Raw genomic sequence first — 57671 nt, 5'->3', positions numbered from 1 at the left:
CGGCCGGAGGCGGCGCGGAAGTCGGAGCCGCGCACCTGCTGGTCAGCGGCCTCCGGATGGGCGGCAGCGGCAGCCACAATCGCCCGGGCCACGGGATGTTCGCTGTCGGCCTCTGCGGCGGCCGCCAGCGCCAGCAGTTCCCCGGTGGACACCCCGGGCACCGGGGCGACGTCGGTGACGGCATGTGCGCCCTCGGTCAACGTGCCGGTCTTGTCGAAGAGAACCACATCGATGGTGCGCATCCGCTCGAGCGCCATCCGGTCCTTGATCAGTACCCCGGCTTTCGCGGCCCGCTCGGTGGAGATGGCGATGACCAGGGGTATCGCCAGGCCGAGGGCGTGCGGGCAGGCGATGACCAGCACGGTGACGGTGCGCACCACCGCGTCGTCGGGGCTGCCGATCACGGACCAGACGATGGCGGTGATGATGCCGGCACCCAGCGCGAACCAGAACAACCACGCCGCGGCCCGGTCGGCCAGGGCCTGGGCGCGGGAGGAGGACTCCTGGGCGTCGGCGACCATGCGTTGGATCCCGGCCAGGGCGGTGTCCCCGCCGGTGGCCTCGACGCGCACGCGGACGGCGTTGTCGGTGGCCACCGTTCCGGCCACCACCTTGTCCCCGGACTGGCGCAGGACAGGTCGGGATTCGCCGGTGATCATCGCCTCATCGAATTCGGCCGCGCCGTCGATGATGGTCCCGTCGGCCGGTACCCGGGCCCCGGCCCGCACAAGTACGACATCCCCGACCACCAGCTCGGCGATGGACACGGTGCGGGTGGTGTTCCCCTCCATCTTCTCCGCCTCATCCGGAAGCAGGGCCGCCAGTGCGTCCAGGGCGGAGGAGGCTGAGCCGAGGGCACGCATCTCCAGCCAGTGGCCCAGCAGCATGATGGTCACCAGCAGCGCCAGCTCCCACCAGAAGTCCAGCTGGAACCCCCCGATCCCCAGGGTGGTGATCCAGGAGGCAATGAACGCCACGGTGATGGCCATGGCGATCAGCAGCATCATCCCCGGCTGGCGTGATTTCAGTTCCGTCCATCCGCCCTTGAGGAAGGGGACGCCACCGTAGAAGAAGATGACGGTTCCCAGCACCGGGGCGATCCAGGTGGATCCGGGGAACACCGGGAGGTGGTAGCCGAGCAGGTGGGCGACCATGGGGCTGAAGATGACGACGGGCACCGACAGCAGCAGCGACCACCAGAATCGGCTGCGGAACATCGCTACGCTGTGTCCGGCGTGCTCACCGTGGTCATGGACGTGGTGGTCATCGTGGTGATCTGTTTCGTCCAAGGCGGAGTGCGGGTGGGGGTGCGGCATCGCCTGGCCGTGGGTGTCCGCGTTGGCGTGGTGGGGATCGGGATGGGCGGGGGTGGTCATGGCGCTCCTTAACTGTTCGTCCCGGTCCGGAGGGGAGAAGTCGACCTGTCAGAGGCTGTTGATTCAATGGTACGTCCGCTTCCCACCCTATACCCCTGTAGGGTATTTATCGGCTGTGTGGCTGAGCCGTGCCGGCTACGGACAGGTGCCGCCCCCGGGATACCATCAGCCCAGCACAACACCCCGACCTTTCACGCGAAGGAGATTGACGTGAAACGAGCAGCGCTCGCGGCCGCCGCCCTTGCCCTCACCCTGGCCGGGTGCTCGGCAGCCGAACCCGGCCCCACCGCCACCACACAGGTCAGCCAGGAGCAGTTTCTGAGCACCCACGGCCTGGGGGAGAGGGACGCGCGCGAGATCATCGACCACCTCGACCGGCAGCAGGTCACCGAGCGCCCCACGGATCTGCTCGCTTCGGTGCGCCCCGACGAACTGGTGCTCTCCGATGAGGAGCAGGAGGTGGTCCTGGAGCTGCCCGAAGGCCTGAGTTATGTGTCGATCGCCCCCTATGCCACCCAGACCCACGACTGCTTCTATCACAGCCTGACCACCTGCCTGGGTGAACTGGGCAACGAGGACATCCAGGTCACGATCACCGATGAAACATCGGGCGAGGTACTGGTCGAGGAGACCACGACCACCTTCGACAACGGCTTCATCGGCTTCTGGCTGCCCGACGACGTCACCGGCACAATCGAGGTCACCCATCAGGGACGTACCGGCACCACCGGTTTCTCCACCACCGCCGACGGCGTCACCTGCCTCACGGACCTGCGCCTGACCTGATTCCCACTTCCCTCAATCAAAGGATCCGAGATGAAACGCATCATCGCTCTTGCTGCCCTCACACTGACCTCCGCCCTGGCTCTGAGTGCCTGCGGGGAGTCAGATCACGGCGGGCACGACCACCCGGCTGACGGCGGGGCGCCGCCGGCGGGGATTGCGGAGGCCACGAACCCCACGTATCCGGTGGGCACCGAGGTCCGCCTCACCGCTGACCACATGCCCGGCATGGACGGGGCGGAGGCGAGGGTCTCGGGCGCCTTCGACACCACGACCTACTCGGTCAGCTACACCCCCACCGATGGGGGCGACCCGGTCACCGACCACCGCTGGGTGGTCCACGAGGAACTCGTCGACCCGGGTCAGGCTCCGTTGCCCGACGGAGCGGAGGTGGTCCTGGACGCCGAGCACATGTCCGGCATGCCGGGTGCCCAGGCCACCATCGATTACTCCACCGATGAGACGGTCTACATGGTTGATCTCACCGTCGACGGGATGGCCATGACCAACCACAAGTGGGTCACCGAAAGCGAGATTCAGCCCCTGCCGTAGCCCGGGAAGACGGGCGGGCACCGTGGCATGATGACTTTCATGACCGGATACTTCACCGTCTTCCCCCTCATGTTCGTGGTCACGTTCGCGCTGATCATCGCGGTGTTCATCTTCAACCTGACCACCCAGATCCGTCGACGCCGCGACTCGGAACAGGGTAAGCAGAATGAGCTTCTCGACGCCCGCGCCGACGCCGACCGCTGGATCGCCCGACTGAGCAACGAGATCCTGCACACCACCCCCGCGGATGAGCAGGTGAAGAAGCTGGTGGGGCAGGCCTCAGAGCGCCACGCGAACGCCCTCAGCCAGGCAAGCTCCGCCACTACCGTGGGGCAGGCGAAGCTCGCCAGGGAAGTGGCGGTCGAGGGGCTGTACTACATGCGCGAGGCCCGCAAGCACATGGGCGAACTGGAGGGACCGCCGCTGCCTGAGCTGGGAAGTTAGCCCCATCGACCCCCACCCCCGATCGGCGTATCCTTGGGGGCATGGCTTTTGCTGCTGAACACCCTGTTCTGTCCCATTCTGAGCACCGCCCCGTCGGCGAGATCGAGCGTTCGGACGGCAAGTTCGAGGTCATCTCCGAGTTCCAGCCCTCGGGTGACCAGCCGGCGGCGATCAAGGAACTCGATGAACGTCTCAGCCGCGGCGAGAAGGACGTGGTGCTGCTGGGTGCCACGGGTACGGGTAAGTCGGCGACGACGGCGTGGTTGATCGAGAAGCAGCAGCGCCCGACGCTGGTCATGGCCCCGAACAAGACGCTGGCCGCGCAGTTGGCCAATGAGCTGCGGGAACTGCTGCCCAACAACGCGGTCGAGTACTTCGTCAGCTACTACGACTATTACCAGCCGGAGGCGTATATCGCGCAGACGGACACCTACATCGAGAAGGACTCCTCGATCAACGAGGACGTGGAGCGGCTGCGGCACTCGGCGACCTCGGCGCTGCTCTCGCGTCGTGACGTCGTGGTGGTCTCCTCCGTCTCCTGCATCTACGGCCTGGGTACCCCGCAGTCCTACCTGGACCGTTCCGTGGTCCTGGCGGTGGGGGAGGAGGTCGAGCGCGACCGCTTCCTGCGCCTGCTGGTGGACATCCAGTACGAGCGCAATGACATCGCCTTCAAGCGCGGCACCTTCCGCGTCAAGGGCGACACCGTCGACATCATCCCCGCCTACGAGGAGCTGGCGGTGCGCGTGGAGTTCTTCGGCGACGAGATCGACGCGCTCTACTACATCCACCCGCTGACCGGTGATGTCGTGCGCCAGGTCAAGGAGATCCGCATCTTCCCGGCCACCCACTACGTCGCAGGTCCCGAGCGCATGGCGAAGGCCGTCGAGGACATCAAGGCGGAGCTGGCCGAGCGCCTTAGCGACCTGGAGAACCGCGGCAAGCTGCTCGAGGCGCAGCGCCTGCGCATGCGCACCGAATATGACCTGGAGATGATCGAGCAGGTCGGCTTCTGCTCGGGCATCGAGAACTACTCCCGGCATATCGACGGCCGCGCGGCGGGCACGTCGCCCGCCACGCTCATCGACTACTTCCCGGAGGACTTCCTCACCGTCATCGACGAGTCGCACGTCACCGTGCCGCAGATCGGCGGCATGTACGAGGGCGACATGTCGCGTAAGCGCAACCTCGTCGAGTTCGGCTTCCGGCTACCTTCGGCGATGGACAACCGCCCGTTGACCTGGGAGGAGTTCGAGGACCGCGTCGGCCAGACGGTCTACCTCTCGGCGACCCCGGGCAAATACGAGATGGCCGCGGCCGGCGGCGAGTTCGTCGAGCAGGTCATCCGCCCGACCGGCCTGGTCGACCCGCACGTCAGTGTCCGGCCCACCCAGGGGCAGATCGACGACCTCATCCACGAGATCCGCGAGCGCACCGAGAAGAACGAGCGCGTCCTGGTCACCACCCTGACCAAGAAGATGGCGGAGGACCTCACCGACTACCTGCTGGAGAACGGTGTGCGGGTGCGTTACCTGCACTCGGACATCGACACCCTCCAGCGCGTGGAGCTGCTGCGCCAGCTGCGCCTGGGCGAGTACGACGTCCTCGTGGGCATCAACCTGCTGCGTGAGGGCCTTGACCTGCCGGAGGTCTCCCTCGTGGCGATCCTCGACGCTGACAAGGAGGGCTTCCTGCGGTCCACGACCTCGCTGATCCAGACCATCGGTCGCGCCGCCCGAAACGTCTCCGGAGAGGTGATCATGTACGCCGACAAGATCACCGACTCCATGGCCCAGGCCATCGAGGAGACCGAACGCCGCCGCGAGAAGCAGATCGCCTACAACACCGAGCACGGCATCGATCCGCAGCCGCTGCGCAAGAAGATCGCCGACATCCTCGACCAGGTCTACGAGACCGCCGGGGAGGAGCGCAGCGGGGGAGAGGCGGCCATGGTCGAGCGGCCGGACACCTCGGACATGCCTGCCGAGCAGCTGCAGAAGCTCATCGACGACCTCACCGCCCAGATGGGTGCCGCCGCCCGGGAGCTCAAATTCGAGTTGGCCGGCCGCCTGCGCGATGAGATCGCTGAACTGCGCAAGGAACTGCGCGGCATCAAGGACGCGGGGATATAGGATGGAGTTATGATCACCTATTCCGCCATTGCAGTGGGAACCGACGGTTCCGAGTCCTCCCAGGCCGCCGTCCGCGCGGCAGCCAGCCTGGCCCGCCTCTATGACGCCAAACTCGTCATCATCTCCGCCTGGCACGCCGCCTCCAGCCCGCTGCTCAACGCCCCCCACCGCGACCTCTCCTCCGTTCCCGTCAGCGAGGAGGAAGCCGCAGACCAGCACCTGCGCGACGCCATGATCGTCGCCCAGCAGGAGGGCGCCGCCTCCATCGAGCTGCGCAAGGTCGCGGGTGCCCCCGCTGATGCCCTCACCCGCGAGGTTCAGGAAAGCGGCATTGACCTGCTGGTGGTGGGCAATAAGGGCGTGAACACCCTGACGGGACGCGTATTCGGCAACATCCCGACCGAGGTGGTACGCAACTCCCCGGTCAACGTATTGATCGTCAATACCGACGACCACGAGTCCTAGTCCGCAAACGTTGTTAAACTAGGGCGAACCATCATCCCTGAGGAAAGGTCCCGACAGGTCCCATGAGCAACTACCAGAAGATCGTCGTCGGCACGGACGGCTCCAAGTCTTCCCTGCTGGCCGTTGAGCGCGCCGCAAAGATCGCCGCCGCCTTCGACGCGACCCTCATCATCGGCTGCGCCTACTACGAGAACAAGGACGAGGCGTCCAAGACCCTCCGCCAGGATTCCGTGACCATCCTCGGTGACGAGACCGCCGAGAAGAACCTCTCCGCAGGCGAGGCCGCCGCACGTGAGGCCGGCGCCACCAAGGTGGAGAAGGTCGTCCGCCCGGGCACCCCGGTCGAGGCTCTCATGGCGATCGTGAACGAGGCCAACGCTGATCTTCTCGTCGTGGGCAACCGCGGCATCAACTCGCTGACCGGCCGCCTCCTCGGTTCCGTGCCGGCTGATGTCGCCCGCCAGTCCGACTGCGATGTGATGATCGTCCACACCGTCGCTTAAGCGACCTGTGCTTCAGAAGCACTGATGCGGCCCCCAGGAAATCCTGGGGGCCGCGTTTTGTTCACCTAGTGAAAGCAAGCATTTGAACTCTACTACTCCGACAGCGTGCAGGAGCTGGGCGCTCATCACGGATGAGGGGATTTTGTTGAGTATAACGCCATTGGTCAATGGACTCATAGCAGACAGAGGATGAAGCGGTGAGTGCCAGACTGCTGTTTTGGGCTTGGTGTAGATGCGGATGATCTAGAACACACGGTGGGAGATCCCGAGGTCTTGGCAAAACTGGGAGACGGGCACCGTCGTCAAGGATTTCGCCGGACTATTTACCAAACTCGACGTCAGCAAAGTTGCTAACGAAGACTCCTGTTTAACAGTAGACTCCATCCAACGGAACTTCACTGCGAAAAAGCGGGCGTGCACGGAAGGCATTAAAAAGCCTCGATAAGCGGGGGAGTGGGTTTTCTGCTTGCAGGGGTGAGCCGTAGTAGTAGAATTACTGAGTACGATCGTTGATGTCCTCAAATAACATCCAGTCTTAGGGAATCATGGCGCAGAAAACATACAAAGAAGTTAAGGTATCATTCTACGAGCTTGTTGATCAGGAGTCAGGTAAAAGATTGCCGGCCCGAGATTGGAATGAGCAGCTCAATTCCTTGCGGCCTGAGAGAGCCGAAGAATGGGTGGACTTTAAAGAAGCTGTATTGGAGGCTATGGAGATTTCTTCTCCTAGTCTCGCGCATTTACAAGATAGAATTGACATAACTCTAGTCCCCGATGAGTCTCCGACGATTACCGTTTATGAGGACAAACAAGCGCCGGTATCGGGCCCGGAAAAGGTCCTTCTCGAGCAAATTGGCAATGAAGTTATCGACGAGTTAGAACTACAATCTTTGCCGGTCTGCGTGGGCATCGTCACGGAGGACAACCAATCAAGTCGACAGATGTCCGTAACTTATAATAATAGGACACTCGATGGCATAGTTGACGGGAATCTTGATAGAGCATGCCTTTCCTTGGCTATTGACAGAGCGATAAGCCCTAGGGAAAGACATGCTATTGGAGGTATACGAAGGCAGCTAAAAACGTCTGGCCCGAATTGGGATGCTGCGGAAGAGTCGATCTATGTATTTTTCGGGAGAAATCTATTTGGCATGATTATGACTAACATTGGTGCGCCATCCCATAGCGCACTTGCTAGTTGGCTAGATGTGTATGCGCCGATTGATGAGAATAATTTGAATCGCCGATGGAAAGCCGTGCCAGTTGTTCGTAAGGGGGTTTACGAAGAGGTAATTAAAAAGAGAAACATGGAGGTGACGGGAGCAACTTTCGCTTTCAAGCCTAATGAAATCGAAGATCCTAATGCTGGCATAATTAATGTTCTCTTAGATCGATTCACTAATACCACGTCTGGTCTTTCTATTGAAATTAAAATTTCAGCAGGAAGGTATAAGAATAACAGCGCTAATTCTAAGTATATCGTGGGCGAGTTGGAAGAAGTTCTTAGCGATGGCAAGGCCGAACGTATTAAACTTAAAGCTAAGGAAAGTGGTGGCAGGGCTCGTGAGTTCGATTTAATCGAAGATAGCATTGCATACCGGGTTGACCTTGATCGGGATGCGCTGAATAAGGCTGATACTTTGGCTCCCGTAGCTAATGAAGAAATCCGGACTGGATTCGAGAAGATGTCAGAGCTCTTGCTCAAGGCGGTCCCCGAAACGGAATCGGTTTAGGCTAATCTTTTTGCGCTCCAGTCAGTTTATTCAAAATTAGTCAGGGATTCATTGTTAGAATTTTTCCCCTAGGAGCGAAGGATTGGCGTGCATGAGATTCTTGGAAAAACCTGGACAGATCCCAATTTGGGTTAGTAGATTATTCTGGCCTCTAGCTTGGCGATCGCTCCTTCTTGCAGTAGTAGTTCTGTGGGGACTACGTGGCGACTTGAACATCTCCTTTTGGGATTCGCCAAACCTTGATTCGATGTTTTATGCAGTTTCTTCGGTTATTGGCATTCTTGCAGCATTTCTAACGACTAGTCTTACCATTCTGGCAACTAGTGATTCAAAGGCAACCATGCGAATCAAGGAGCAGGGAGGGGCCGGTCTTGTTGTGACTTTTCTTTATGCCGTAGTGACTTTACTCGTAAGCGCTTTAGTTATCGCCGTCATTGGGCCTGCGGCTGCTTCGACAAGGTGGGCGTCCTATGTGTTGATCGGAATTGTCGCTATAGCTTTTATTGAAATCTTAATTGTGACCTTCTATACTTATTTATCTTTAGTTGATAAGGGATAGGGTGACAGCGTAATTGCATGAGAAATGAGTCTCCCTATTTCTTGATTGACAACTAGAGACGCTTCCCGCACATAAAGGAAAGCGATGATCATAGCTAGGAAAGCGAAGTGTCGGTTTGGGTTCCCGGACCATATTGGTGCAAGTCCCGTGGATAACCCAAGCGGGAGCAAGAATGAAGGCTCCTGGCTATGATGAGGTACATGGCCAACGAATTTTACTACAAAGCTGACGCTAACCACTTGCTCGTCCATCGAGGCACCTCGACCCAGCCCAAGCAGGATCATTTCAAGGGTGACGCGATTGATGCAAAGGTCCTTGAAATGGCACACTGATTATCCGGAATGGGGTCGATCCGTTGGTACTCTATCCCGGAGGATCATGGCGTCGGGTTACCCCAGAGCTAGAGGAAGATAGTGACTAGCACTAGTGAATCCCCCGACTTGGCTCAAATTAGTGCCGAAGTTGAGCCAAGTCGGGTGTGACCGCCAAGGCACTGGAGATCGGCTAGTACCTGGTCAACCAGCTCGCACTGGATGCCTGCCGTCAGCTCGTCTACGACGACCCGCACCACCTCGACGGCGTACACACCTTCGGAGTCAACGAACACGTCCGGAAACACACCCGAAAGCCAGGTCAGCCGTCCAACCTGGTGCCCATCCTCGTAGACCCCACACCCTGGTGGACGGGCGTGGGTCTACCCGACTGCTGGACCTGTGCCCCGGACAAAGCGCAGAAGTCCTGCGCTCCTGGTTGCAGGAACGCGACCCCGGTTTCCGGGAACAGGTGCAGGTCGTGACGATGACGGCTTCACCGGCTACGCCAGTGTTGTGGACCGGTCTCTCCCGGACACTCGCACAGTGATGGACCCCTTTTATCTTGATGTGTTGGTTATGCTGATTTTGATGCCCCACACCTGGCTGCAACAGGTGCTGTGGGAAACAAACTTGGCCTAATTGAGAGACTCTTGCCCCTCCACGCTTATCTGCTCATCGAGGTCATCGACGGCACTTCCACCACTGGTGGAACTACCCATGTAGTCACTCACACAGTGAGAAGAAGGCTCTCGGCACGACGAGCTGATCCTGTTGAATTGTGACTATAGAAAGAGGAACAAGCTATGGCACTATCTGCCATCTGGAATAGCAAACGTGTGATCTCAACACAGCTCAGTGACGACGACTGGACACTACTGCGCAACCAGTCGAGACAAGATCATGAGGTGCTGCGAATGGCGTACAGTGGCCTGCCGTGCATTGGTAAGACTTCCTCTCTAGGTCTGCGCTTCTTCGCGCACAGAGCTGGTGTGGTGAACGGGGAACTTCCTGCATGGAGTGAGACTGCGGAACATCTATTGGTCAAGTCACTGATCGTCAGTACTGTCACTAATGCTGGTTGGGATGCATCTACAGAAGTCATGAGTGCAGATCGTTCATGGATCGCAGACACGCTGGTGAAGAAAAACATGCGTAGCATTGCCTTCGAAGTTCAGTGGTCACGTCAGTCGATAGAGGACTATCGCTTCCGCACCGATCGCTACCGGCAGGCAGGAATTGAATGTTATTGGTTGTCCAGACATAATCCATTTATTGTAAATAATGAATCCGCGGATGTGAGGATTTTCCCGCTGGTGGTGGATATAGAAAAATCGACCGCCCAGGTGGCTGGCCTACGTCTCTCAGAGTTCGTCGTTGCATGTCTGAATAGCACCAGAGTCGGCTTCGGAAACTTCGACGGATCCATCCTCATCCGCTGCGAAGACTGTGACAAGCAGATCTGGGCATGGGGCGGTTTCAATGGCACTGCTTCCAGCGATCTTCGCAACAAAAGAAATCGTGAGATAGTGGAAAGCGCTCTGCGCAGAAGCGGCAAGTGGGAAAAGAGGACGCCAATTGCAGAGGTCACAACTCTGACGTTCAGAGAGAATCCTGACAAGAAGTTTCATGTATGCGTGTGCCCATTCTGTGAGCATATCGTGAGTGATGACGTGCTCCGGATGGCGTACAGTGAGAATGATGATCCAGCACACCACGTTCGATTCGGTATTCCAGGCAAGAAACCCGGATCAGATATGGCTCCGCACGTAATGATCTACGACGAAGAAGACTGGGTGTTGCGAAATGTCAATGCGTACTGGAACGATCAAGGGATAGCATCTCGCAGGACGCCAGGGCGAATTTAGCGGCTCTTCGTTTTTAGCCTGGATTCATCGATGTGATTCGGGTTTAACAGCGTGGGAAAAAGAGAAATTCCCTTCTGAACTGGGAGAATCAAACTTGTCTAGAGTCCTGATTACCCCGCCAGAAAGGCACCTCACAGGTGCAACTATCTCACACCCCCAGCCATATCCATTTCCTTCGATGACCCCACCCTCGTGTCGACCGCCGGACTGGTCCACATCATGCGCCTGGCGGACACCGCGAGCCTGTCCGCGCTCGTCAGCATCACCGGATGGCCATTGCAACCGGCCCTGGTGCCCGTCCCCACGGCAGGTGAGAAGGGCAACGGATACGTTTTCGTTGATGTCGACGACACGATCATCGAAGTCCACAGACACCAGAAACAAGGCGCCGGTTTCGGCTACTCCGGTATCCGCAGACTCAATGCCCTGCTGGCCACGGCCACCACAAAGGAGTCCGCCCCGGTGATCGTGGCCCAACGCCTGCGCCGCGGGTCGTGTGGCTCCCCACGTGGGGCCGACCGGTCGATCGCTGACTCGATCGCCACGATCTCGGACACGGCGTCCGGTGGTCTCCCGTTGGAGTCGCTGCCGACACGAGGTCGAGCTTGTGGGCCGCCAGATGCACGGCATAGAAGAGATTATGACGACGTTAGCATAATCCTTTATATGTTGTGACACCCTGAGCCCCGCCCGGTGGTCAGCTACCCACTCCGAAGCGCGAAGAGCCGTTTACGTAATTGTCTGGAAAAGTCGCATAGGTTCCGACTTTTGTTCGAGGTCAAAGCCATCAACGTAGGAACCATCTGAGAGACTGGTTCCATGTCAACGTTCAGTGATGTGGTTTCTGCTCTCAATGAGATGGGTAGCCCGGTTGAGGCTGGCCTGAGGTTCGAGCACTTGATGGTCCGCTACTTCCAGCTGGATCCGCTGATGAGTAGCGAGTACGACGAGGTCTACCACTGGAGCAAGTGGCCCTACAACGGGGGACGCACAGACTCCGGCATCGACATCGTCGCCCGTAACCGCGACGACCACACCTGGACTGCCATTCAGTGCAAGTTCTACGCCCCTTCGAGCTATCTGCAGAAGGGTGACCTGGACAGCTTCTTCACCGAGTCCGGCAAGTCCTTCACCACTGAGCGCGGTAAAGAAACCTTCACCAACCGCATCATTGTCTCCACCACGGATCGCTGGTCCTCGAAGGCTGAAGAGGCGGTAGAGGACCAGACCATCCCGGTGCAGGTTATCGGTACAGGCGCGATCTCAGATTCATCGATCAAGTGGGATGTCGCGTGGCCGGGCTCTGAGTTCACGGTCAACATGGATCTCAAGCCTAAGTTTGAGCCTCACCCGCATCAGCGGTTGGCCATCGACAAGGTATTCACCGGCTTTGAGACCCACGATCGCGGCAAGCTCATCATGGCGTGTGGTACCGGCAAGACCTTCACGGCGTTGAAGCTGGCCGAGGAACTGGCCGAAAAGCAGGGGGGTCGGGCCCGCATTCTCTTTGCAGTGCCGTCGATTTCACTGCTGGGGCAGTCGATGCGGGAGTGGAGCGCCAACTCGACGATGGATATCCGCCCGTTCGCCGTGTGCTCTGACGCCAAGGTGTCCCGTGCAGCCGAGGATATTAAGGCCCACGAGCTGGAAATCCCGGTGACCACCGACGGTGAGTACCTGGCCGAGCAGCTGTCCAAGGGCGGTAAACGTGCCAAGGGGCTGCAGGTCGTATTCACCACCTACCAGTCCCTGCAGGCTGTGCATGAAGCTCAGCAGCGCGGGGCCAGCGCCTTTGACCTGGTCATCTGTGATGAGGCACACCGAACAACCGGCATCACGTTGGCTGGAGAGGAGCCGTCTGCATTCACGCGTATTCATGACGCCGACTACGTCCAGTCTGCTCGTCGCCTCTACATGACGGCGACGCCGCGGCTCTACGATGACAAGGTCAAGGACAAGGCTGATGATCATTCCGCGGAGATCGCGTCCATGGATGATGAAGCCGTCTTCGGACCCGAATTCCACCGCCTGGGATTCGGTGAAGCTGTGGAGAAGGGCCTGCTCACCGACTACAAGGTGCTGGTGATCGGCGTCGATGAAGAAGTCGCAGCACAGACTGTCCAGAAGTCGGCGGCGAACTCGAATGGGGAGATCACCCTTGACACCACCTCCAAGCTGATCGGCTGCTGGACGGCACTGGCCAAACGTTCCGGCCGCGAGCAAGGTGGTTTCAGCAAAACCGACAAGCCTATGCAGCGTGCGGTCGCCTTTGCCAAGGACATCAAGACCTCCCGGAACATCGCGGAGATCACTCCGACCATCATCGAGATGTACACCGACTCGCTGCGCTCCAAGGCTGTGTTTGGTGAGACGGATGAGCAGAATCTGGATCTTGAGCTTGGGACTCACCATGTCGACGGCACGATGAACGCGCTCAAGCGCAATGAGGAGCTGAGCTGGCTCAAGGCCCATGTCCCGGAGAATGAATGCCGGGTTCTCACGAATGTCCGCTGCCTGTCCGAGGGTGTGGATGTGCCGGCGCTCGATGCAGTGCTCTTCCTCAACCCGCGCAACAGCATCGTCGATGTTGTCCAGTCGGTGGGCCGGGTGATGCGCAAGACTGAGGACAAGGACTACGGCTACATCATTCTGCCAGTTGCTATTCCTGCCGGGGTTTCTCCTTCTGCTGCGCTTAGCGACAACAAGCGGTTCCGGGTCGTGTGGGAGGTTCTCAACGCGTTGCGTGCCCATGACGACCGTTTTAACGCCATCGTCAACTCTGCAGTACTTAACCAGGCGGATACTAAAGATCCCGGAGATGATGCCCTATCCGACAAGATCCAGGTCGACATGGTCAGCTCGGGAGATGGCGAGCTGACCGACGAAGAGCGCAACCAAGCTGCTACTCAGATGGCATTGTTCTCTCTGGAAGAATGGCAGGAGGCGATGTACACCAAGATCGTGGACAAGGTCGGTGACCGCGAGTACTGGGAGGACTGGGCTGATGATGTCGCCGACATCGCCGCCGCTCAGATCACCCGGATCACCTCGCTTATCGACGCCGCCGACCCCACCGTCGCAGCCGAGTTCGAGCGCTTCGTCGAGGGGCTGCGCGGCAACCTCAATGACTCGATCACCGAGGCCGAGGCCATCAGCATGCTCTCCCAGCACCTGATCACCGCTCCGGTGTTTGATGCCCTGTTCGCGGAGCATGATTTCGCTTCCCATAACCCCGTGTCTCGGGTCATGCAGCGCATGGTTGATGCCCTGGGGGATTCCCAGCTGGATGCTGAGACGGAGAAGCTGGAGAAGTTCTACGCCTCGGTCCGGGTGCGTGCCTCCGAGGTCAGCTCCGCTGCCGGCAAACAGACCGTGATCAAGGACCTCTACGAACGCTTCTTCAAGAAGGCCTTCCGCCGACAGTCCGAAGCTCTGGGCATCGTCTACACCCCGGTCGAGATCGTTGACTTCATCCTCCGTGCCGCCGATGAGGTCTCCCGCACGCATTTCGGCCGTGGACTCACCGATGAGGGGGTTCATGTGCTTGACCCCTTCACCGGCACTGGCACCTTCATGGTCCGCCTGCTGCAGTCGGGGCTGATTGAACCGCATGACCTGGCCCGCAAGTACGCTGCAGAGCTGCATGCTACCGAGATCATGTTACTCGCCTATTACGTCGCAGCGGTCAACATCGAGACGACCTACCACGGACTGCTCCACGAGAAGGCTCTCCGCGAGGGGGAGCAAGCACCCGACTATGAGCCCTTCGGTGGGATCGTCCTGGCCGATACCTTCCAGGTGTATGAGGACGGTGACCAGCTGGACCTGGAAGTCTTCGAACAGAACAATGCCCGGATCACCCGGCAGAAGACCACCCCCATCCACGTCATCGTCGGCAACCCGCCCTACTCCGTCGGTCAGACCAGTGCGAATGACCTCAACGCGAACCTGAAGTACCCGACCCTGGACACCCGCATCGAGCAGACCTATGCGGCGAAGTCCACGGCGACGAACAAGAACTCCCTCTACGACTCCTACCTGCGTGCCTTCCGCTGGGCCACCGACCGGGTCGAGGAAGGCGTGGTGGCGTTCGTGTCCAACGGTGGGTGGATCGACGCCAACACCGGTGACGGTGTGCGTCTGAGCCTGGCGGAGGACTACTCCGAGCTGTACGTGTTCAACCTGCGCGGAAACTCACGCACAGCCGGTGATTTGGCTAAACGGGAGGGAGGAAACGTTTTTAACGTACGCGTTGGAATCCAAATCTTTGTTGGGGTGAAGAAGAAGGATTCAATTGGGTGCCGGATCTTCTACCGGGATGTCGGCGACTATCTGACTACTGCGGAGAAACTGGAGATCATCGATACCTCCACGATTGCCTCGACCCTGTGGGAAGAGATCACCCCGAACAACCATGGTGATTGGATCAATCAACGCTCCGATAATTTCGGAATCTGGCCGGTTCTCGGCGACAAGAAGAATCCCACTGCAACAGCTATTTTCCGCAATTTTTCCGCAGGTTTGAAAACCGCTCGTGATGCGTGGTGCTATGGGCAGACCACCGCGCAGGTTACTGACAACATCGAAACCTTGTTGAGCACTTATGAAGCGGCACGGAAGCGCTTCCATGACTGGAGCCGAACCACAGGGGTGCAGTCGCCGAAAGAAGCGGATGTCAACCGTTTCCTGCAGGACAACCCGGATCTGGCGGATACCACCACAATCTCCTGGAACCGTAGCCTGAAGAACCTGCTGGCCAGAGACAAGGACATCGAATTCAAGGCCAGCTCCCTGACGAGGTCTCTGTATCGGCCGTTTACTCCGATGAGGGCCTACTTCAATCGGGAACTCAACGACATGATCTACCAGCTGCCGTCGATGTTCCCCACTCCGAATCATGACAACATAGGTTTTTATGTACTGGGAGTCGGCGCCACTCAGGACTTTGCTCTCCTATCGAGCACTCATCTTCCTGACATACAGATGATTGGTGCAGGACAAAATGGCCAGTTTTTCCCCCGCTGGACCTGGGAACCCGTCGCAGCACCCGAGGGTGAGCTGGACTTCGGAGGGGGCACGGCGGCGTCGATAAGCGCACCAGGTGCCGAGGGCGAGGTCCTCGACGGTTACCGCAGGGTCGACAACATCACCGACGAGATCCTGGGCCTGTACCGGGATGCACTCGGTGCGGATGTGTCGAAGGACGACATCTTCTACTTCGTCTACGGCCAGCTGCATGACCCGGGTTACCGGGAAGCGTATGCGGCGGATCTGAAGAAGATGCTCCCACACATTGAAACCCCGACGGACCGGGCTCGTTTTGATCAACTAGCGGCTGCCGGCCGGGAGTTGATGGACCTGCACACAGGCTATGAGGATGTCGAGCCTTTCCCCGTGACCGTGGATGTTAAGCCCTCGGCTGACCCGCAGGACCGGGAGACCTGGCGGGTGACCAAGCTGAAGTGGGCGAAGAAGAAGGACCCGGAGACAGGCAAGAACGTCGATGATCACACCACGATGATCTACAACCCTAAGGTGACCATCCGGGATATTCCGGCTGATGCTAACGCTTACATGCTCGGAGCTCGTTCCGCCCTGGCGTGGATCATCGACCGCTACCAGGTGAAAAAGGACAAAGCCTCGGGCATCGTCAACGACCCCAATGACTGGGCAGATGAGGTGGGCAACCCACGCTACATCGTCGACCTCATCGCCAAGGTCACCCGCGTCGCGGTGGAAACAGTCCGCATCGTCGATTCCCTGAACGAGGACTAGCCGACGATGACACATTTTGACGAGAGTCCACTGATCAGTCCGGAAATTGAAGCGACAATTTCGCTTCCGCCCACTGAGGCAATCAACCATGCGCTGGGAAGTAACCATTCGCTGGAGACCGGGCTTGATGAGCTCGTTGACAATGCCATCGATGCCCAGGCCACCCGCATCATGATCGTTCTGCACATGCAGAACCTCCGGCTTGTGCAGATTGGTGTCCACGATGACGGCATCGGCATGACTCCGGAAAAGATGGAACGCGTGCTTCGAGTGGGTGGGCATGAACGCCATTCGGAAAGAAACATCGGACGCTACGGCATGGGTCTGAAAGAAGGCTCCTTTGCTAACGCGGAGCACACCACCATCGTGTCAAGAACTAAGGGTTCAGCTCCGCACGGTTATGAACTCTCCAAGGATTCCTTCGATGTGGGACGCCTGTATGAGCGATCGGCCTACCACGTCTGGAATCTGAGATCGGGACTTGACGATGCTCGTCACGGCACCTCGATCATCTGGAAAGACCTCATCTCCGCCTACAAGGGGCAGAATGACGATGAGGCCCGGGTTTTTGCCACTCGTACGCTGGAGCGGATCCGGTTGCACATGGCGATTCGTTACCATCGCTTCCTCGAATGTGGAGCCGTCAAGCTGCTGTTCTATGCGCAGTGGGATGATCGACTGCTGGAGCCCACGACGAAACCTCGTCCGATCAATCCGTTGGGGTACCGACGTTCCGGGCATCCTGACTACCCACGGCGGTTGACACTGGACGGTGCCGAGGATGGCCCCGAGATTACAGCTCATCTGTGGAGAAACTACTCCAAGGCTCCTGAGTTTCACCTGGAGCAGAAGGACGAACTCGGCCATCAGGGCTTCTATTTCTACGATCATGACCGTCTGATCACTCAGGGTGGATGGAGCGGGTATCAAGCAGAGAAGAAGCAGCTGAAGCTCCTGCGTATTGAGGTCTCAGATCCGCGGATACTCGACGAGCACGTTACCGTCAGCCCGCAGAAAAGCTCGGTCCGCTTGAGGGAGGGGTTCCACCGCTTCCTGGGGCGTTTCCGGGATCCTGACAACCCGGGGATCTCCCTTGAGGATGTCTTTGCCGATGCAGCAGAGGTTGTCCGCGCCTCCAACCAGAAGAACAGCAATGCTGATCCACTGGTTGAAGCTGGTCGTGGGATGGCACCCTCAATCAGGGACGTCATCGAGGATGAGGCAACCTTGGCCTCCCATGAACCGATGAACATCGTCTGGGAGAGAATACCGGAGGGTGATTTCCTCCGCATTGATCGTGCGCGAAACACTCTGGTGCTCAACCAGAACGATCGTGAGTTGTTCAACGACGGCCGTGGGCGCCTCAATGATGCTCCCGTGTTGAAGTCTTTGCTGTATCTACTCTTCAACAAGGCCATTGGCTCGGGTCGGTACACGAGCAAGATCCAGGCGAATGTCGAGCTGTGGACCGCTATTATCAACGCCAGCGTTGAAGAAATGCGGCAGCAAGAAACCTCTGGGAAATCAGACCACCTTTTCGATTAATCAACCCTAATATTGTATTTATAGAAGGGATTCAATCCACATGACAAATCGATTTGAAGAGCTACACGAGGCACTTCTCGATGAGTTGCGCCTTGAACGGATTCGTCTTCTCAAACCACTGCTCTGGCGACTAGAGAACAACCAGGACGTGGTAGCTGATGTCGGGGAGTTGCGCGAGTTCGTCACAGCGGGCTCAGAGGCTGAAGTGCAACCGTTGATCGCATTCATAGACAAGGCCTGCAGCCTTGAAGGTGACAATATTAAGCCGGTGACTGATACCTCAGCGTCTTCTGCCGAGCGAATGACTTGGGTTTTGGAACAGCTGGGCCTGACAGAGCTTCGTTCCGAGATCCTCAACCGTATGCCCGAACCCGACCCAATGGTCATCGTTGATGAGGAATTTCAGGACTGGTACACCCCTGAGGTTGAGAATCGTAACGCCAATTTCTGGAACGATTACGTCCGGGTGTTGAACAAGAAGGGGTGGGGAGCGGAGTCGATCAAGACCGTCAATGACCAGGCACGAGAGGTCCTCCGCCGAATTGAGGACCCTACCGCTGAACACTATGTCTCCTCGCGCGGTCTGGTCGTGGGTTATGTGCAGAGTGGTAAGACAGCGAACTTTACTGCCGTCGCTGCCAAAGCCATCGATGCCGGCTATAGATTGGTTATCATCCTTGCGGGCACACTGGACAACCTCCGGAACCAGACTCAACGTCGCCTGGACAAGGAGCTTTTCGGCCGAGAAGCGGTGCTTGATGGACGAGATGAAAACAAGCTCAGTGACCGGGAGCTCAAGGCCGAAACCTACTTCAATGATGACATTGAGTGGGAATATGACTGGGAAACCGAGGGACAAGGCTTCGTTGTCCATGGCGAGCGTATGGGTACCCCGGGCTTTCCACGTATTCGTCGTCTGACAACCTCGGTAAATGATTATCTCGGTTCGGGTGGAGGAGCCAACCCCATCATCATTGATGATCCCCGTACTGGTGCGGTGCATGATCCCGAGAACCTGGCAAACATGCCGTGTTTGGTGGCAGTGGTGAAGAAGAATGCTTCTGTCCTGGATAAGCTGAATAATGATCTCGAGCGTGCTCGCCGTAGCGGCAAAGTAATTGCTGATCTGCCCACTCTAATTATTGATGATGAGTCTGACCAGGCCTCAATCAACACGAAGGACAACCGCAGCAAGAAGTCGGGTGAGGAACTCGAACGGACAGCTGTCAACGAACAAATCACCAGGCTGTTGTCGATTTGCCCTCGCTCGCAGTACATCGGATACACCGCGACGCCTTTCGCGAATGTCTTTGTGGACCCGGCAGATCCTCAAGACTTGTATCCACGGCACTATGTGCTGATGCTGAATGAACCCCCAGAGTATAAGGGGGCAAAATGGTTCCACGACAAGATGGACTTTGCGGATAACCCAGAAGACGCCACAATTGATAACTCAAACAGCAAGGCGCTCATCCGGGAACTGGTAGAAGAAAACCAGATCAGCGAAGAATTCTACGATTCGCTTCGACGAGATGAGCTTCAAGAAGCCCTCGATATGTTCGTCCTCACCGGCGGCATCAAGAAGTACCGGGAGGAACAACACGAGGGGCTTAGCTTCAAGCATCACACGATGCTCGTCCATGAAGCTGTACACACCACCAGTCATACCAATGCACGTAAGACACTCAGCGAAATCTGGTCTCAGCGCATGTACGGCTTGGGCGGAGCGTGGGATGAATTGCAGGAGCTCTATCAATCGGATGTGCTGCCGGGCATGAGGCTGGATCGATACAACAACGGGTACTCTGTCCCAGCGTCCTTCGATGATCTCAAACCCTTCATCCTCGAGGCAGTCGAAGAAATCACCAACGATGTGCAACGGGACGACGCTCCGATTCTGCAGGTTGACACAGAGGGGAAGGACTCCCCGAACTTTGAAATGGGCAGAGTCTGGAAGGTTCTGGTGGGAGGGGCCAAGTTGTCCCGTGGCTACACCGTCGAAGGCTTGACGGTCAGCTACTTCCGTCGACGAGCTGGCGGCGCAGATACACTCATGCAAACTGGCCGGTGGTTCGGGTTCCGCAAGGGATACCAGGACTTGGTTCGTCTGTATTGCCCGCCGAGCCTCGCGGAAGCCTTCGAAGCCGCGATGAATGACGAAGAGAGTTTCCGCGACAATATCAAGGTTTATTCTGACCTCAACGACAGTGGTCAGCCGAAGCTGACTCCGATGAATCTAGCGCCACTTGTCCACCAGTCGTTGCCGGATCTCAAACCGACAAGCCGGAACAAGATGTTCAACGCCTATCTGGGGGCAACGGCATCGGCGCCCCGGGTGGTGGAGCTGAATAGCATTCCTGATCGGAATCAACGCGGGAAACTGAAAGCGAACTTTGTCAATGTGGCAATTCCACTGTTGAGATCTCTCACTCGCACTCCGTCTGATTTCGCCTATTTCAGACTCGAAGGCGCCCGGTCGGGCGCCCCGAAGCCTTCTGCTGGTTTTCAGAAGCTTCATGCAGGAGCCATTAACTCTCTGAGTTTTATCGAATTACTTGAAAAGATGAACTGGTACGAGGGTGCTGCATATAAGGAAAATAACGTCACCCCGCGTATCCAGTATCTACGGGATTTGATTGGTACTGGCAGGCATGCATCTCCGGAAAACTCAGATTTTGCTGAAGTAGCTGTTCTGCTGCCGACTCCAAAATCTAAGGCGACGCGCACAATCACCGTTCCTGGTATCGACTGGCCAGTTCCGCTCGTTACTCGTAATCGACGAGATGGCCGCCACGACATCACGGGTACCGACCGTAAGCATGCTTATGCCCTAGAGAACATTGCGGCTGGCAACCCATCCACCGTGATCAAGCCGGAAGACTGGAAGGAGTTCGGTGATCAGTTGGGAGGAAAGTTCTCGAACCTCGAACTGCCCGAACCTTTTGACCTCGATCCTATGGTTGCGCAAGCGAGGGGAGCAGTCTTGCTGACGCTCTTTGATGACCGAGATCCGGAGAAAACACCGGGATTGAGGGCTCCGGGGGAGTGGACTCCTCCCAACTTTGAAAATGGAGAAGTTGGCGTTGCACTGGCGTTCAACTCGCCACACCGTCCGATCAACGAAGGGCAGGAAATCTATCAGTGGCGGGTCCACGTTCCTGCTAAGGAATACGCCATCAGCATTGATGCTGCAGAGGTGGAGGACAGCTGAGGGTGTGCCCCGACTGGATAGGGCAGGAGGACTTAATCCAACTGTCCTAGCCGGGATCTTCTTCTACTCCTCACCTTCCGGGATCTCATCGAATGCACCTTCTTCAAAGTGTGACGAATCCTCAGCTGCAATGCCCTGACTGACATCGCGCTGAACGTTCTTGTCCAGGACAGACTCAATAAGCAGGCAGAGCTGTTCTCGGCGGTTGGTGAAGAAGCTCCAGAAGTCATCAGCGCGCAGACACCTCGGGTCGATTAGGTGGGCCTCGAGCAGCTCGTTGAGCTCCCCACCGGAGATCCCGGCCTGGTGTTCGATTTTCGCCAGGTACTGCGAGGGTGCGACGCCACCGATCACCCGGTTCGTTCGGGCGCTGAGCATCGTCTTATTGACGATGCTCTCGCGGTGCTCATCATCGATGCCGTTGTCATTGCACCATTTCTGCGGGAATATATGGTGGATATCGACGGCCATATCCTTGTGTTGGACTGCTCCGAAGGCTTTATTCTCCATCCAATCCCGTGATTCCCGTGCCATGATCAGCGCCGCCACTCCCTTGTATGCGGCGGAGTTTCTTGTCCGCATGGAATGCAGACGGGACTCCACGAAGTTGGCGTCAGCCACGGTGCGTGGGGTGGGGTAGGACGTGTCCACGGTCCAAGCAGGGACTCCCTCAATATCACGCACGAAGCGGGTCTCGGTCGCTGAACCGTAGAGCTCACCGAGCACACCGGACCAGAACCAGGTGGAGAGGTTCGCACTGACCGAGTGCAGGTCGGCCTTCTGCCCCAGCACCACCCGGATGGCCGCGAGTGGCACCAGCTGCTTGGGATAGGGGACATCACGGCGGTTGAACACATGCCGGTCCGCCAGAAAACCGGACACCCAGATGAAGGCCTCACGCAGGGGATCGCGCCATTCGAGGTACTCGCTGAGATCGAGTTTCAGCACATCCTCACGCTTGGCGGAGATCGCCGGCGGACGGGAAGACGTGCTGGCCAGGTGGCGCTTACGAGTGGCCAGCATCGTCACCGCCTGGAGGAAGTCCGTGTTCTCCACACCACCCAACACCGGGTAGTCCGACCATAGACGCTTGGTCTCCTGCCAGTCATCGTTGAGCCGGAAGTCGGAGCCAGTCTCATCGAAGTACGCAGCATCACCGGCAAAGACTGCGGTGAGCAACTCGAAGACGTTGAGGGGCAACCCACCGATGTTGACCTTCTCGAAGACGGTAGCCACGGCTGCCTTGTCAGTGTCTGCATCGAGCTCGATGGCGGGGATGTTGTACTTGCCTACCTGGGCGACGAATTTCTCCTGGAACGCGAAAGCGAGATCCTTGTCTTCGCAGCCGAAGAGCCACTGCATGGACCCGGTGGCGTCGAAAAGCAGATTGAGCGGGAAGAAGCCCTCCTCCCGTTGCTTGTCCGGGGTACTCAGATCGAGGACGATGTCACGGTCGAAGTTCTTCCGGATCACGCCATCCGCGGGTACGGAAATGACTGCCTCATCCATCCGGTTGACGTCTTCCAGGGCAGCAGCCATGTTGACGAAGTAGCGCCGTTCCAGCAGCTTGCCGCGTGCATCCTTGGTATGCACGATGCCGTCGCCAGTCAAGGCCTGGGTGAGGGAGGTCAGACGCTGCTGGCCGTCCAGAAGCAGCTTCTCCGGTTCGGTCCCGGGTGTCAGCTCCACGCCGCTGACCGGGCGGGGCTTGAAGCGGACCAGCGCATTATTGGTCTCCAAAAGCATGACCACGCCCATCGGGTGGCCACGCAGCACCGTGATGAGCAGCTGACGGATCCGTTCATCGTCCCACTTGTAGCCGCGCTGGAAATCCGGCAGTTGGATCTTCCCGGCACGGGTTTCCTCCAGATACTGCGACAACGTGTACATCGGGGTCTGGAAACCCATGGTTACTCCTCGGTGTCCGGCACTTATCAGCTCAGGACCTGGTCTCAGGTGGTTACAGGTCCAGGATATCTACCGGGGGCAACATAATGGCCGGAATCTGGGGGTGCTGTCGCCCACTTGTTTGAGAGCTGCCTCTCGCACCCGCTCTCTACATAACCCCCAGCCCTGCCAGGAACTCCTTCGCCTCTTCCGGGGTGACGGTGGTCTGCACCGTCCAGTGGGCGGCGAAGTCATCCTCGGGGTAGGCGAGCTTGACGTTGGCGACTGTGCCCGCGGGCCAGTGGTAGACCACCACGCGGGGCTTGCCGTTGCTGCCGTCGTTCCAGATCTCCTCCCAGCCGAAGGTCTGGGAGACGGGGTCTTCAGGATCGCCGGCCTCGATTGCCTCGATGTGTCGGACCACCTCGGCGTCAGTGGCGAAGTTGAGGGTCTGGGTGGTGGTGTTGATGTCCTCTTCGACGCGGGGGAAGTTCTCGTCATCCCAGATGCAGAACGTCTCCTCGACATCTGTCTGTAGTTCGGCGGTCAGTGCACCTCCGCCCACCAGTACCTCACAGAGGCTGAGATTGTCGGTGATCGTGGCAGGCAGTACCGCCTCGGCCTGGCTCTGCTCCGGGGACTCGGCGTCGTTCCCAGTTGTGGAGCAGCCGGTGAGGACCATCACCGATGCCACGGCACCGGTGAGCAGTATCCGCCAACGTGGTGGGGAGGCAAGGGTTTGTGTGGACATTAGGGCCTCCTTGGAGACGATGGTTTTCTGCCAGACTGGTAGGGACGTGCTTCCGGTAGCGGTGTTCTGGTGATCCAGTGGTCGGTAGGGAGTGGTGTTAGCGCTTCGTTTTCTCCCAGTAGCTCAAGAGCTCTCGGACACCGTTCCCTTCCCAATCCTGGGTCCACAGCCAATAGGCAACCTGTTCCTTGGTGGGTACCTGAGCCGTGGGGAGGCGCTTCAGCTCCCGGATATGGTTCTTGACATGCCTCGTGGATGTACTACTGCCATGAAGGGATCTCCCATAGCCCTGATATTCAGCGTCAATAGCTCCGAGTATTTCGCATGCCTCTGGGGAGATGTCTGCTGGCGGTTCACCCAGCTCCTTTAGCTCTTTCTCCATGGCAAACAGCTGGGGCTTCTTCGCATGGATGTATTCGTGAAACTCGCCGATGCTGCGGGTAACCAAGGCGGTCGGTTTGTCTAATGCATCAGAGAACTCGAGCGGATGGTTGATGAAGAGGAAGATGGCTGCGCGTGACTCTGTTTCGTCCTTTCGCATTTTCTCGATCTTCTTGTCTCGGACGGTCCTAGGAATATGGGCTTCGTTCAACCCACCCATCGAGAACGCCTTGATCACGTAGTCGTCGGTGCGTTCCTCTATCCACGCCAAGGCGAGTTTGAATACGTCCAGGTAGCTCCTATCGGGGGTAACCGAGAATATGGCTAGGTTCTGGTTCTTCATCACGGCTTACTCCTCATCTTCGTTCTTCGAATGAATCTCGCATGCGTCTAGCATCGTGGCGAGTGTGCTGTAGGAGATTAGGTAACCGAGCGCGATCGTTTGATCCACGTCCTCGGTGGAATGTGAGAACGTGTTTCGAGACAGCTTGTGGAGAGACAGCGCCAGATGGAACATCCCGTCACGGTTGTTGATGTTGGTGTCAGCGTTTCCCGAACATGGGTAAACGAGCTGCGGGAACTTTGACTCCTTTGGGCCACCACCAACGAGTTTCTCCCTGTAGATGCGGCTTGCCCAGAATGAATGCCCCGTCTCGGAGTAGAAGTTGAGACGTTGCTTCCAGTGATTTTCTAGTCCCTGGGCGACCTGCTTCAACGCATCCGCATAGCTGCCTCGGTTCCAACGTCCCTCCGCTAGTGACCACACCACCGGATGAAGATCGTTGACTGGCGGCCCCATGGACTCCACATGGAATTCGTGCTCGAAGATCCATGCATCAAGCGTGCTTTTCGCATCCAGGACTGTGGACTGAACGTGGTAAAACGTGAGGCGGTTGCCGTCTACGAACACATCTCGCCAGTTTTCCGCACAGTTGATGGGCCCGTCTTTCGAGGGAAGGTACGCTGCGGTTTTCTCCACCGCCAGCATTGCCATTCCCTTATGCTGGTCAACAGCGAGCGCCATCCTGCTCAGCTCTGGGCGAGGATCTGTGCTCGGGCACCATGGTCGCTTTCCAAACAGGACGCTTCCTTGTTGAAGGACCACGCCGAAGGCGGATACGTCGTTTTCGTAGAAGTCCGCAAGCTTCTCCAGAGCATCCAGGAACTTTTCGGTTTCGTCCCGCAGCTTGGTGAGCTTCTCGACGGTGGCTGCGGTGTTCATGATCTCCCATTCCCCGGTATCTATGACTCTGACAGCATACCCGACCACGCCCTATGTAAGTAGATCATGCGTTCGGTTCTGGCGGGGTGGTCAAGAGACCACACGCACCGTTGTTTATATGGCGCTTCTGCACATTCCGAGCGGAGAACTAAGAATCTCCTGTTTGCAAGAGCAACTTATGAAGTAGTGCAGATGACCTTTACAACACCCCCAACCCCACCAAAAACTTCCTGCCCTCCTCCGGAGTCACAGTCGAGGTCACCTGCCAGCGGGCGGCGAAGTTGTCTTCGGGGTAGAGGAGCTTGACGTTGCTGACCGCGCCGTCGGGCCAGTGGTACACCGCCACGCGGGGTCGGCCGGGACTGCCCTCGCTCCAGATCTCCTCCCAGCCGAAGGACTGGGACAGGGGATCCTCGGGGTCCGCGGCCTCGATTGCTTCGATGTGGCCGATCACCTCAATCGGCGGCGCTGAAGCTGAGGGTCTGGGAGGTGGGGTTGATGTTCTCATCCGTGTGGGGGAGGTTCTCGTCCCTCCAGATGCAGAAGGTCTCCGGGACCGGCTGCTGCACTTCAGCGGTGAAGGCCCCTTGGCCATCCATTTCCTGGCAGAGGCTGAGGTTGGCGGTGATGGTGGTGGGCAGGACCTTCAGGGCCGCGGGCTCGACGTTCCCCACGCCGCCGGGATCACTCGTTGTGGTTTCCGTCTGGGTGCTCCCAGTGTCATTGCCGGTCGTGGAGCATCCGGACAGGACCAGCACCGATGTCACAGCACACGTGATCAGTGTCCGTCAATGCGGTGTGAAGACCACAGTGTGGGCGGACAGGGGATCTCCTTGCGGTGATTGCTTATCCGCACAATTCTTAGCGCACTAACCTTAGAAAGGCAGCTGTCCCACCACCGTCAACGTCTGCGTCGCCCGGGTGACCGCCACATAGAGGTCCTGCCAACCCTGCGGGGACTGTTCCACAATCTCGGACGGCTCCACCACGACGACGTGGTCGAACTCCAGGCCCTTGATCCCGGTGACGTTGCCTGCGTCGATGACCTTGGTCAGGCCCTCCTCCGGGGTCTTCCATTCCGCATCCGATTCCAGGAAACACACGGGCACACCAGATTCGCGGATGGCCACCGCCAGGGTGGCGTCCGGGTCGATCTGTTCGAGCACTGCGTTGGCCACCTCCATGATCTCCACGGGGGTGCGGTAATTCACCGTCAGCTCGTGGTGGCGGAAGCGGCTGCCCACATATGGCTCCAGCGTCTGCGCCCACGTGTCCACACCGGCGGGGGAGCCGGTCTGGGCAGTGTCGCCGACAAGTGTCATCCAGCGGGCGGGGCTACGACGGAAGACCATGCGCCACTCCATGGGGGAGAGCTCCTGCGCCTCGTCGACGATGACGTGGCCGTAGGCCCACTGGTGGTCCTCACGGGCACGTTCTGCGGTGGAGCGGGAATCGCGGACGATCTGGCGCTGGGCCAGTTCCTTCGCGGAGATGACGTCGGTGGCGGCGAGGTGCTCACCCTCGAAGATGTCGCCGAGGTCATCATCATCCGTGGAGGCGGAGGATTCGAGGATGTCCAGCAGGTCCTGGGCGTCCTCGATGTCCTCTTCGGTGGTGCCGGCGGCCTCGTCGAGGTCGGGCAGGCCGATGAGGACGGCGAGCTCGTCGAGAAGCGCCGCATCGGACGCCGCCCAGTCGGAACCTTCGGGGCGCCACAGGGCATCGCGGGTTTCGTCGTCGTAGCCTTCGGCGGCGACGTCGATGGCATCGCGGTCTTCCAGCAGGTCACGCAGCACATCCTCGGGTGTGAGCTCGGGCCAGAACTGTTCGATGAGTCGCCCCACACCCGGTTCCTCCGCAAGGTCATCATGCAGCTGGTCGATGTCGGCGCGGGAGAGCAGGTTGGCCCCGCCGAGCGGGTCCTCACCGATCTTCTTGGCCAGCTGCTCGGCGAGCAATTCGATGAAGTGTTCCGCGAAGACGGCGCGGGCCTCGTTGTGCGGGCGACGCGACCGGCGCGCACGGGTGCGGGCGGCCTTGACCATGGCGGGGTTGACATTCAGGCGCAGCGAACCATGGGGGAGTTCGATGGGATCCTCGGGCAGCGTCTCGTAGGCGCGGACAGCCTCCTTGAGGATGGTGACCATCTCCTCCGAACCTTTGATCTCCCGGGCCAGCAGCGACTCCGGCGCGGCGCCGCGGACACCGGGGTAGAGGTCGCCGATGGTGGAGAGCACCACACCCGTCTCGCCGAGTTCCGGCAGGACGCGGGAGATGTAGTCCAGGAAGGTCGGGTTCGGGCCGACGATGAGCACACCGGACTTCGACAGCTGCTCACGTGCGGTGTAGAGCAAATAGGCCACCCGGTGCAGCGCCACGGCCGTCTTGCCGGTGCCGGGGCCCCCCTCAACAACCATGACGCCGCGGGTCTCATCGCGGATGATCAGGTCCTGCTCGCGCTGGATCGTCTCCACGATCGACTTCATGTGGCCGGTACGCGCGGCCTTCATCGCCGTGACGAGCGCGGACTCTCCACCCACGCCATCGCGGCCCTCGCCGGCGTGCTCGCCGGAGAGCCACTCGTCATCCACGCCGGTGACCTCGCGGCCCTTAGTGCGGATGTGGCGGCGCAGCGTCACGCCCTCCGGCTGTGCGGTGGTGGCCAGATAGAAGGGACGGGCCATAGGCACGCGCCAGTCCAGAAGCAGGGTGCGGTAGCCCTCTTCTCGAACGTCGAGCCCCATGCGGCCGATGTAGCGTCGGTCCAACCCCGGCTGACCGGGAACGGGGTTCTCAGGATCTTCCGACTCGATGTCGATGCGGCCGAAGACCAGACCCAGCTGGGCCAGGTTGAGCCGGTCCAGCTTGGAGTTCAGCCCGTGGTACTCCGTCTCACGCCTGATCAGTGCATCGGCGTCAGGGTTCGCGGGGTCCACCTCCAGCTGCACCTGGCGCAGCCTCTCATTGGCGGCTGAGACTTCCTCGTCGAGTCGTGCGAAGAGGTCGTCGACGTAGGCCTGTTCCTTCGCGATTTCACTCACCTGTGAATTACCTCCCTGAGACAAACGGATGATCCAGGATACCCGTGTCACCGGTGGAAGGGGAGTCTGCGGGTTGTTGCGTCAGAGTGGGAGGCGGCGATGTTCGAGGCTGTCCATGATCGTCTGCCCGTGTTTCGCCGAGGACACCCCGAGCCGGATGACGGTGCCGTCGGTGAGGTAGAAGGCCGGACAGGTCCTTGATTGGCCGGCATCGACGAAGATCTCGCCGTCTTTCCGGAAGGAACCGCGGTGGTGACGTCCGTTAGCGTGGTGTATCTATGATGGTGCCCAAGGGCGTGACACTGCTCGACGAGTGCGGTTGCCTCACTGTCAGTTCGTCGTGAGATCTCTCAACCGTTGACGTAAGGGTCTGTGGAGCGGCAGTATTCGACGGTGTTATGCGCCACGCAGTCACTCCACCACGTCTTCCCAGCAATTTCTTCGGCTGAATCCGGGAGGAGGTAGGCCGGAGTCTCCTGGGCAGAAGGCGGGGGCACGGACCACGGGACAGACTGGTTGTCGCAGTACCAGGGGTCCGGGACAAAATAATCGGTCTGGGGACATTGGTAAGGCGCTTGCGCACGTTGTTCATCGAGTTTCTGCTGACATTCGGCTGCCCATTGATAGGAGCCATCGCTTAGCAGTGCGTTGCTGGTCCAGGATCCACCACCATAGATACATTCAACGAAGGTCGGGACTGCGACCTGCTGGGATAAGGGCGCCGCGTTCTCTGCTGGCACCGGTGGCGGTGTATCCACTGTTGAAGCTTCCGGGGCAGCGGTGGTGGAGGACTCGGAGGTGGTTGTCTCCTGGCTGCTAGCGGGAGAGGTACTGCTGGAAGACGAGGTGGGGGAGTTGGTGAGGGTTGTGGTGTTCTCGGCGCTACGGTCTTCTGCACAACTGGCGAGCGCAAGAGACACCGTGCCTATGAGCGCAAGGAGAAAACGACGGGTATTCATCAGGGGGAGCTCTTTCAGTCAGGGCGGTGTGGGTGACGTTGCTTCGTGACCGATGGGAAGTCGATTTATCTGGTGATGGGGCAGTAATCTAGGTCGGTTTCGAGTCGATTTATCTGGTGATGGGGCAGTAATCTAGGTCGGTTTCAAGTCGATTTATCTGGTGATGGGGCAGTAATCTAGGTCGGTTTCGAGTCGATTTATCTGGTGATGGGGCAGTAATCTAGGTCGGTTTCGAGTCGATTTATCTGGTGATGGGGCAGTAATCTAGGTCGGTTTCAAGTCGATTTATCTGGTGATGGGGCAGTAATCTAGGTCGGTTTCGAGTCGATTTATCTGGTGATGGGGCAGTAATCTAGGTCGGTTTCGAGTCGATTTATCTGGTGATGGGGCAGTAATCTAGGTCGGTTTCGAGGCGCTTTATCTGTGCGTGACGGGATAATTCTATGGTCTAAGAAGAAGGCCGGTGGGATTTATCCCAGAAGACGTGCACGCTGCTGGATAGGAGTTCCGGGTGCGTCATGCCCGGGATCTGGTGAGTGTTGACGTTCTTCCAGATATCCGAGCTGTATGCCATCGTTGCCGGTCACCACATGCTGAAATTCTGAGTTAGGGCTTCGGCTTCCGGATCGAGGGAGACCACGCCCCCGGAAAAACTCTCCTGGAGCCTTAACGAGAAACACAGCGGGCCCGGTCCCCACATCAGGGACCGGGCCCGCCGAGTGCAACGGCTGAGCAGCTCGGGGGCTACATCTTGCCGATCTTCTTCTGCGCCTTGCTGATGGCCTTGTCCGCGCGGCCCTGCAGCTTGTCGGCGCTCCTGCGGGCCTGCTTCGCGGCGCGGCCGGACTTCTTGTCGGCGGCGACCAGTGCCTCATCAGCCTTGTCCTGGGCGAGGGCGGCAGCCTTGACGATGCCCTTGCGGGCGGTCTGGGTGTTCTCCCGGGCCATGTCCAGCCAGTCGTCCTTGTTGTCGGCCCAGTAACCCTGCGCCTTCTGCGCGGCGCCGGCTGCCGCGGCGGCACCGGCCGCAGCCGTGGCGGTGGCGGTGTCCTTCCACTCGTCCTTGTGGTCGACGTAGTAGTCCTGCGCGCGGCTGGCGTACTCGGTGACCTTCTCGGAGGCGTCCTCGAACCAGTCGCGTGCGGTGTCGGTGGCCTTCTCGGTTTCCGACTTGGTGGGCAGCGCCTGGTGGACCTTCTTGTTGGCCACGGTGGCGGCCTTGTTGGCGCGCCACTTCAGACCCGGCTTGCCGGCGGTGTCACCCGAGGTGATCAGCAGGCCACCGAGCAGGGCGAGGTTGGTCAGGAAACCGGAACGGCGGGCGCTGCGCTCGGCCTTGTCCTGGGTCTCCCAGAAGGCGTGGCGGGCCAGCATCGTCGGCACGGAGGTCGCCGCGAGCACGGCGGCCGAGGCCCGCGGGAGGAAGCCGAAGGCCAGGGTCGCGCCCGCGCCGACCTTGGTGGCGGCGACAGCGCGGACCACCAGCTCCGGGTCACGCGGGATGCGTCGTGCGTATTCCCGGGGGAGGATGGAACGGGTGCGCTTGATCAGAAGTTCAGCGCTCTCGGTGTGGTCGGCGGTGTGAAGCAGGCTGTCGACACCGTCTGCGATGTAGACCGATGCAATCATCGGGCGGGCGATCTTGCGGATCATCATGGTGCTCCTCGGTTGCTTCTCTTCGTATGTTTTCAGCGTCTTTTCTGCGTGCCCCAGTCTAGCGGCGAATTGTCACCAGCGACGGGCCCACCAGTCATCCAGGTGCGGGCGTTCCGCCCCCAGGGTGGTGTCCGTGCCGTGGCCGGGATGGACGATGGCGTCATCGTCGTGGACATCGAAGAGGCGCTCCTTGACGTCCTTGAACAGCCGGACGAAGTCGCTCTCCGAGGTGGTCTTGCCCAGTCCCCCGGGGAAGAGGCTGTCGCCGACGAACAGGTGGGTCTGCCCGTCGATCTCCACGGATACGGCCGCACCACCGGGGGTATGGCCGCGCAGGATGCACACCGGCAGCTCATGGCCGGCGAAATCGATGACATCCCCCTGGTTGAGTTCCACATCGACCTCCGCGGGCAGCGCCGGGGCATCGAGGAAGGGCGCGTAGTGGGTCGCACCGGTGGCCGCCAGCACCTCGACGAGTGCCTGGTGGTGGTCCGGGTGACGGTGGGTGGTCAGCACCGCGGTAATCCTCGCGCCGGCCTGCTCGGCGAGGGCGAGGAGGGCGGGGGCGTCGTCGGCGGCGTCGATAAGCAGCGCCTCGTCACCGGCGACGAGGAGATAGCAGTTGTTGTCCATCTGTGAGACAGAGATCTGGTGCAGGGTCAGTGTGTTCGTCATGTCACCAGGGTAGCGCCGGGGGAGCGCTCGTTGGTATGTTCGAGGTGTTTGGGAGCCGGGGCGTCCGGCTCCATTCAACTTCACGGAGGGCTGGGAAGACTGTGGCTGATCGCCTCGTCGTGCGCGGTGCGCGCGAGCACAACCTCAAGGGCGTGGACATTGACCTGCCCCGGGACAAGATGGTCGTGTTCACCGGCCTGTCGGGCTCGGGAAAGTCCTCGCTGGCCTTCGACACGATCTTCGCCGAGGGGCAGCGCCGCTACGTCGAGTCGCTGAGTTCCTATGCGCGCATGTTCCTCGGGCAGATGGACAAGCCGGACGTCGACTTCATTGACGGGCTGTCGCCTGCGGTGTCCATCGACCAGAAGTCGACCAACCGCAACCCCCGGTCCACGGTGGGCACGATCACGGAGATCTACGACTACCTCCGTCTGCTCTTCTCCCGCGCCGGCACCGCCCACTGCCCGGTCTGTGACGCGAAGATCGCGCGCCAGACCCCGCAGCAGATCGTCGACCAGGTCATGGCGCTGGAGCAGGGTCTGAAATTCCAGGTGTTGGCGCCGGTGGTGCGCACCCGCAAGGGCGAGTTCGTCGACCTGTTCAAGGACCTCGCCGCGCAGGGCTATGCCCGCGTGCGTGTCGACGGCCAGGTCTACCCCCTCACCGAACCGCCCACCCTGAAGAAACAGATCAAGCACGACATCGACGTCGTCGTCGACCGCCTGCAGGTCAAGGAGTCCCAGCAGCAGCGCCTGACCGATTCGGTGGAGACTGCACTCGGCCTGGCCGACGGCCTGGTGGCCCTGGAATTTGTCGACCGCGACGCGGACGACCCGGACCGCTACGCGATCTTCTCCGAGAAGCTCGCCTGCCCCAACGGCCACCCACTGGATGTCGACGAGCTGGAGCCGCGCGCCTTCTCCTTCAACTCGCCCTACGGCGCCTGCCCGGCCTGCGACGGCCTGGGCACGAAGACCGAGGTCGACATCGACCTGGTCATCCCGGACCCGGACGCCCCCGTCATCCGCTCGGTGCAGCCGTGGACCTCCAGCCCGAACGCCGGGTACTTTGAGAAGCTCGTCGAGGGCCTGGCCAAGGCGCTCGACTTCGACCCGGAGACCCCCTACTCGCAGCTGTCCGCCGCGCAGCGCAAGGCGCTGGTCCATGGCACGAAGACCGAGGTCTCCGTCCGCTACAAGAACCGCTACGGCCGCATCCGCAACTGGACCGCGCCGTTCGAGGGTGTCATGGGCTACCTGCACCGCAAGATCGACCAGGTGGAATCCGAGTGGTCCAAGGAACGCTTCCTCGCCTACACCCGCGAGGTCGCCTGCCCCACCTGTAAGGGCGCGCGCCTCAAGCCCGAGATCCTCGCCGTGCGCCTGGACTCCGGCAGCCACGGGGAGAAGTCCATCGCCGGGTTGACCGACCTATCGATCTCGGATGCCAGCGAATTCCTCGGCTCCCTCGTGCTGGGCCGCAGGGAGGAGATGATCGCCGGTGCTGTACTCAAGGAGATCCAGGCCCGCCTGCAGTTCCTCCTCGACGTCGGCCTGGCCTACCTCACCCTCAACCGCGCCGCCGGTACCCTCTCAGGTGGCGAGGCCCAGCGCATCCGCCTGGCCACCCAGATCGGTTCCGGCCTGGCCGGCGTGCTCTACGTCCTCGACGAACCCTCCATCGGCCTGCACCAGCGCGACAACCAGCGGCTGATCACCACGCTGAAGCGCCTGCGTGACATCGGCAACACCCTCATCGTGGTCGAACACGACGAGGACACCATCCGCGAGGCCGACTGGCTCGTCGACATCGGCCCGAAGGCCGGGGAATACGGCGGCGAGATCGTCTACCAGGGCGAACCGGAGGGCATCCTCACCGCCGAGGGCTCCATCACCGGTGATTACCTCTCCGGCAAGCGCGTCCTCGGTGTACCGGAGGAGCGCCGTTCCGTGGATCCGGAACGCTGCCTGACCGTCGTGGGTGCCCGGGAGAACAACCTCCAGGGCATCGACGTCTCCATCCCGCTGGGCGTGCTGTGCTGCATCACCGGTGTCTCCGGCTCCGGAAAATCCACGCTGGTCAACCAGATCCTGGCCAAGACGCTGGCCAATGAACTCAACCGCGCCCGCCAGGTCCCCGGCCGCGCCCGCCGCGTTGAGGGCATCGGGCACCTGGACAAACTCGTCCAGGTCGACCAGTCACCCATCGGGCGCACCCCGCGGTCGAACGCGGCGACGTACACGGGTGTCTTCGACAAGATCCGCAAGCTCTTCGCCGAGACCACCGAGGCCAAGGTCCGCGGTTACAAGGCCGGCCGCTTCTCCTTCAACATCAAGGGCGGACGCTGCGAGGCCTGCCAGGGCGACGGCACCCTGAAGATCGAGATGAACTTCCTGCCGGACGTCTACGTCCCCTGCGAGGTCTGCGACGGCGCCCGCTACAACCGGGAGACCCTCGAGGTCCACTACAAGGGCAAGAACATCGCCGAGGTCCTCGACATGCCCATCGCGGAGGCCGCGGTCTTCTTCGAGCCGATCAGCTCCATCCACCGCTACCTGCAGACACTCGTCGACGTCGGACTCGGCTACGTCCGCCTCGGCCAGTCCGCCACCACCCTGTCGGGTGGTGAGGCCCAGCGCGTAAAGCTGGCCTCCGAACTGCAGAAGCGTTCCCAGGGCCGCACCGTCTACATCCTCGATGAGCCGACCACCGGCCTCCACTTTGAGGACGTGCGCAAACTCATGCTGGTCATCCAGGGCCTGGTGGACAAGGGCAACTCGGTGATCATCATCGAACACAATCTCGACGTGATCAAGACCGCCGACTGGATCGTCGACATGGGTCCCGAGGGCGGTTCCGGCGGCGGCCTGGTCGTGGCGGAAGGCACCCCGGAGGATGTCGCCGCAGTGGAGGCCTCCTACACGGGGCAGTTCCTGGCTGAGGTGCTGTAGCGCCCCATGACAGAGATGCCTGACCTGCCCCGGATCCCGGTGAACTGGAAGTGGGTCGGCGCCACCGTAGCCTCGACCGCCGTGATGGTCGCGGTACTGGTGACGTTCTATTATCCGCAGCTGCCGGATCCCATGCCCGTCCACTGGAACGCGGCGGGGCAACCCGATAATTTCGAGCCCAAGTCCCTGGGGCGTTTCCTGGGACTGATCCTGCTCAGCCCGGGCATCCTGCTGTTGTCCATGGTGGCGACGATGGGCCTGATCTCCCTGCAGTCCACGTCGATCACCGGCATGGGTGGGGCGAAGACCCCGGAGGAGGCCCACCGCACCTGGCACGGTTACCGGATTGTCCAGGGGAACATGGGCTGGTACCTCTTCCTGCTGAACCTGCTGGTCCTGCTCATGCTCACCCGCTCCTACGGCGGGAACACCTCGAGTTTTGAGCTGCCGCTCAGCTTGGGGCTCATCTTTGTGCTGACGGGTGTGTTCATCGTGCAGCAGCTGCGCCAGCAGCGGGAGGTGGAGAAGGAGTATCCGCGGCCGGCCGAGGAACAGGGGAAGTGGTGGGGGATGTTCTACAACGACCCGGCCGATCCCCGCATCCTCGTGGACACCGGCTCAGGGTCGAACTTCACCTTCAACATCGGCCGACCCCTGGGTCGGGTGCTGGCCGTGCTGCTCCTGGGGCTGCCGGTCCTGTTGATCGGTGGCGTGCTCATCGCCGCCCTCAACGGCTGAGACCTGCTCAGCAGCCTGCCTACGCCGCGCCCGCAGCGCCGCGATGGTCAGCAGTGCCACACCGGAGACGAGGAAGGCCATCGCCCGGGGCAGTCCCTCCAGGGTGCCCAGGTCGAAGAAGACGAGCTTGACCACACCGGCGATCGCCAGCACCATGCCGGCGTTGAGGGAGGCCTTCGCGGACATGCCCTTCGCCGCCAGCAGGATCCAGGCCGCGAGGACCATCCACAGGATGCTCACCAGCGCGTGGCCGGTGAGGTAGCCGAGCAGCATGCCGGCGTTGCCGCCGATGAGGTTGCCCAGCCAGGTGACGGCGGTGACGATGGTGACCATTGACAGGTGGAGTGCAGCCACCGCGAAGACGACCTGCGCCCAGACGGGGAAATCCATGAGGGCCTTGCGGCGGGTGATGGTAACTCCGAGGAACACCGCGATGAGCAGGGCCTGCACCAGGGAGACATGGTCGGTCAGCCACAGCGGGGACGCGCCCAACACGTTGCGGGAGAGGTTCCCCGTGACGATGAGTGCGGCGCCCAGCCAGAAGGCCCAGGGCCACACGCGGGTCTCGTGGCGGTGGTCCAGCCACAGGACGGTGATCACCGCGGCGACGAAGAAGACCGCGACGACGATGGTGTTGTCGATCAGCGCCCCGGCCCCGAAGGGTGGGGTGAGCGTCCACACGAGGACGAAGGCGACCGCCGTGGCGCAGACACCGATCATGCCCAGGCGGTCCTGGTGCAGGTAGCCGATCGCCGCGAGACCGACCGCTGCCGGGACGAGCAGCCAGATCGCCCAGGTGTCGCTGGCCGGGGGAACAGCCAGCGCCAGCAGAGCCAGCGGGGCGACGATGCCGGTCAGCAGGTTGGCGTTGTCGTTGTCCTTCGGGAACCACAGCGTCATCGCGGCGAAGGCCAGGGCCGAGCCTATGCCGAGCAGCGCGATGGTGAGGTTGACCGCCGGCGGGATGAAGCCCACCACGTAGACCATGTCGTTGAACAGCCACAGCTGCAGCACCACCGCGATGGCGGCGGCAACGAGACGGGCCTGCGGGTACTCCCGGTCGCGGGTGATAGCCAGCAGGGTCAGCGGCAGGAGGGTGACCAGCCAGGTGACGGGCACATCGACGTTGTAGAAGGCGGTGGACACCGGGAGGATGGACAGCCCCAGGCACACCGCCGCCGCCCGCAGCTCGCGGGTGACGGCCAGCCACAGGAAGACCAGCCACACCGCCATGAGCACCAGAGCCCCCAGCCAGGCGGGCCACCACTCCAGGATCTCGACCAGGGCGTAGAGGATCGTCGCGGAGACCAGCCAGGAGGTGACGATGAGGGCCGTGACACCGGCGGTCATGCCGGCGGTGTCCCGGTCGGTGGCTGTGCGGCGGTAGTTGTCCAGCCACAGGCCTGCCACCAGCAGGGCCACGGCCAGCAGCACGGAGAGCAGCACCCGGCCCAGCGGGCCGAGCAGGCCGGCCTGGATGGCCAGGGTCACTGCGAGGCCGACACCCGCGACGGTGATCAGCGAGCCGACCACCGCGATGGCGCGGATGACCTTCGTCTCCGTGGGCACGGGCGGCTTCGGGGGTTTGACCGGTTTCGGCTGCTGCGGCGGGTGGACCTGCAGGAAGGAGTCACGGGTGTAGACCGGTGCCGGAGCAGGCGCCCCCGGGGGAGCGGCGGCCGGACCGGCACCGGCAGGTGCTACCGGTACCGGTGCGGTGGTCGGGGCCGGCCCCGCCGCCGTTGAGCGGGTGAGGACGGCGTCGAGGGAGCGGCGGGCGTCGGCAAGCGCGGCTTCGGCGGCTTCGAGGCGTCGCAACGTCAGGCGCAGTTCCAGGGCGTCGCGGGGGTCAGTGGTCATAACCTGTAGCGTAGGCCCGCCGACGCATCCGGGTGAAGTGTTTAGGATGGGGAAACCCCAGAATCCACCTAGGAGCGCCATGACCCCGCAGGATCCCGGCAACCCCCTCCAGCCGACGTCGGAGTATTACCCGCCTAACGAGCCGCCGCGCCGCCAGCGCTCCGGGCCCGCTATCGCGCTGCTCGCACTGCTGGTGGTCGCCGCCGTGGCGCTCGGAGTGTGGATCTACACGGCGCTGCTGGGCGGTGACTCCGACGGGGGCGGCACGGCCGCGGCAACCTCCACCGCGCCACCGACGGTGACCTCGACGGCCCCGCCCACGACCGCGGAGGCGCCGGTGACCGTCACGGTGACGGAGACGCCGACACCCACCCAGGAAGACACCCCGGAGGAGACCCCGCCACCGCCCCCACCACCCCCGCCGGCCGAGACCGGTTACCGGGCCCCGGCTTCCGCGGAACAGTGTGCGGCGAACGTCAACTGGCGGATCTTCCGGGGCAACGGCCAGACCAGCTGTGGCTTCGCGGAAGCGGTCGCCGTTCAGATGGCCCCCTACACCGGCCTGCCGGGCAGCGCCCTGATCTACGCCACCAGCCCGGTGACCGGTCAGGAATATGAGATGCGCTGCATCGGCCAGGGCGGGAACTCGTTTGTCTGCGAGGGCGGCAACAATGCGGTGGTCATCCTCGAGGACCGTTCCGTGCGCGATTAGCCTGTGTTTCCTCCCCAATTAACCTGAGAGGGGCTCAAGTGGGTAAGGTTTCACCCCGTGAACAGGTGGTTTCCGGCCGCAGTGGCGGCCATCATGGGGGCCGGTCTGCTGGCCGGCTGTGTCGCCGAGGTTGATACGTTGGAGGTTCAGCGGGAGGAGGTCACCTCAAGTGACCACCTGGCCGCGGAGGAGCTGCGCGGAGAGCTCAGGAAGTTGATCCAGGAGGTCAACGAGGAGCACGGTGGGCGCATCGGCATTGCCGTGGCCACCGGGGACGGCGTCGTCCGGGCCGGCCTGTCCGGCCACTCCTGGGCGTGGTCGACGATCAAGGTGCCCGTGGCGCTGGCCGCCGATGCCCGCGGTCTGGCCGAGGAGGAACTGGTCCAGGCGTCGATCTCGCAGTCCGACAACGACGCCGCCTACCTCCTCAGCCTCCTCATCGACAATGACCACGACGGTCTGCCGCATGTGCCTGAGCTTGCGGAGTGGCCGGGTGAGACGGAGTGGAGCCTCAGCGAGCAGGCGCAGTTCGCCGCCGGGTTGCCGTGCACCGACACCGTCGGGACCACCTACGGGGCGATGGGGGAGATCGTCGACTGGCAGCAGGTCGGTCTGTCGCAGATCCCCGGCGCCCGTTTCAAGGCCGGTTGGGGGCAGGACACCGACACCGTCTACACCCTGCGGCAGCTGGGTACCGCGCCAGCCGGCACCGGGGTGGTCGGACTCGCGGTGATCACCCATCCCGATGACGGTACGCACGCCACCGCCGAGGAGATCCTCGACGAGGTGGGCCTCGGGCTCAAGGAGCTTATCGACGCCCGCTCCATCAGCCCAGCAGACACCTGCGGGAGGTGATTTGTCCTTGACACGGTTGATCTGTTAAGGTTACCGGCACTACCACCCGCGCGCCTTCTCCAGGGGCTCGGGCCACAAGCGGAGATCATCCCACCTCATGCCGCCGGTTCACCCGGTTGGATACAGGTCAAGAGTAGGGCAGCGCAGGCTGCCTTATTGAGATCTCCCGCCGTCGGTCACACCGACAGGCGGGTTTTTGTCATGGGAATCTCCGCGAGATGGCACGGTATGTATTACGTAACCCGCTACTTGAGGAGTCACACATCAGCGCTGAAGTTCGCATTAATGAGCGTATCCGAGTTCCCGAGGTCCGTCTTGTCGGCCCGGGCGGTGAGCAGGTCGGAGTCGTCCGCACGGACGATGCCCGCAAGCTCGCGTACGACGCAGATCTCGACCTGGTTGAGGTCGCACCGAACGCCAAGCCGCCGGTCGCCAAGATCATGGACTACGGAAAGTTCAAGTACGAGCAGGACCAGAAGGCCCGCGAGTCACGCAAGAACCAGCAGCAGACTGTGGTCAAGGAGCAGAAGTTCCGTCCCAAGATCGATAACCACGATTACGAGACGAAAAAGGGTAACGTGATCCGCTTCCTGGAGAAGGGATCCAAGGTCAAGGTGACCATCATGTTCCGCGGTCGCGAGCAGTCCCGACCGGAGCTCGGTTTCCGACTCCTGGAGCGACTGGCGCAGGACGTCGTCGAGTACGGCATCGTCGAGACCCGTGCCAAGCAGGACGGCCGCAACATGACCATGGTCCTGGGGCCTGTCCGCAAGGGCAAGAAGTAGCAACCGTCAACCGGGATTTAAGGACTTAATTCTCATGAAGCAGAAGACTCACAAGGGCACCGCCAAGCGCGTGAAGATCACCGGCTCCGGCAAGCTGCGCCGCGAGCAGGCCGGCCGCCGCCACCTCCTCGAGGGCAAGGAGTCCACCCGGACCCGTCGCCTCAAGGGCACCGTCGACGTCGCCCCGGCTGACGTCAAGCGCATGAAGCGCCTCCTCGGCAAGGCTTAAGCAAGCCGCCTGAAACCCCCACACCTCTCAAAGCAGTTAAGGAAGTAACAACGTGGCACGTGTCAAGCGGTCCGTCAACGCCAAGAAGAAGCGTCGCACAATTCTGAAGTCCGCCAAGGGCTACCGCGGCCAGCGCTCCCGTCTCTACCGCAAGGCCAAGGAGCAGTGGCTGCACTCCATGACCTACGCATACCGCGATCGTCGCGCGCGTAAGTCTGAGTTCCGCAAGCTGTGGATCCAGCGCATCAACGCTGCTGCCCGCATGAACGACATCACCTACAACCGCCTCATCCACGGCCTGCGCCTGGCTGAGATCGATGTCGACCGCAAGATCCTCGCCGAGCTGGCCGTGAGCGACTTCGCCGCCTTCTCCGCACTGTGCGAGGCTGCCAAGGCTGCCCTGCCGGAGGACGTCAACGCGAAGGTCGCCGCCTAATACAGCGCACCCCGCAGCACCCCGGGCCCCTGTCCGCCTTCCCCTGAAAGGAAGGCGGACAGGGGCCTGTGTCGTTTCCCGGTACCGGTGTTCGAACGGAAAGCCCACGCGTGTCGGTGCCGGGCGCTATCATTCCGGGGGTCCGCGCCTCAGCAGACACCCAGCCCCACATCAGGAGAAGTTCATGCACAACCCCTTTGACCAGTCCGGCCAGCAGCACTATGACCGGGACGGCCTGCCCGTCGATGCCCCAGCCCAGCCGCAGGCTTTCCAGCAGCCCTTCCAGCAGCAGTACCCGGTCCAACCGCACGGGGCGCAGATGCCGATGTACGCCATGGGGCAGCCGCAGGTCCACCCGAAGTCCTGGCCCGTCGCTCTGCTGCTCGCCTTCTTCTTCGGCACCCTGGGCGTGCACAACTTCTACCTCGGCAACACCTCCCGCGGTGTCGCCCAGCTGGTGCTCACTCTTATTGGTTGGGCGACGTCCATCATCCTCATCGGCTTCTTCTTCCTGGCCGTTGTCGGCGTGTGGGCATTCGTGGAGGTCATCCTCATTCTGCTGCGCAGCGGTTCCATGGCCCATGACTCCCAGGGTGTGCCGCTGAAGTAGGCGGCTCTGTTCCACCCCCGTCACCGCAGCGGTGGCGGGGATTCTTCGTGCCGGGGAAATGTCACACGGGGTGGAGCGGGCGCTGATAAGCGACCTGCGGAAAGGTCTCGCTTCCTGTCGCCGCTGTGTGACAATTCTCCAGGTCTGGCATCCGTCGGGAACCTCGCGGGCCGCGTTGCAGTCCAAGAAGGCATGGACATCGAGGGGAACTACTGGACCACCACCGAACTTCGGCAACACGGGCTGTCCGAGCATCAGATCACCAGGTTCTGCAGGGACGGGATTCTGCACCGGCTGACCCAGGGCCTCTATACACGGGGAGCGCCTGAGGGACTCAGCATGTTGCGGGCTCTCCATCACCGCTACCCCAAGCTGACTTTCACAGGGCATTCTGCGCTGTCGGTGTACGGCGGTCGCAATCACGTACTGCATCCTGCGACCGGGACAGTACCGCAGGGCCACCGAACTCCGAAGGGCACCCATCTGCTGGCACGTCGTACACGGCGGCGGGATTCGACACTGGTCAACGGGCTGCCCGTGGTCAACCCCGCCGCCGCAGTGGCCGGTGACCAGGAACTGGACCGGGTTCTGCGGATGAAGTTCCTGGAACAGCAGTACGGCGGCTTCGACGGCCGTCGACGTTTTGAGGCTGATTACCGGACACTGGTCCGGACTGAACGGGAGAGCCTTGATCTGCTCCTGAAACGATCGGTCATCGGCGCCTCCAGCCGCATGGAGCGCTTCTTCCACCTGGACCTGCGGGCGAGGGGGATCGATTCGATCCCCAATTACCGGTTGGGGCCCTATACCTGGGACGTGGGAATTGAGGAGGGGACAGTGGTCGTGGATCTCGACAGCGTCCGCTACCACAGCTCGGAGCAGACGAGGGCATTCATCATCGACCGGTGGAAGGCCAACCATGCGGAGATGGAAGGGTGGGGACACCTGCAGTTCACGGACCTGTGCCTTGATGATTCCTCAGCCCGGAAGGCGGCGCTGCAGGAGATTGAGCAGCTGCTTGCGCATCGGCGCCGGACCGGACGGGGAGCACCGGTTGACGGCAGGGTGGTTGACGGGGTGTGGAAGATCCACGGTCACCTGCGGGAGTACTGAGGGCGGGCAGGCGGCGGGAAACATCATACGGACGTCAGGGGGAATTCGGCGTCAGCTGGTCTTTCAGCGTGAATCCGGCGCAGGGGGTGTGACAGTTCCCCATGCGCCGGCCCCACGCGCCTGCCCCCACTGCCGGAAAACGGGAGTCGGTCACCCACGCTGCTAGCGTTGGGCCCATGACCCTGGATTTCTCGGACGCATTCACCGAGCGCACACCCCGTATCGTCAACGCCGCCAAACTGCACCGCTCGGCGGCGCGGAAGAAGGCCAACCAGTTCATCGTGGAGGGGGAGAACGCGGTGGAGGCCGCGGTGGCCACCGGTGCCGCCCGCGATGTCTTCGTCACCGAGCAGGCCGCGCGCCGCTTCGAGGAGATTCTCATCACCTGCGGCCACATGGGCGTCTACGTCCACCCCATCACCGACAAGGCCGCGAAATCACTGTCGGACACCGTCACCACCACCGGCCTGTTCGCCGTGTGCGAGCCCGTGCTGTGGACCGCCGGCAAGGCCCTGCGCGGACGCCCGCGTCTGGTGGCCGTGCCGGTGGAGACCGCCGAGCCGGGTAACGCCGGCACGCTGATCCGCGTCTCCGATGCCATGGGTGCGGATGCCGTGATCTTCGCCGGTGAGACGGTCGACCCGCAGTCCAGCAAGGCGGTGCGCGCCTCCGCAGGTTCGCTCTTCCACCTGCCGGTGGCACGTCACCCGGGAGTCAAGGACGTACTCGGCCAGCTGCGGGCGGCCGGCCTGCAGATCCTGGCCACCGCCCCCGACGGGGAGATCGAACTCGATGAGGCCGATGAGCTGCTGACCAGGCCGACCGCATGGCTCTTCGGCAACGAGGCCCACGGGCTGGGGGAGGAGCTGCTCGCGCAGGCCGATCACCGCGTGCGCATCCCCATCCGTGGGCGTGCGGAATCGCTCAACCTGGCCACCGCCGCCTCGATCTGCCTCTACGAGTCGGCCAAGGCCCAGGCGCGTACCCGCGGCTGAGCCCGGCTATGCTGTACAGGTCTGAAAATTAGCGTCCATACGAAGAAGGGTTCGGTTTAGGCCACGTGTCTGAGACTCCTGAAATTGAACTGACCGAGGCGGGACTCAACGCCGCCGCCGATGCCGCCACAGCGGCCTTCGACGCCGCCACGGATCTCGAGTCACTCGCCGTCGCCCGCCGCGACCACCTGGGCGATGAAGCACCGATCCCGCAGGCCCGTCGCGCACTGGGCAGCCTGCCCAAGGACCAGCGCAAGGACGCCGGCCGGTTGGTCAACATGGCCCGGGGGCGCGTCGAGAAGCACTTCACGCAGGTTCATGAGGCCCTGGAGGCCAAACAGCGTGCCGAGCAGCTCGTGGCCGAGAAGGTCGACGTCACCGTGCCCACCACCCGCACCCAGGTCGGCGCCCTGCACCCGATCACCTCGCTGATGGAAACCATCTCCGACATCTTCCTCGGCATGGGCTGGGAGATCGAGGACGGCCCGGAGGTCGAGGCCGAGTACTTCAACTTCGACGCCCTGAATTTCCTGCCGGACCACCCGGCCCGCACCCTGCAGGACACCTTCCACGTCAGTGTGGAGGACTCCCTGCAGGTGCTGCGCACCCACACCTCCCCGGTGCAGGTCCGCTCCATGCTCGACCGGGACGTGCCCCTCTACATCGCCTGCCCCGGCCGCGTCTTCCGCACCGATGAGCTCGACGCCACCCACACCCCGGTCTTCCACCAGGTGGAGGGACTGGCCGTGGACAAGGGCCTGACCATGGCGCACCTGCGCGGCACCCTCGACCACATGGCCAAGACGCTCTTCGGCCCGGAGACGAAGACCCGCATGCGCGCCAACTACTTCCCCTTCACGGAGCCCTCGGCCGAGGTCGACGTCTGGTTCCCGAACAAGAAGGGTGGCGCCGGCTGGATCGAGTGGGGCGGTTGCGGCATGGTCCACCCGAACGTGCTCCAGGCCGTGGGCATCGACCCGGAGGTCTACACCGGCTTCGCCTTCGGCATGGGCCTGGAACGCACCCTGCAGTTCCGCAACGGACTGTCCGACATGCGCGACATGGTGGAGGGCGACGTCCGCTTCACCCTGCCCTTCGGCATCAGCAAGTAGCCACCCGGTTCAGGAAGAGGAGAACAACCACATGCACATCGCACAGAACTGGGTGACCGGACTGCTGGGTCACGCCAACACCGGTTTCGGCGTCTCGCCGGCGGAGCTCGACGGCGGCTACGTCCGCGTCGGCTTCGAGACGGAGGGCTACGAGCCCATCCCGGAGACCACCGGCCCGCTGGTCATCGGCGTGGTCAAGAACATCGAGGAACTCACCGAGTTCAAGAAGCCCATCCGCTACTGCCTCGTCGATGTCGGCCAGGCCAACGGCACCGGTGAGCTGCAGGGCATCGTCTGCGGCGCCCGTAACTTCGTCGAGGGCGACACCGTCGTCGTGTCCCTGCCGGGTGCGGTCCTGCCCGGCGGCTTCGCCATCGCCGCGCGCGAGACCTACGGGCATGTCTCCAACGGCATGATCTGCTCGGCCTCCGAGCTCGGCTTCACCGACAAGCAGAACGCCGGCATCATCACGCTCGATCCGGCCTCAGGCCAGCCGGGCGATGATGCCCGCGAGGTTCTCGGCCTGTCCGACACCGCCTTCGAGGTCAACGTCACCCCGGACCGCGGCTACGCCCTGTCCGCCCGCGGACTGACCCGCGAGCTGGCCTCGGCCTTCGGCCTGGAGTACGCGGATGTGGCGAAGCAGCCCGAGGTCGCCGGCTTCGACCTGGCCGGGGTGCCCGCCCCGGACGGTGAGCTGCTGGACATCGACATCCGCCCGGAGACGAAGACCGTCCGTTTCGGCCTGCGCAAGGTCACCGGCATCGACCCGGCCGCCGAGTCCCCGTTCTGGCTGCAGCGCGAGCTCATGCTGTCGGGCCAGCGCCCGGTCAACGCCGCCACCGACGTGACCAACTACATCATGCTGCTGCTCGGCCAGCCGATGCACGCCTTCGACGCCGGCCGCATCACCGGTGGCCTGACCGTGCGCAACGCCGAGGCGGGGGAGAAGTTCGAGACCCTTGACCACGTCAAACGTGAGCTCTCCGCCGAGGACGTGGTCATCTGCGACGAGACCGGCATCCAGTCCATGGCTGGCGTCATGGGTGGCACCCGTTCCGAGATCTCCGATGAGACCACCGATGTCTACTTCGAGGCCGCCATCTGGGATCCGAAGACCGTGGCGCGCACCTCGCGCCGCCACAAGCTGAGCTCCGAGGCCTCCCGCCGTTTCGAGCGCACCGTAGACCCGGCCATCGTCGAGGTCGCCCTCGACATGGCGTGTGCCCTGCTCGTGGACATCGCCGGCGGCACCATCAACGCCGAGCGCACCATCATCGGGGACGTCCCGGCCATGCCGGCCATCACCATGGACGTCCACCACCCCTCGCAGCTCGCCGGTGTCGAATACAGCCGGGAGACCGTCATCGCCCGCCTCGAGGAGGTCGGCTGCACCGTCGTCGCCGAAGGTGACCAGCTGCAGGTCACCCCGCCGACCTGGCGCGCAGACCTGACCATCCCCGCCGACCTGGTGGAGGAGGTCCTGCGTCTGGAGGGTCTGGAGGACATCCCGCTCGTGCTGCCGACCCCGGTCGGTGGCCGCGGTCTCAGCCCGGCGCAGCGCCGCCGCCGCGCCGTGGGCCATGCCCTGGCCTACAACGGTTACGCGGAGATCCTGCCGAGCCCCTTCATCGCCAACGACACCTTCGACGTCTGGGGCCTGGCCGCCGACGACGAGCGCCGCAACGCCGTGACGGTCCAGAACCCGCTCGAATCCGACCGGGCCATCCTGGGCACGACCCTGCTGCCCACGATGCTCGACGCCGTGGTGCGCAACGTCTCCCGCGGGCGTCATGACGTCTCCCTCTTCGGCCTCCAGCAGGTCTCCTTCGCCCGTGCCGAGCGTTCCGCCATGCCTTCGGTGGCCGCCCGCCCGGATGAGGCGACCGTCGCTGAGCTGATCAACTCCCTGCCGCACCAGCCGCTGCACGTGGCCACCGTCGCCACCGGCAACCTGGAACTCGAGGGCCCCTGGGGGCAGGGCCGCGCCTACACCTGGGCGGATGCCATCGAGTCCGCCCGCGTCGTGGCGCGTGCCGCCGATGTCGAGCTCGACGTCGAATCCGCCGATGTTCTGCCCTGGCACCCTGGCCGCTGCGCCGCTCTGCTTATCGACGGCACCGTCGTCGGCCACGCCGGTGAGCTCCACCCGCAGGTGCTTGAGGCCCTCGGCCTGCCGGAGCGCACCTGCGCGATGGAGCTGGATCTGTCCGCGCTGCCGCTGACGGAGAACCTCCCGGCCCCGGTGCTGTCCAGCTACCCGGGTCTGCACCAGGACATCGCCCTGGTCGTCGACGAGGACATCCCGGCAGAACAGGTCCGCCGCGTCGTTGAGGAAGGCGCCGGTGAGCTGCTCGAGGAGGTCAAGCTCTTCGACATCTACCGCTCGGAGCAGTTGGGTGAGGGCCGGAAGTCCCTGGCCTTCTCCCTGCTCTTCCGTGCCACCGACCGCACCCTGACCGACGAGGAGGCCAACGAGCACCGTCTCGCGGCCGCCGCACTGGCCAAGGAGCGTTTCGGAGCGGAGATGCGAGCTTAAGCTGTTTCTTCTGCGGCACAGAGATCCGCGTCGATAACCCCGGAGCAGGGTAATCGGCGCGGATCTTTCTGTGTGCCGGTGGAACCCGGTGCGCAATATCTGGGCGGGGGAGTGGACGCTGATGAGCATTATCGCAGGTCGCAGAGGCCAGCTTGATGCTCAAGATAAGATACTGCGCGAGGAGCAGCTCTCGGCGGGTACCCTGAAGGAGGACAGCGGGGGGCGTCGCAAAGAATTCACTCTGCATACTTTTCATTCTGATGCATAAATGTTAGGGTGTGGGGTATGACGATCAAGGTTGCAGTCGCTGGTGCCTCCGGATACGCGGGCGGGGAGATCCTCCGCCTCCTCCTGGGCCATCCCTCCTACCTCTCCGGTGACCTCGAGATCGGTGCGCTGACCGCGGGCTCCTCGGCCGGCACCCCGGTCGCCGACCTCATGCCGCACCTGCCGCAGCTGGCGGACAAGGTCATCCAGGACACCACCCCCGAAGTCCTCGCCGGCCACGATGTCGTGTTCCTCGCCCTGCCGCACGGCCATTCCGCAGCGATCGGCAAGGCGCTCGAGGACACCGTCGTCATCGACTGCGCCGCCGACTTCCGCCTGCAGGAGGCGGGGGAGTGGGAGCACTACTACGGCTCCGAGCACCAGGGCACCTGGCCCTACGGCATCCCCGAGATGCCCGGCCACCGCGAGCAGCTCCAGGGTGCCAAGCGCATCGCCGTGCCAGGTTGTTTCCCCACGGGTGCGACCCTGGCAGCACTGCCGGCTGTAGCCGGCGGGCTGATCACCCCGGACCTGTCGATTGTCTCCATCACGGGTGTCTCCGGCGCGGGCAAGAAGGCCGCCGTCGGCCTGCTCGGTGCCGAGACGATGGGCAACCTGCGCGCCTACAACACGGCCGGAAAGCACCGCCACACCCCGGAGGTCATCCAGAACCTGTCCGAGGTCACCGACGAGAAGGTCTCCGTCAGCTTCACCCCGGTGCTCGCCCCGCTGCCGCGCGGCATCCTCACCACCATCACCGCCCCCCTCAAGGAGGGCGTGACCCAGGACGTCGCCTACGAGACCTACCGCGCCTTCTACGCCGACGAGACCTTCGTCCACCTCCTGCCCGAGGGCCGGCAGCCGGAGACCCAGAACGTCATCGGCTCCAACATGTGCCACGTGCAGGTCGAGGTCGACGAGCGGGCCGGTGTCCTGCTGGTCACCTCCGCCCTGGACAACCTGACCAAGGGCACCGGCGGCGCCGCCGTCCAGTGCATGAACCTCGCCCTCGGCCTGGATGAGGCCGCCGGTCTCCCGCAGGCCGCGGTCGCCCCTTAAGAACTCCCCCGCGCACACCTCCCGAGAAAGACGACACACCCATGAGCAGCACCGGCATCACCGCCCCGGCAGGTTTCACCGCCGCCGGCATCACCGCGGGCATCAAGCCCTCCGGCAACCCCGACATGGCCCTCGTGGTCAACAACGGCCCCGAGTTCCACGCCGCGGCGGTGTTCACCCGCAACCGTGTCGTCGCCTCTCCCGTGAAGCTCTCCCGCGAGGCCGTCAGCGACGGACAGATCCGCGCCGTGGTCTTCAACGCCGGCAACGCCAACGCCTGCAACGGCACCCAGGGTGACCTGGACGCCGCCGAGATGCAGCAGCGCACCGCCGAACTGCTCGGCCTGGAGTCGGGGGATGTCGGCGTGTGCTCCACCGGGCTGATCGGTGAGCTGATGCCCATGGACAAGATCCGTGCCGGCCTGGAACAGCTCGTCCCAGCCCTCGGCGACAACGGCACCCTGGCCGCCCAGGCCATCATGACCACGGACCTGGTGAAGAAGGAGACCGTGGTCCAGGCCGAGGGTTGGAGCCTCGGCGGCATGGCCAAGGGCGTGGGCATGATCTCGCCCTCCCTGGCCACCCTGCTGTCCTGCTTCACCACCGATGCCGTGGCCACCCCGGAGATGCTCGACACCGCCCTGCGTGCCGCCTCGAAGCAGACCTTCGACACCCTCGACGTCGACGGCTCCACCTCCACCAACGACACCGTCTTCCTGCTGGCCTCCGGCGCCTCCGGGATCAGCCCGAGCCAGGAGGAGCTCAACGCCGCCGTGCTCGAGGCCTCCCTCGATCTGACCCGCCAGCTGCAGGCCGATGCCGAGGGCGTGACCAAGCGCGTCGTGGTCACGGTGGAAGGCACCTCCACCGACGAGCAGGCCCTTGACGCCGCGCGCACCCTGGCCCGCGACAACCTCTTCAAGTGCGCGATGTTCGGCTCCGACCCGAACTGGGGGCGGGTGCTCGCTGCCGTCGGCATGGCTGACGCGGACATGGATCCCGAGCACATCTCGGTCTACTTCAATGAGCAGCCCGTGTGCATCGACACCACCGGTGCCCCCGGTGCCCGTGAGGTGGACCTCTCGGGTGCGGACATCGACGTCCGGGTCCACCTCGGCGTGGACGGTCCCGGCCGTGCCACCGTCCGCACCACAGACCTCTCCCACGATTACGTCCACATCAACTCCGCCTACTCCAGCTAGAAAGAACCCTCCATGGATTCCCTGAAGAATCTCAGCTCCGAGGCACGCGCCCATGTGCTCGCCGAGGCCCTGCCGTGGCTGCAGCACTTCCGCGACAAGATCGTCGTGGTCAAATACGGCGGCAACGCCATGGTCGACGAGGACCTCAAGGCCGCCTTCGCCGCCGACATGGTCTTCCTGCGCACCGTCGGCGCCAAGCCCGTCGTCGTGCACGGCGGTGGCCCGCAGATCTCCTCCATGCTCAAGCGTGTCGGCCTGGAAGGCGAATTCAAGGGCGGGTTCCGGGTGACCACCCCGGAGGTCATGGAGATCGTCCGCATGGTGCTTTTCGGCCAGGTCGGCCGGGACCTGGTCGGCCTCATCAACTCCCACGGCCCCTACGCCGTGGGCACCTCCGGTGAGGACGCCGCCCTGTTCACCGCCACCAAGCGGCTCGTCGACGTCGGGGGAGTGCCCACCGACATCGGCCTGGTCGGTGACATCACCGACGTCAACCCCGAGGCCCTGATGGACATCATCGAGGCCGGGCGCATCCCGGTGGTCTCCACCATCGCCCCCGGCGAGGACGGCCAGGTCTACAACATCAACGCCGACACCGCCGCCGGCGCACTGGCGGAGGCCATCGGTGCGGAGCGTCTGCTCATCCTCACCAACGTCGAGGGTCTCTACACCGACTGGCCCAACAAGGACTCCCTGGTCTCCAAGATCAAGACCTCCGAGCTGGAGAACCTCCTGCCGGACCTGGACTCCGGGATGATCCCCAAGATGGAGTCCTGTGTCCGTGCCGTCCAGGGCGGGGTCTCCGCGGCACACGTCATCGACGGCCGCATCGCGCACTCCGTGATCCTGGAGCTGCTGACCATGGGTGGTATCGGCACGATGGTGCTGCCCGATAAATACGACCGCGAGAACTACCCCGCCGGAACCGTCTTCAGGAAGGACTCCAATGACTGACGCACTGACCCAGTGGAACCAGGTGCTGATGAACAACTACGGCACCCCGCCGCTCGAGCTGGTGACCGGCAAGGGCGCCACCGTGACGGATGCGCAGGGCCGTGTCCACATCGACATGCTGGCCGGCATCGCCGTCAACTCTCTCGGTCACGCCCACCCGGCGATCACCGAGGCCGTGACCTTCCAGCTCAGCCAGCTGGGCCACACCTCCAACCTCTTCGCCACCGCACCGGTGATCAAGGCAGCCACCGCCCTCAAGGAGCGCATCGGCGACGACTCGGCCCGGGTGTTCTTCTGCAACTCCGGCGCGGAGGCCAACGAGGCCGCCTTCAAGCTGGCGCGGCTGACCGGCCGTTCCCGCGTGCTGGCCGCCGTCGACGGTTTCCACGGCCGCACCATGGGCTCCCTCGCACTGACCGGCCAGCCGGACAAGCGCAAGCCCTTCGAGCCGCTGCCCAGCGGCGTGGAGTTCTACCCCTACGGCGATCTGGACTACCTGACCACACTCGTCGAGGTGAACCCGGCCGAGGTAGCCGCGATCTTCCTCGAACCCATCCAGGGTGAGACCGGCGTCATCCCCGCCCCGGCAGGCTTCCTGCAGGGCGTGCGCGAACTCTGCGACACCCACGGGATCCTGTTCGTCGCCGACGAGGTGCAGACCGGTGTCGGTCGCACCGGTGACTTCTTCGCCTTCCAGCATGATCAGGTGCTCCCGGACGTGGTCACCATGGCCAAGGGCCTGGGCGGCGGCATCCCCATCGGTGCGACCATCGCCCGCGGGAAGGCCGCCGAACTCTTCGCCCCCGGCGCCCACGGCACCACTTTCGGCGGCAACCCCATCGCCTGTGCTGCCGCCAACGCGGTGCTCGGCATCGTCGACGACGCCTTCTGCGCGGAGGTAGCCGAGAAGGGCAGGTTCCTCGCCGAGAAGCTGCGCGGCATCGACGGCGTGACCGAGGTGCGCGGCCGCGGCCTCATGCTGGGCGTGGTGCTGGAACGTGACGTCGCCAAGCAGGCGGTGACCCGCAGCTTCGAGCACGGCCTGATCCTCAACGCCCCGGCCGACAACGTCGTCCGGCTGACTCCGCCGCTGGTCATCAGCGAGGACGAGATGAACGCGGCCGTCGAGAAGCTCTCGGCGCTGCTGAACGAACTGAGCCAGGAGGACTGAGAATGACCAACCCCAACGTGCGGCACTTCCTTGCCGACGATGACCTCAGCCCCGCCGAGCAGGCCGAGGTGCTGGCGCTTGCCGCAGAACTGAAGCAGGCCCCGCTTTCCCGGCGCCCGCTGGAGGGGCCGCTGAGCGTGGCGGTGCTCTTCGACAAGTCCTCCACCCGCACCCGCTTCTCCTTCGACGCCGGCATCGCCCACCTCGGCGGGCACGCCATCGTCGTGGACTCCGGTGCCACCCAGATGGGCAAGGGCGAGAGCTACCAGGACACCGGTGCCGTGCTCTCACGTTTCACCGAGATGATCGTCTGGCGCACCTTCGCCCACTCCAACTTCCACGCGATGGCCGAGACCGCCACCGTGCCGATCATCAACTCGCTCTCCGATGACCTGCACCCCTGCCAGATCCTGGCCGACCTGCAGACCTGCGTGGAGAACCTCTGCCCAGGGCAGGGCCCGGCCGGGCTGCAGGGCCGCAAGGCGGTCTACCTCGGCGACGGCGACAACAACATGGCCAATTCCTACATGATCGGCTTCGCCACCGCCGGGATGGACATCGCGATCATCGCGCCGGAGGGCTTCCAGCCGAAGGCGGAGTTCGTCGAGCGGGCCCGGCGCCGCGCGGCAGAGACCGGCGCAACCGTGACCGTCACCGACGACACCACGGCCGTGGCGGGTGCCGATGTGGTCATCACCGACACCTGGGTGTCCATGGGTATGGAAGAGGACGGCAAGGACCGCCGCACCCCCTTCCTGCCCTACCAGGTCACCGGCGAGATCATGGCGGCGGCAGGGGAGCAGGCCATCTTCCTGCACTGCCTGCCGGCCTACCGCGGCAATGAGGTCACCGCCGAGGTCATCGACGGACCGCGCTCGCGCGTCTTCGACGAGGCAGAGAACCGGCTGCACGCCCAGAAGGCCCTCATGGTCTGGCTGCTGGAGAACCAGCCGGCATGACCACCCCGGTGACACGGACCGCCCGGCAGGCCAAGATCCTGGAGATCCTGGACAAGACCCGGGTCTACAGCCAGGTGCAGCTGTCCGAGCTGCTCCTGGACGAGGGCTTCGACATCACCCAGGCCACCCTCTCAAGGGACCTCGACGAGCTCGGCGCCAAGAAGATCCGCCCCGACGGCGGCCGCGCCCACTACGTCATCGGACACGTCGAGCAGGCCCTGGCGGAGCAGCTGACCGGCCCGAAGGAGAAGCTGCGCCGCATGCTCGATGAGCTGGTGGTCAACGTCGACCACTCCGGCAACATCGCGGTGCTGCGCACCCCGCCGGGGGCCGCCCAGTACCTGGCCAGCTTCATCGACCGCGTCGGCCTCGACGAGGTCGTCGGATCCATCGCGGGCGATGACACCATCTTCGTCCTGGCCCGCGAGCCCCTCACCGGCCGTGAGCTGGGGGACCTGCTCACCAACCGGTGAGGCCCCCGGTATCCTGATCGGGACCTGCAAAACATATCTTCCATAACCTTCAATTTTTCACCACCCAAGGAGAATCCCCATGACTGCACGCGTTGTCCTCGCCTACTCCGGCGGCCTCGACACCACCGTCGCCATCCCGTACCTGGCCAAGATGACCGGCGGCGAGGTCGTCGCCGTCTCCCTCGACCTGGGCCAGGGTGGCGAGGACATGGAGGCCGTGCGCCAGCGCGCCCTGGACTCCGGCGCCGTCGAGTCCATCGTCATCGACGCCCGCGACGAGTTCGCCGAGGAGTACTGCCTGCCCACCATCCAGGCCAACGGCATGTACATGAAGCAGTACCCGTTGGTCTCCGCGATCTCCCGCCCCCTGATCGTCAAGCACCTGGTCGAGGCCGCCAAGGAGCACGGCGGCACCCACGTTTCCCACGGCTGCACCGGCAAGGGCAACGACCAGGTCCGTTTCGAGGTCGGCTTCCGCGACATGAACCCGGACCTGGAGATCATCGCCCCGGCCCGTGACTACGCCTGGACCCGCGACAAGGCCATCGAGTTCGCCGAAGCGAACGATGTTCCCATCGAACAGTCCGCCGCATCCCCGTTCTCCATCGACCAGAACGTCTGGGGCCGCGCCATCGAGACCGGCTACCTCGAGGACCTGTGGAACGCCCCCACCAAGGACATCTACGCCTACACCGAGGATCCGGCCCTGGGCAACGCCCCGGATGAGCTGATCATCTCCTTCAAGGCCGGTAAGCCCGTCGCCATCGACGGCAAGCCGGTCACCATGCTCGAGGCCATCGAGGAGCTCAACCGCCGTGGCGGCGCCCAGGGTGTGGGCCGCCTCGACATGGTCGAGGATCGCCTCGTGGGCATCAAATCCCGCGAGATCTACGAGGCACCGGGTGCCATGATCCTGATCAAGGCCCACGAGGCCATGGAGGACGTCACCCTCGAGCGTGAGCTCGCGCGCTACAAGCGCCTTGTCGACGCCCGCTGGTCCGAGGAGGTCTACGACGGCCTGTGGTTCGGCCCGCTGAAGCGCTCCCTCGACGCCTTCATCGCCTCCACCCAGGAGCACGTCAACGGCGACATCCGCCTGGTCCTGCACGCCGGTTCCATCATCATCAACGGCCGCCGCTCCGAGACCTCGCTCTACGACTTCGACCTGGCCACCTACGACTCCGGCGACACCTTCGACCAGACCATGGCCAAGGGCTTCGTCAAGCTCCACGGTCTGTCCTCCGAGATCGCCAACCGTCGTGACCGCGAGGCTGGCAAGTAAATGGAGCAGCACGGAACCAACGAGGGTGCCCTCTGGGGCGGCCGCTTCTCCGGCGGCCCGTCCGAGGCAATGTTCGCCCTGAGCGTGTCCACCCACTTTGACTGGGTGCTCGCCCCCTACGACGTGCTCGCCTCGAAGGCGCACGCCCGGGTGCTGCACTCCGCCGGTCTGCTCTCCGACGGGGACCTGGCCACCATGCTCGACGGCCTCGACCGCCTGGGGCGCGACGTCGCCGACGGCAGCTTCGGCCCCGAGCCCAGCGACGAGGACGTCCACGGTGCCATGGAACGCGGTCTCATCGACCGCGTCGGCCCCGAGGTCGGCGGCCGCCTGCGCGCGGGCCGGTCCCGCAACGACCAGGTGGCCACCCTGTTCCGCATGTGGGTGCGCGACGCGGTGCGCGACATCGCCATCGGCGTCACCGAGCTTGTCGACGCCCTCGTCGACCAGGCCGAGGCCCACCCGGACGCCATCATGCCCGGCAAAACCCACTTCCAGGCCGCGCAGCCCGTGCTGCTCGCCCACCAGCTGCTGGCCCACGCCCAGCCGCTGCTGCGCGACATCGAGCGCATCCGCGACCTGGACAAGCGGCTGGCCGTCAGCCCCTACGGCTCCGGCGCCCTGGCCGGGTCCTCCCTGAAGCTCAACCCGGAGGCCATCGCCGAGGAACTCGGCTTCGATTCCGCGGCCGACAACTCCATCGACGCCACCTCCTCGCGTGACTTCGCCTCCGAGACGGCCTTCGTCCTGGCGCAGCTCTCGGTGGACATGTCGCGCCTGGCCGAGGAGATCATCGCCTGGTGCACCCCGGAATTCGGGTACATCACGCTCTCCGACGCCTGGTCCACAGGCTCGTCGATCATGCCGCAGAAGAAGAACCCGGACGTCGCGGAACTGACCCGCGGCAAGTCCGGCCGGCTCATCGGCAACCTGGCCGGCCTGCTGGCCACCCTCAAGGCGCAGCCGCTGGCCTACAACCGGGACCTGCAGGAGGACAAGGAGCCCATCGTCGACTCGGTGGCCCAGCTCAACCTGTTGCTGCCCGCGATGACCGGCCTGGTGTCCACGCTGGTCTTCCACGAGGAACGTCTGCGTGAGCTCGCACCCGCCGGCTTCACCCTGGCCACCGACCTGGCCGAGTGGATGGTCCGCGAGGGCGTGCCCTTCCGCGAGGCCCACGAGGCCTCCGGTGCCTGTGTGCGCATCGCCGAGGCGCGCGGCGTCGGCCTGGACGAGCTGACCGACGAGGAGCTGCAGTCCGTGGACGAGCGCCTCACCCCGGCGGTGCGTGAGGTCCTCACCATCGACGGTGCGGTCGCCTCGCGCACGACCCGCGGCGGTACCGCCGGTGTTCGCGTCGCCGAGCAGCGGGACCGGGTGGCCAACGCCTCCCGCGACCACTACACCTGGGCGACCACCCCGGTCCGGGCCTGACGGTCCCGCCCGCGCTGCCGAGCTCACCGCGGGGCAGCAGATCGCGGCCACCACACCCAACTGCAGGGTGTGCACCCCCCTCACCCCGATCCTGGAGATCCTGGAGCGTGAGGGGCGTGGCCTGCCGGGCGGCACCGTCCGCCCCACCTGAGCGGCCCGAGGCCGATGACCTGCTGTCGCTTCTCGACGCCCCGCCTCGGAAGCCCTCGACTTCATGGCCGCGGTGGGGGACCGCTGTTGCAGGTTCGCCAGTTCGTCGCCGCCGACACCCTCCGCGAGCTGGAGGGCAGCACCCGGACCCTGCGGATCCAGTTCAGGCGTCCACCGGGCGCCGGGTACGATACGTAGCCATGAGTCTCGATCCGAAGTTGCTGGAGGTCCTGGCCTGTCCGAAGGACAAGGGCCCACTGACCTATCTTGAGGACCAGCAGGTCCTGGTCAACGAGCGCCTCGGCCTCGCCTATCGCATTGATGACGGCATACCAGTGATGCTCATCGACGAGGCGACGCCCTGGCCGCCCGCATCCGACAACACCTGAGCCTTCACCTTCCACAACACACGAGGATCAAGAAAACCCATGAACATCATCGACGAACTGAGCTGGCGCGGACTGATCAACCAGTCCACCGACCTGGACAACCTGCGCGAGGCCTGCGAGCAGCCGATCAGTCTCTACTGCGGGTTCGACCCGACCGGTGACTCCCTGCACGCCGGCCACCTGGTGCCCATGGTCATGCTGCGCCGCTTCCAGGAATTCGGTCACCGCCCGGTCACCCTGGCCGGCGGCGCCACCGGCATGATCGGCGACCCGCGTGATGTCGGCGAGCGCAGCATGCTCTCCGACGAGGACGTCGCCGCCAACATGGAGGCCATCAAGTCGCAGCTGCGCCGCTTCGTCAAATTCGACACCGGTGGGGACAACGACGGCATCATGGTCAACAACGCCGACTGGACGATGAACATGAACGTCATCGACTTCCTCCGCGACGTGGGCAAGAACTTCTCCCTGAACACGATGCTCGACCGCGACACCGTCAAGCGCCGCCTCGAGTCCGACGGCATCTCCTACACAGAGTTCTCCTACATGCTGCTGCAGGCCAACGACTTCGTGCAGTTGCGCCGCAACTACGACTGCATCCTGCAGATCGGTGGCGGCGACCAGTGGGGCAACATCGTCTCCGGCGTCGATCTCAACCGTCGCCTGGACGCGGCGAAGGTTCACGGCCTCACTGTCCCGCTGGTCACCGATGCCGAGGGCAACAAGTTCGGCAAGTCCACCGGCGGTGGCCGTCTCTGGCTGGATGCGGAGAAGACCAGCCCGTACTCCTGGTACCAGTACTTCATCAACGTCGGTGACTCCGTGGTCATCGACTACCTCAAGTGGTTCACCTTCCTCACCCAGGCGGAGATCGCTGAGCTCGAGGTTGAGGTCGCCGAGCGACCCTTCAAGCGCGAGGCCCAGAAGCGCCTCGCCCGGGAGATGACCAACCTCGTCCACGGTGAAGCGGCGACTGAGGCAGTTGAGCTCGCCTCCCAGGCACTGTTCGGTCGTGCGGAACTTGCCGACCTGGACGAGAACACTCTCGCCTCCGCTGTCTCCGAGACGGAGATCTTTGAGGTCAACGCCGGCGATGAGCGCACCATCGTGGACCTGCTCGCGGGCACCGGACTCGTTGATTCCCGCGGTGCCGCACGTCGCGCCATCAAGGAAGGTGGCGCCTACGTGAACAACGAGCGAATCGAATCCGAGGACTGGGAGCCGGCTGACGCTGATCTCCTGCACGGATCCTGGCTGGTTCTGCGCCGCGGAAAGAAGAACTTCGCCGGCGTGAAGATCAACGCCTGATCGAAGTGCTCACCGAAACCCCACCTGAGCTGGCGATTTGGTGAAGGTGGGGGAGGTGAGTAACTTAATGGGAGTCGCACAGAGCGCCGCGGGACACCGCGAGATGCACAGTGTGACAGGGAGATTAACTCGAAGTTGACACCGAGAAAACGGTAGCCTAGAGTTGGAACTCCAGCCGCAGAGAATGAAGCCCGAAAGGGTTGATGGTTCAGCGTGCAAATGTTGTTTGAGAACTCAATAGTGTGCCAATGTACTTTTG

The 57671-nt window shown here is 62.8% G+C and carries 46 protein-coding genes and 2 pseudogenes (1 of these 48 running past the window's edge); 37 read left to right on the top strand and 11 right to left on the bottom strand.

Annotation, left to right across the window (positions count from 1 at the left end; translation table 11 throughout):
• Positions 1 to 1376, bottom strand: partial view of a heavy metal translocating P-type ATPase gene (locus EAH68_RS00240; RefSeq protein WP_126119316.1) — the 5' portion only. Its footprint begins 751 nt before the window's first position; only the first 1376 of its 2127 coding nucleotides appear in the window; its start codon is at positions 1374 to 1376; its stop codon lies beyond the left edge, outside the window.
• A 210-nt stretch (positions 1377 to 1586) separates the two neighbouring features.
• Here EAH68_RS00240 and EAH68_RS00235 point away from each other — a divergent pair, with 210 nt between their 5' ends.
• From EAH68_RS00235 to EAH68_RS00165, 15 genes and pseudogenes are all read left to right on the top strand, one after another.
• Positions 1587 to 2162 carry a CueP family metal-binding protein gene (locus tag EAH68_RS00235; protein WP_126119315.1) on the top strand — a complete coding sequence of 192 codons (576 nt, stop codon included), beginning with the start codon at positions 1587 to 1589 and terminating at the stop codon, positions 2160 to 2162.
• Positions 2163 to 2192: 30 nt separating this feature from the next.
• A complete protein-coding gene (locus EAH68_RS00230; RefSeq protein ID WP_126119314.1) occupies positions 2193 to 2711 on the top strand; it encodes a YdhK family protein in 519 nt (172 codons plus the stop codon).
• Positions 2712 to 2750: 39 nt separating this feature from the next.
• Positions 2751 to 3155: a hypothetical protein gene (locus EAH68_RS00225; protein ID WP_126119313.1), complete on the top strand. Its 405-nt coding sequence runs from the start codon at positions 2751 to 2753 to the stop codon at positions 3153 to 3155.
• A gap of 41 nt (positions 3156 to 3196) precedes the next feature.
• A complete protein-coding gene (gene uvrB, locus EAH68_RS00220) occupies positions 3197 to 5287 on the top strand; it encodes an excinuclease ABC subunit UvrB (protein ID WP_126119312.1) in 2091 nt (696 codons plus the stop codon).
• 9 nt (positions 5288 to 5296) lie between these two features.
• Positions 5297 to 5752, top strand: coding sequence for a universal stress protein (locus EAH68_RS00215; protein WP_126119311.1), 456 nt, complete (start codon positions 5297 to 5299; stop codon positions 5750 to 5752).
• Positions 5753 to 5814: 62 nt separating this feature from the next.
• The gene (locus EAH68_RS00210) at positions 5815 to 6255 is read left to right on the top strand and encodes a universal stress protein (protein ID WP_126119310.1); all 441 of its coding nucleotides are present in this window, start codon (positions 5815 to 5817) and stop codon (positions 6253 to 6255) included.
• A 545-nt stretch (positions 6256 to 6800) separates the two neighbouring features.
• On the top strand, positions 6801 to 7988 hold the full coding sequence (locus EAH68_RS00205; RefSeq protein ID WP_126119309.1) for a hypothetical protein: 1188 nt from the start codon (positions 6801 to 6803) through the stop codon (positions 7986 to 7988).
• Between the two features lie 91 nt (positions 7989 to 8079).
• The gene (locus tag EAH68_RS00200; RefSeq protein WP_126119308.1) at positions 8080 to 8547 is read left to right on the top strand and encodes a hypothetical protein; all 468 of its coding nucleotides are present in this window, start codon (positions 8080 to 8082) and stop codon (positions 8545 to 8547) included.
• Positions 8548 to 8747: 200 nt separating this feature from the next.
• The gene (locus EAH68_RS15040) at positions 8748 to 8879 is read left to right on the top strand and encodes a hypothetical protein (protein ID WP_277600445.1); all 132 of its coding nucleotides are present in this window, start codon (positions 8748 to 8750) and stop codon (positions 8877 to 8879) included.
• Between the two features lie 149 nt (positions 8880 to 9028).
• Positions 9029 to 9425 (top strand): annotated as a pseudogene (locus tag EAH68_RS15155) (transposase); the annotation flags it as partial.
• Positions 9426 to 9664: 239 nt separating this feature from the next.
• Positions 9665 to 10726: a competence protein CoiA family protein gene (locus EAH68_RS00190; protein WP_126119307.1), complete on the top strand. Its 1062-nt coding sequence runs from the start codon at positions 9665 to 9667 to the stop codon at positions 10724 to 10726.
• Between the two features lie 137 nt (positions 10727 to 10863).
• Positions 10864 to 11272: pseudogene (locus EAH68_RS00180) on the top strand (IS1380 family transposase); the annotation flags it as partial.
• Between the two features lie 273 nt (positions 11273 to 11545).
• Complete coding sequence (locus EAH68_RS00175; protein WP_126119306.1) at positions 11546 to 16501, top strand: DEAD/DEAH box helicase; 4956 nt, start codon at positions 11546 to 11548, stop codon at positions 16499 to 16501.
• 6 nt (positions 16502 to 16507) lie between these two features.
• Positions 16508 to 18046 (top strand): ATP-binding protein, encoded by a 1539-nt coding sequence (locus tag EAH68_RS00170; RefSeq protein ID WP_126119305.1) that lies wholly within the window; start codon positions 16508 to 16510, stop codon positions 18044 to 18046.
• Positions 18047 to 18086: 40 nt separating this feature from the next.
• Positions 18087 to 21257, top strand: a complete 3171-nt coding sequence (locus EAH68_RS00165; protein ID WP_126119304.1) for a Z1 domain-containing protein — start codon at positions 18087 to 18089, stop codon at positions 21255 to 21257.
• A gap of 63 nt (positions 21258 to 21320) precedes the next feature.
• Here the strand turns inward: EAH68_RS00165 and EAH68_RS00160 are convergent, their stop codons facing one another.
• The 9 genes from EAH68_RS00160 to EAH68_RS00120 all read right to left on the bottom strand — a co-directional run bounded on the left by EAH68_RS00160 (position 21321) and on the right by EAH68_RS00120 (position 31829).
• Positions 21321 to 23165: a GmrSD restriction endonuclease domain-containing protein gene (locus EAH68_RS00160; RefSeq protein WP_126119303.1), complete on the bottom strand. Its 1845-nt coding sequence runs from the start codon at positions 23163 to 23165 to the stop codon at positions 21321 to 21323.
• A gap of 148 nt (positions 23166 to 23313) precedes the next feature.
• The gene (locus EAH68_RS00155) at positions 23314 to 23895 is read right to left on the bottom strand and encodes a hypothetical protein (RefSeq protein ID WP_126119302.1); all 582 of its coding nucleotides are present in this window, start codon (positions 23893 to 23895) and stop codon (positions 23314 to 23316) included.
• A 97-nt stretch (positions 23896 to 23992) separates the two neighbouring features.
• Complete coding sequence (locus EAH68_RS00150; RefSeq protein ID WP_126119301.1) at positions 23993 to 24619, bottom strand: hypothetical protein; 627 nt, start codon at positions 24617 to 24619, stop codon at positions 23993 to 23995.
• 6 nt (positions 24620 to 24625) lie between these two features.
• On the bottom strand, positions 24626 to 25498 hold the full coding sequence (locus EAH68_RS00145) for a TIGR02391 family protein (RefSeq protein ID WP_126119300.1): 873 nt from the start codon (positions 25496 to 25498) through the stop codon (positions 24626 to 24628).
• A 199-nt stretch (positions 25499 to 25697) separates the two neighbouring features.
• Complete coding sequence (locus tag EAH68_RS00140; RefSeq protein ID WP_126119299.1) at positions 25698 to 25952, bottom strand: hypothetical protein; 255 nt, start codon at positions 25950 to 25952, stop codon at positions 25698 to 25700.
• A gap of 1 nt (position 25953) precedes the next feature.
• Positions 25954 to 26172 (bottom strand): hypothetical protein, encoded by a 219-nt coding sequence (locus tag EAH68_RS00135; RefSeq protein ID WP_126119298.1) that lies wholly within the window; start codon positions 26170 to 26172, stop codon positions 25954 to 25956.
• A gap of 201 nt (positions 26173 to 26373) precedes the next feature.
• A complete protein-coding gene (locus EAH68_RS00130; RefSeq protein ID WP_126119297.1) occupies positions 26374 to 28539 on the bottom strand; it encodes a HelD family protein in 2166 nt (721 codons plus the stop codon).
• A gap of 1703 nt (positions 28540 to 30242) precedes the next feature.
• Entirely contained in the window at positions 30243 to 31151 is a 909-nt protein-coding gene (locus tag EAH68_RS00125) for a DoxX family protein (RefSeq protein ID WP_126119499.1), read from the bottom strand.
• Between the two features lie 75 nt (positions 31152 to 31226).
• Entirely contained in the window at positions 31227 to 31829 is a 603-nt protein-coding gene (locus tag EAH68_RS00120; protein WP_126119296.1) for an MBL fold metallo-hydrolase, read from the bottom strand.
• 101 nt (positions 31830 to 31930) lie between these two features.
• On the opposite strand from EAH68_RS00120, the gene uvrA reads away from it, so the two are divergent.
• The gene (gene uvrA / locus EAH68_RS00115) at positions 31931 to 34780 is read left to right on the top strand and encodes an excinuclease ABC subunit UvrA (RefSeq protein WP_126119295.1); all 2850 of its coding nucleotides are present in this window, start codon (positions 31931 to 31933) and stop codon (positions 34778 to 34780) included.
• A gap of 6 nt (positions 34781 to 34786) precedes the next feature.
• Entirely contained in the window at positions 34787 to 35518 is a 732-nt protein-coding gene (locus tag EAH68_RS00110; protein ID WP_241228215.1) for a DUF1648 domain-containing protein, read from the top strand.
• Here EAH68_RS00110 and EAH68_RS00105 read toward each other — a convergent pair.
• A complete protein-coding gene (locus tag EAH68_RS00105) occupies positions 35399 to 37378 on the bottom strand; it encodes a DUF2339 domain-containing protein (RefSeq protein ID WP_164546356.1) in 1980 nt (659 codons plus the stop codon). The genes EAH68_RS00110 and EAH68_RS00105 overlap by 120 nt on opposite strands.
• 79 nt (positions 37379 to 37457) lie before the next feature.
• Between EAH68_RS00105 and EAH68_RS00100 the strand changes: the two genes are divergently transcribed.
• From EAH68_RS00100 to tyrS, 20 genes are all read left to right on the top strand, one after another.
• Positions 37458 to 38090: a hypothetical protein gene (locus EAH68_RS00100; protein WP_126119293.1), complete on the top strand. Its 633-nt coding sequence runs from the start codon at positions 37458 to 37460 to the stop codon at positions 38088 to 38090.
• Between the two features lie 57 nt (positions 38091 to 38147).
• Complete coding sequence (locus EAH68_RS00095; protein WP_126119292.1) at positions 38148 to 38945, top strand: serine hydrolase; 798 nt, start codon at positions 38148 to 38150, stop codon at positions 38943 to 38945.
• Between the two features lie 218 nt (positions 38946 to 39163).
• A complete protein-coding gene (gene infC / locus EAH68_RS00090) occupies positions 39164 to 39730 on the top strand; it encodes a translation initiation factor IF-3 (RefSeq protein WP_126119291.1) in 567 nt (188 codons plus the stop codon).
• A 34-nt stretch (positions 39731 to 39764) separates the two neighbouring features.
• Positions 39765 to 39959, top strand: coding sequence for a 50S ribosomal protein L35 (gene rpmI / locus EAH68_RS00085; RefSeq protein ID WP_126119290.1), 195 nt, complete (start codon positions 39765 to 39767; stop codon positions 39957 to 39959).
• Between the two features lie 52 nt (positions 39960 to 40011).
• Positions 40012 to 40395 (top strand): 50S ribosomal protein L20, encoded by a 384-nt coding sequence (gene rplT, locus EAH68_RS00080; RefSeq protein ID WP_126119289.1) that lies wholly within the window; start codon positions 40012 to 40014, stop codon positions 40393 to 40395.
• 184 nt (positions 40396 to 40579) lie between these two features.
• A complete protein-coding gene (locus EAH68_RS00075) occupies positions 40580 to 41005 on the top strand; it encodes a TM2 domain-containing protein (RefSeq protein ID WP_241228214.1) in 426 nt (141 codons plus the stop codon).
• Positions 41006 to 41542: 537 nt separating this feature from the next.
• Complete coding sequence (locus EAH68_RS14865) at positions 41543 to 42118, top strand: hypothetical protein (protein ID WP_241228213.1); 576 nt, start codon at positions 41543 to 41545, stop codon at positions 42116 to 42118.
• Between the two features lie 176 nt (positions 42119 to 42294).
• Entirely contained in the window at positions 42295 to 43113 is an 819-nt protein-coding gene (locus tag EAH68_RS00065) for a TrmH family RNA methyltransferase (protein ID WP_126119287.1), read from the top strand.
• A 65-nt stretch (positions 43114 to 43178) separates the two neighbouring features.
• Complete coding sequence (gene pheS / locus EAH68_RS00060; protein WP_126119286.1) at positions 43179 to 44225, top strand: phenylalanine--tRNA ligase subunit alpha; 1047 nt, start codon at positions 43179 to 43181, stop codon at positions 44223 to 44225.
• A gap of 31 nt (positions 44226 to 44256) precedes the next feature.
• Positions 44257 to 46764 carry a phenylalanine--tRNA ligase subunit beta gene (gene pheT, locus EAH68_RS00055; RefSeq protein ID WP_126119285.1) on the top strand — a complete coding sequence of 836 codons (2508 nt, stop codon included), beginning with the start codon at positions 44257 to 44259 and terminating at the stop codon, positions 46762 to 46764.
• Positions 46765 to 47049: 285 nt separating this feature from the next.
• The gene (argC, locus tag EAH68_RS00050; RefSeq protein ID WP_126119284.1) at positions 47050 to 48090 is read left to right on the top strand and encodes an N-acetyl-gamma-glutamyl-phosphate reductase; all 1041 of its coding nucleotides are present in this window, start codon (positions 47050 to 47052) and stop codon (positions 48088 to 48090) included.
• A gap of 41 nt (positions 48091 to 48131) precedes the next feature.
• Positions 48132 to 49292, top strand: a complete 1161-nt coding sequence (argJ, locus tag EAH68_RS00045) for a bifunctional glutamate N-acetyltransferase/amino-acid acetyltransferase ArgJ (protein WP_126119283.1) — start codon at positions 48132 to 48134, stop codon at positions 49290 to 49292.
• Between the two features lie 12 nt (positions 49293 to 49304).
• Positions 49305 to 50246, top strand: a complete 942-nt coding sequence (argB, locus tag EAH68_RS00040) for an acetylglutamate kinase (RefSeq protein ID WP_126119282.1) — start codon at positions 49305 to 49307, stop codon at positions 50244 to 50246.
• Positions 50239 to 51417 (top strand): acetylornithine transaminase, encoded by a 1179-nt coding sequence (locus EAH68_RS00035; RefSeq protein WP_126119281.1) that lies wholly within the window; start codon positions 50239 to 50241, stop codon positions 51415 to 51417. The genes argB and EAH68_RS00035 overlap by 8 nt, the downstream gene beginning before the upstream one ends.
• Before the next feature lie 2 nt (positions 51418 to 51419).
• Positions 51420 to 52376, top strand: a complete 957-nt coding sequence (gene argF / locus EAH68_RS00030) for an ornithine carbamoyltransferase (RefSeq protein WP_126119280.1) — start codon at positions 51420 to 51422, stop codon at positions 52374 to 52376.
• A complete protein-coding gene (locus EAH68_RS00025) occupies positions 52373 to 52849 on the top strand; it encodes an arginine repressor (RefSeq protein WP_126119279.1) in 477 nt (158 codons plus the stop codon). The genes argF and EAH68_RS00025 overlap by 4 nt, the downstream gene beginning before the upstream one ends.
• Positions 52850 to 52928: 79 nt before the next feature.
• Positions 52929 to 54131: an argininosuccinate synthase gene (locus EAH68_RS00020; protein ID WP_126119278.1), complete on the top strand. Its 1203-nt coding sequence runs from the start codon at positions 52929 to 52931 to the stop codon at positions 54129 to 54131.
• Complete coding sequence (gene argH / locus EAH68_RS00015; RefSeq protein ID WP_126119277.1) at positions 54132 to 55565, top strand: argininosuccinate lyase; 1434 nt, start codon at positions 54132 to 54134, stop codon at positions 55563 to 55565.
• Between the two features lie 350 nt (positions 55566 to 55915).
• The gene (locus tag EAH68_RS00010) at positions 55916 to 56104 is read left to right on the top strand and encodes a Trm112 family protein (protein ID WP_126119276.1); all 189 of its coding nucleotides are present in this window, start codon (positions 55916 to 55918) and stop codon (positions 56102 to 56104) included.
• Positions 56105 to 56143: 39 nt separating this feature from the next.
• Entirely contained in the window at positions 56144 to 57412 is a 1269-nt protein-coding gene (gene tyrS / locus EAH68_RS00005; RefSeq protein WP_126119275.1) for a tyrosine--tRNA ligase, read from the top strand.
• The last annotated feature ends 259 nt before the right edge of the window (positions 57413 to 57671 follow it).

The organism is Corynebacterium hylobatis (assembly GCF_003955685.1).
Classification (GTDB): Bacteria; Actinomycetota; Actinomycetes; order Mycobacteriales; family Mycobacteriaceae; genus Corynebacterium; species Corynebacterium hylobatis.
Note: the sequence above shows the minus strand (reverse complement) of the source record. Positions and strands in the feature narration are given on the sequence as shown.

Excerpts from the sequence above, each read along its gene's own strand:
- EAH68_RS00230 (WP_126119314.1), top strand. The coding sequence starts at position 2,193 with ATGAAACGCATCATCGCTCTTGCTGCCCTCACACTGACCTCCGCCCTG.
- EAH68_RS00225 (WP_126119313.1), top strand. The coding sequence starts at position 2,751 with ATGACCGGATACTTCACCGTCTTCCCCCTCATGTTCGTGGTCACGTTC.
- uvrB (WP_126119312.1), top strand. The coding sequence starts at position 3,197 with ATGGCTTTTGCTGCTGAACACCCTGTTCTGTCCCATTCTGAGCACCGC.
- EAH68_RS00215 (WP_126119311.1), top strand. The coding sequence starts at position 5,297 with ATGATCACCTATTCCGCCATTGCAGTGGGAACCGACGGTTCCGAGTCC.
- EAH68_RS00210 (WP_126119310.1), top strand. The coding sequence starts at position 5,815 with ATGAGCAACTACCAGAAGATCGTCGTCGGCACGGACGGCTCCAAGTCT.
- EAH68_RS00205 (WP_126119309.1), top strand. The coding sequence starts at position 6,801 with ATGGCGCAGAAAACATACAAAGAAGTTAAGGTATCATTCTACGAGCTT.
- EAH68_RS00200 (WP_126119308.1), top strand. The coding sequence starts at position 8,080 with ATGAGATTCTTGGAAAAACCTGGACAGATCCCAATTTGGGTTAGTAGA.
- EAH68_RS15040 (WP_277600445.1), top strand. The coding sequence starts at position 8,748 with ATGGCCAACGAATTTTACTACAAAGCTGACGCTAACCACTTGCTCGTC.
- EAH68_RS00190 (WP_126119307.1), top strand. The coding sequence starts at position 9,665 with ATGGCACTATCTGCCATCTGGAATAGCAAACGTGTGATCTCAACACAG.
- EAH68_RS00175 (WP_126119306.1), top strand. The coding sequence starts at position 11,546 with ATGTCAACGTTCAGTGATGTGGTTTCTGCTCTCAATGAGATGGGTAGC.
- EAH68_RS00170 (WP_126119305.1), top strand. The coding sequence starts at position 16,508 with ATGACACATTTTGACGAGAGTCCACTGATCAGTCCGGAAATTGAAGCG.
- EAH68_RS00165 (WP_126119304.1), top strand. The coding sequence starts at position 18,087 with ATGACAAATCGATTTGAAGAGCTACACGAGGCACTTCTCGATGAGTTG.
- EAH68_RS00160 (WP_126119303.1), bottom strand. The coding sequence starts at position 23,165 with ATGGGTTTCCAGACCCCGATGTACACGTTGTCGCAGTATCTGGAGGAA.
- EAH68_RS00155 (WP_126119302.1), bottom strand. The coding sequence starts at position 23,895 with ATGTCCACACAAACCCTTGCCTCCCCACCACGTTGGCGGATACTGCTC.
- EAH68_RS00150 (WP_126119301.1), bottom strand. The coding sequence starts at position 24,619 with ATGAAGAACCAGAACCTAGCCATATTCTCGGTTACCCCCGATAGGAGC.
- EAH68_RS00145 (WP_126119300.1), bottom strand. The coding sequence starts at position 25,498 with ATGAACACCGCAGCCACCGTCGAGAAGCTCACCAAGCTGCGGGACGAA.
- EAH68_RS00125 (WP_126119499.1), bottom strand. The coding sequence starts at position 31,151 with ATGATCCGCAAGATCGCCCGCCCGATGATTGCATCGGTCTACATCGCA.
- EAH68_RS00120 (WP_126119296.1), bottom strand. The coding sequence starts at position 31,829 with ATGACGAACACACTGACCCTGCACCAGATCTCTGTCTCACAGATGGAC.
- EAH68_RS00110 (WP_241228215.1), top strand. The coding sequence starts at position 34,787 with ATGACAGAGATGCCTGACCTGCCCCGGATCCCGGTGAACTGGAAGTGG.
- EAH68_RS00105 (WP_164546356.1), bottom strand. The coding sequence starts at position 37,378 with ATGACCACTGACCCCCGCGACGCCCTGGAACTGCGCCTGACGTTGCGA.
- EAH68_RS00100 (WP_126119293.1), top strand. The coding sequence starts at position 37,458 with ATGACCCCGCAGGATCCCGGCAACCCCCTCCAGCCGACGTCGGAGTAT.
- infC (WP_126119291.1), top strand. The coding sequence starts at position 39,164 with ATGGCACGGTATGTATTACGTAACCCGCTACTTGAGGAGTCACACATC.
- rpmI (WP_126119290.1), top strand. The coding sequence starts at position 39,765 with ATGAAGCAGAAGACTCACAAGGGCACCGCCAAGCGCGTGAAGATCACC.
- EAH68_RS00075 (WP_241228214.1), top strand. The coding sequence starts at position 40,580 with ATGCACAACCCCTTTGACCAGTCCGGCCAGCAGCACTATGACCGGGAC.
- EAH68_RS00065 (WP_126119287.1), top strand. The coding sequence starts at position 42,295 with ATGACCCTGGATTTCTCGGACGCATTCACCGAGCGCACACCCCGTATC.
- pheT (WP_126119285.1), top strand. The coding sequence starts at position 44,257 with ATGCACATCGCACAGAACTGGGTGACCGGACTGCTGGGTCACGCCAAC.
- argC (WP_126119284.1), top strand. The coding sequence starts at position 47,050 with ATGACGATCAAGGTTGCAGTCGCTGGTGCCTCCGGATACGCGGGCGGG.
- argJ (WP_126119283.1), top strand. The coding sequence starts at position 48,132 with ATGAGCAGCACCGGCATCACCGCCCCGGCAGGTTTCACCGCCGCCGGC.
- argB (WP_126119282.1), top strand. The coding sequence starts at position 49,305 with ATGGATTCCCTGAAGAATCTCAGCTCCGAGGCACGCGCCCATGTGCTC.
- EAH68_RS00035 (WP_126119281.1), top strand. The coding sequence starts at position 50,239 with ATGACTGACGCACTGACCCAGTGGAACCAGGTGCTGATGAACAACTAC.
- argF (WP_126119280.1), top strand. The coding sequence starts at position 51,420 with ATGACCAACCCCAACGTGCGGCACTTCCTTGCCGACGATGACCTCAGC.
- EAH68_RS00025 (WP_126119279.1), top strand. The coding sequence starts at position 52,373 with ATGACCACCCCGGTGACACGGACCGCCCGGCAGGCCAAGATCCTGGAG.
- EAH68_RS00020 (WP_126119278.1), top strand. The coding sequence starts at position 52,929 with ATGACTGCACGCGTTGTCCTCGCCTACTCCGGCGGCCTCGACACCACC.
- argH (WP_126119277.1), top strand. The coding sequence starts at position 54,132 with ATGGAGCAGCACGGAACCAACGAGGGTGCCCTCTGGGGCGGCCGCTTC.
- EAH68_RS00010 (WP_126119276.1), top strand. The coding sequence starts at position 55,916 with ATGAGTCTCGATCCGAAGTTGCTGGAGGTCCTGGCCTGTCCGAAGGAC.
- tyrS (WP_126119275.1), top strand. The coding sequence starts at position 56,144 with ATGAACATCATCGACGAACTGAGCTGGCGCGGACTGATCAACCAGTCC.